This is a genomic window from Neorhizobium petrolearium, assembly GCF_017873175.1.
GTDB lineage: Bacteria > Pseudomonadota > Alphaproteobacteria > Rhizobiales > Rhizobiaceae > Neorhizobium > Neorhizobium petrolearium.
This window is the reverse complement of the sequence record NZ_JAGGJW010000005.1, coordinates 57,672-113,428: the sequence shown is the minus strand read 5'-3', so window position 1 is coordinate 113,428 and position 55,757 is coordinate 57,672. Positions and strand designations below refer to the sequence as shown.

General features: G+C 59.2%; 56 protein-coding genes and 1 pseudogene (1 of these 57 only partly in view). 34 read left to right on the top strand and 23 right to left on the bottom strand.

The window, feature by feature from the left end; translation table 11 throughout:
- The 9 genes from J2046_RS11045 to J2046_RS11005 form a co-directional block, all read left to right on the top strand.
- Positions 1-379 carry the end of an IclR family transcriptional regulator gene (locus J2046_RS11045; RefSeq protein WP_210051732.1) on the top strand. It extends 380 nt beyond the left edge of the window, so only the last 379 of its 759 coding nucleotides appear in the window; the start codon falls outside the window, past its left edge; it ends in the stop codon at positions 377-379.
- Positions 380-384: 5 nt separating this feature from the next.
- Positions 385-2,094: a hypothetical protein gene (locus tag J2046_RS11040; protein ID WP_233469691.1), complete on the top strand. Its 1,710-nt coding sequence runs from the start codon at positions 385-387 to the stop codon at positions 2,092-2,094.
- Positions 2,091-2,813 (top strand): hypothetical protein, encoded by a 723-nt coding sequence (locus J2046_RS11035; RefSeq protein WP_210051731.1) that lies wholly within the window; start codon positions 2,091-2,093, stop codon positions 2,811-2,813. The genes J2046_RS11040 and J2046_RS11035 overlap by 4 nt, the downstream gene beginning before the upstream one ends.
- A complete protein-coding gene (locus J2046_RS11030; RefSeq protein ID WP_210051730.1) occupies positions 2,810-3,781 on the top strand; it encodes a dipeptidase in 972 nt (323 codons plus the stop codon). The genes J2046_RS11035 and J2046_RS11030 overlap by 4 nt, the downstream gene beginning before the upstream one ends.
- A 17-nt stretch (positions 3,782-3,798) precedes the next feature.
- On the top strand, positions 3,799-4,839 hold the full coding sequence (locus J2046_RS11025; RefSeq protein ID WP_210051729.1) for an ABC transporter substrate-binding protein: 1,041 nt from the start codon (positions 3,799-3,801) through the stop codon (positions 4,837-4,839).
- 93 nt (positions 4,840-4,932) lie between these two features.
- Complete coding sequence (locus tag J2046_RS11020; protein WP_210051728.1) at positions 4,933-5,781, top strand: ABC transporter permease; 849 nt, start codon at positions 4,933-4,935, stop codon at positions 5,779-5,781.
- Positions 5,782-5,787: 6 nt separating this feature from the next.
- Positions 5,788-6,591 (top strand): ABC transporter permease, encoded by an 804-nt coding sequence (locus J2046_RS11015; protein ID WP_210051727.1) that lies wholly within the window; start codon positions 5,788-5,790, stop codon positions 6,589-6,591.
- Between the two features lie 15 nt (positions 6,592-6,606).
- Complete coding sequence (locus J2046_RS11010) at positions 6,607-7,671, top strand: ABC transporter ATP-binding protein (protein ID WP_210051726.1); 1,065 nt, start codon at positions 6,607-6,609, stop codon at positions 7,669-7,671.
- Positions 7,672-7,679: 8 nt separating this feature from the next.
- The gene (locus tag J2046_RS11005; protein ID WP_210051725.1) at positions 7,680-8,060 is read left to right on the top strand and encodes a RidA family protein; all 381 of its coding nucleotides are present in this window, start codon (positions 7,680-7,682) and stop codon (positions 8,058-8,060) included.
- On the opposite strand, the gene J2046_RS11000 is transcribed toward J2046_RS11005, so the two are convergent.
- The 3 genes from J2046_RS11000 to J2046_RS10990 form a co-directional block, all read right to left on the bottom strand.
- Complete coding sequence (locus tag J2046_RS11000) at positions 8,061-9,614, bottom strand: acetolactate synthase large subunit (protein WP_210051724.1); 1,554 nt, start codon at positions 9,612-9,614, stop codon at positions 8,061-8,063.
- Positions 9,615-9,664: 50 nt separating this feature from the next.
- Complete coding sequence (gene gabT, locus J2046_RS10995) at positions 9,665-10,972, bottom strand: 4-aminobutyrate--2-oxoglutarate transaminase (RefSeq protein ID WP_210051723.1); 1,308 nt, start codon at positions 10,970-10,972, stop codon at positions 9,665-9,667.
- Positions 10,973-11,046: 74 nt separating this feature from the next.
- Positions 11,047-11,634 (bottom strand): cupin domain-containing protein, encoded by a 588-nt coding sequence (locus tag J2046_RS10990; protein ID WP_210051722.1) that lies wholly within the window; start codon positions 11,632-11,634, stop codon positions 11,047-11,049.
- Between the two features lie 226 nt (positions 11,635-11,860).
- Between J2046_RS10990 and panC the strand changes: the two genes are divergently transcribed.
- The 5 genes from panC (at position 11,861) to J2046_RS10965 (ending at position 16,059) form a co-directional block, all read left to right on the top strand.
- On the top strand, positions 11,861-12,718 hold the full coding sequence (panC, locus tag J2046_RS10985; RefSeq protein ID WP_210051721.1) for a pantoate--beta-alanine ligase: 858 nt from the start codon (positions 11,861-11,863) through the stop codon (positions 12,716-12,718).
- Positions 12,719-12,731: 13 nt separating this feature from the next.
- Positions 12,732-13,553 carry a 3-methyl-2-oxobutanoate hydroxymethyltransferase gene (panB, locus tag J2046_RS10980; protein ID WP_210051720.1) on the top strand — a complete coding sequence of 274 codons (822 nt, stop codon included), beginning with the start codon at positions 12,732-12,734 and terminating at the stop codon, positions 13,551-13,553.
- Positions 13,554-13,638: 85 nt separating this feature from the next.
- Positions 13,639-14,619, top strand: a complete 981-nt coding sequence (locus J2046_RS10975; RefSeq protein WP_210051719.1) for a quinoprotein relay system zinc metallohydrolase 2 — start codon at positions 13,639-13,641, stop codon at positions 14,617-14,619.
- Between the two features lie 30 nt (positions 14,620-14,649).
- Entirely contained in the window at positions 14,650-15,465 is an 816-nt protein-coding gene (locus tag J2046_RS10970) for a quinoprotein dehydrogenase-associated SoxYZ-like carrier (RefSeq protein WP_210051718.1), read from the top strand.
- A 9-nt stretch (positions 15,466-15,474) separates the two neighbouring features.
- On the top strand, positions 15,475-16,059 hold the full coding sequence (locus tag J2046_RS10965; protein ID WP_210051717.1) for a rhodanese-like domain-containing protein: 585 nt from the start codon (positions 15,475-15,477) through the stop codon (positions 16,057-16,059).
- Here the strand turns inward: J2046_RS10965 and J2046_RS10960 are convergent.
- Positions 16,019-16,879 carry an SDR family oxidoreductase gene (locus J2046_RS10960; protein ID WP_210051716.1) on the bottom strand — a complete coding sequence of 287 codons (861 nt, stop codon included), beginning with the start codon at positions 16,877-16,879 and terminating at the stop codon, positions 16,019-16,021. The two genes, J2046_RS10965 and J2046_RS10960, sit on opposite strands and share 41 nt — an antisense overlap.
- Before the next feature lie 91 nt (positions 16,880-16,970).
- On the opposite strand from J2046_RS10960, the gene J2046_RS10955 reads away from it, so the two are divergent.
- On the top strand, positions 16,971-17,885 hold the full coding sequence (locus J2046_RS10955; protein WP_210052149.1) for an AraC family transcriptional regulator: 915 nt from the start codon (positions 16,971-16,973) through the stop codon (positions 17,883-17,885).
- A 555-nt stretch (positions 17,886-18,440) separates the two neighbouring features.
- Here J2046_RS10955 and J2046_RS10950 read toward each other — a convergent pair.
- The 5 genes from J2046_RS10950 to cyoA are packed head-to-tail and all read right to left on the bottom strand — an operon-like array spanning position 18,441 to position 23,495.
- Positions 18,441-19,166 (bottom strand): SURF1 family protein, encoded by a 726-nt coding sequence (locus J2046_RS10950; RefSeq protein ID WP_233469690.1) that lies wholly within the window; start codon positions 19,164-19,166, stop codon positions 18,441-18,443.
- 51 nt (positions 19,167-19,217) lie between these two features.
- Positions 19,218-19,625, bottom strand: coding sequence for a cytochrome o ubiquinol oxidase subunit IV (gene cyoD / locus J2046_RS10945; protein ID WP_210051714.1), 408 nt, complete (start codon positions 19,623-19,625; stop codon positions 19,218-19,220).
- Entirely contained in the window at positions 19,622-20,233 is a 612-nt protein-coding gene (cyoC, locus tag J2046_RS10940) for a cytochrome o ubiquinol oxidase subunit III (RefSeq protein ID WP_233469689.1), read from the bottom strand. The genes cyoD and cyoC overlap by 4 nt, the downstream gene beginning before the upstream one ends.
- A 13-nt stretch (positions 20,234-20,246) precedes the next feature.
- Positions 20,247-22,250, bottom strand: coding sequence for a cytochrome o ubiquinol oxidase subunit I (cyoB, locus tag J2046_RS10935; RefSeq protein WP_210051712.1), 2,004 nt, complete (start codon positions 22,248-22,250; stop codon positions 20,247-20,249).
- 21 nt (positions 22,251-22,271) lie between these two features.
- The gene (cyoA, locus tag J2046_RS10930) at positions 22,272-23,495 is read right to left on the bottom strand and encodes a ubiquinol oxidase subunit II (protein ID WP_210051711.1); all 1,224 of its coding nucleotides are present in this window, start codon (positions 23,493-23,495) and stop codon (positions 22,272-22,274) included.
- 314 nt (positions 23,496-23,809) lie between these two features.
- Here cyoA and J2046_RS10925 point away from each other — a divergent pair, with 314 nt between their 5' ends.
- A complete protein-coding gene (locus tag J2046_RS10925) occupies positions 23,810-25,153 on the top strand; it encodes an MFS transporter (RefSeq protein WP_210051710.1) in 1,344 nt (447 codons plus the stop codon).
- 64 nt (positions 25,154-25,217) lie between these two features.
- Here J2046_RS10925 and J2046_RS10920 read toward each other — a convergent pair whose 3' ends face one another.
- The 6 genes and pseudogenes from J2046_RS10920 to J2046_RS10900 form a co-directional block, all read right to left on the bottom strand.
- On the bottom strand, positions 25,218-26,129 hold the full coding sequence (locus J2046_RS10920) for a dihydrodipicolinate synthase family protein (protein WP_037145790.1): 912 nt from the start codon (positions 26,127-26,129) through the stop codon (positions 25,218-25,220).
- A gap of 57 nt (positions 26,130-26,186) precedes the next feature.
- Entirely contained in the window at positions 26,187-27,329 is a 1,143-nt protein-coding gene (locus J2046_RS10915) for a M24 family metallopeptidase (RefSeq protein WP_210051709.1), read from the bottom strand.
- Between the two features lie 105 nt (positions 27,330-27,434).
- On the bottom strand, positions 27,435-28,685 hold the full coding sequence (locus J2046_RS10910) for an NAD(P)/FAD-dependent oxidoreductase (protein WP_210051708.1): 1,251 nt from the start codon (positions 28,683-28,685) through the stop codon (positions 27,435-27,437).
- A 36-nt stretch (positions 28,686-28,721) separates the two neighbouring features.
- Positions 28,722-29,438 carry a GntR family transcriptional regulator gene (locus J2046_RS10905; RefSeq protein ID WP_210051707.1) on the bottom strand — a complete coding sequence of 239 codons (717 nt, stop codon included), beginning with the start codon at positions 29,436-29,438 and terminating at the stop codon, positions 28,722-28,724.
- Between the two features lie 166 nt (positions 29,439-29,604).
- Positions 29,605-29,688: pseudogene (locus J2046_RS34460) on the bottom strand (DUF6429 family protein); the annotation flags it as partial.
- A gap of 189 nt (positions 29,689-29,877) precedes the next feature.
- The gene (locus tag J2046_RS10900; RefSeq protein ID WP_210051706.1) at positions 29,878-30,570 is read right to left on the bottom strand and encodes an aspartate/glutamate racemase family protein; all 693 of its coding nucleotides are present in this window, start codon (positions 30,568-30,570) and stop codon (positions 29,878-29,880) included.
- A 190-nt stretch (positions 30,571-30,760) separates the two neighbouring features.
- On the opposite strand from J2046_RS10900, the gene J2046_RS10895 reads away from it, so the two are divergent.
- From J2046_RS10895 to J2046_RS10870, 6 genes are all read left to right on the top strand, one after another.
- Positions 30,761-31,348, top strand: a complete 588-nt coding sequence (locus tag J2046_RS10895) for a TetR/AcrR family transcriptional regulator (protein ID WP_210051705.1) — start codon at positions 30,761-30,763, stop codon at positions 31,346-31,348.
- Between the two features lie 78 nt (positions 31,349-31,426).
- Positions 31,427-32,056, top strand: coding sequence for a hypothetical protein (locus tag J2046_RS10890; RefSeq protein ID WP_210051704.1), 630 nt, complete (start codon positions 31,427-31,429; stop codon positions 32,054-32,056).
- A gap of 105 nt (positions 32,057-32,161) precedes the next feature.
- The gene (locus J2046_RS10885; protein ID WP_210051703.1) at positions 32,162-33,016 is read left to right on the top strand and encodes a cytochrome b/b6 domain-containing protein; all 855 of its coding nucleotides are present in this window, start codon (positions 32,162-32,164) and stop codon (positions 33,014-33,016) included.
- Positions 33,013-33,789 carry a molybdopterin-binding protein gene (locus J2046_RS10880; RefSeq protein WP_210051702.1) on the top strand — a complete coding sequence of 259 codons (777 nt, stop codon included), beginning with the start codon at positions 33,013-33,015 and terminating at the stop codon, positions 33,787-33,789. The genes J2046_RS10885 and J2046_RS10880 overlap by 4 nt, the downstream gene beginning before the upstream one ends.
- Positions 33,790-33,972: 183 nt before the next feature.
- Positions 33,973-34,335: a hypothetical protein gene (locus J2046_RS10875; protein ID WP_210051701.1), complete on the top strand. Its 363-nt coding sequence runs from the start codon at positions 33,973-33,975 to the stop codon at positions 34,333-34,335.
- Between the two features lie 60 nt (positions 34,336-34,395).
- Positions 34,396-34,971 carry a DUF308 domain-containing protein gene (locus tag J2046_RS10870; RefSeq protein WP_210051700.1) on the top strand — a complete coding sequence of 192 codons (576 nt, stop codon included), beginning with the start codon at positions 34,396-34,398 and terminating at the stop codon, positions 34,969-34,971.
- 165 nt (positions 34,972-35,136) lie between these two features.
- Here J2046_RS10870 and J2046_RS10865 read toward each other — a convergent pair whose 3' ends face one another.
- Entirely contained in the window at positions 35,137-36,111 is a 975-nt protein-coding gene (locus J2046_RS10865) for a LysR family transcriptional regulator (RefSeq protein ID WP_210051699.1), read from the bottom strand.
- Positions 36,112-36,332: 221 nt separating this feature from the next.
- Here J2046_RS10865 and J2046_RS10860 point away from each other — a divergent pair, with 221 nt between their 5' ends.
- From J2046_RS10860 to J2046_RS10830, 7 genes are all read left to right on the top strand, one after another.
- On the top strand, positions 36,333-36,578 hold the full coding sequence (locus tag J2046_RS10860; protein WP_210051698.1) for an Atu4866 domain-containing protein: 246 nt from the start codon (positions 36,333-36,335) through the stop codon (positions 36,576-36,578).
- Between the two features lie 247 nt (positions 36,579-36,825).
- Complete coding sequence (locus J2046_RS10855) at positions 36,826-37,536, top strand: pyridoxal phosphate-dependent decarboxylase family protein (protein ID WP_210051697.1); 711 nt, start codon at positions 36,826-36,828, stop codon at positions 37,534-37,536.
- A 667-nt stretch (positions 37,537-38,203) separates the two neighbouring features.
- The gene (locus tag J2046_RS10850) at positions 38,204-39,019 is read left to right on the top strand and encodes a cytochrome c oxidase subunit II (protein WP_210051696.1); all 816 of its coding nucleotides are present in this window, start codon (positions 38,204-38,206) and stop codon (positions 39,017-39,019) included.
- 43 nt (positions 39,020-39,062) lie between these two features.
- Positions 39,063-40,838 carry a cytochrome c oxidase subunit I gene (ctaD, locus tag J2046_RS10845; RefSeq protein WP_210051695.1) on the top strand — a complete coding sequence of 592 codons (1,776 nt, stop codon included), beginning with the start codon at positions 39,063-39,065 and terminating at the stop codon, positions 40,836-40,838.
- The gene (locus J2046_RS10840; RefSeq protein ID WP_210051694.1) at positions 40,835-41,557 is read left to right on the top strand and encodes a cytochrome c oxidase subunit 3; all 723 of its coding nucleotides are present in this window, start codon (positions 40,835-40,837) and stop codon (positions 41,555-41,557) included. Before ctaD ends, J2046_RS10840 begins: the two co-directional genes overlap by 4 nt.
- Positions 41,554-42,273, top strand: a complete 720-nt coding sequence (locus J2046_RS10835) for a heme-copper oxidase subunit III family protein (RefSeq protein ID WP_210051693.1) — start codon at positions 41,554-41,556, stop codon at positions 42,271-42,273. Before J2046_RS10840 ends, J2046_RS10835 begins: the two co-directional genes overlap by 4 nt.
- An 11-nt stretch (positions 42,274-42,284) precedes the next feature.
- On the top strand, positions 42,285-42,653 hold the full coding sequence (locus J2046_RS10830) for a cytochrome C oxidase subunit IV family protein (RefSeq protein WP_037145821.1): 369 nt from the start codon (positions 42,285-42,287) through the stop codon (positions 42,651-42,653).
- 162 nt (positions 42,654-42,815) lie between these two features.
- Here the strand turns inward: J2046_RS10830 and J2046_RS10825 are convergent, their stop codons facing one another.
- From J2046_RS10825 to J2046_RS10810, 4 genes are read right to left on the bottom strand one after another with little or no spacing between them, the layout of a single operon-like run.
- Complete coding sequence (locus J2046_RS10825; protein WP_210051692.1) at positions 42,816-44,084, bottom strand: ABC transporter substrate-binding protein; 1,269 nt, start codon at positions 44,082-44,084, stop codon at positions 42,816-42,818.
- 32 nt (positions 44,085-44,116) lie between these two features.
- On the bottom strand, positions 44,117-45,220 hold the full coding sequence (locus J2046_RS10820) for an ABC transporter ATP-binding protein (protein WP_210051691.1): 1,104 nt from the start codon (positions 45,218-45,220) through the stop codon (positions 44,117-44,119).
- 3 nt (positions 45,221-45,223) lie between these two features.
- Complete coding sequence (locus J2046_RS10815) at positions 45,224-46,138, bottom strand: carbohydrate ABC transporter permease (protein ID WP_210051690.1); 915 nt, start codon at positions 46,136-46,138, stop codon at positions 45,224-45,226.
- A complete protein-coding gene (locus tag J2046_RS10810; RefSeq protein WP_210051689.1) occupies positions 46,135-47,031 on the bottom strand; it encodes a carbohydrate ABC transporter permease in 897 nt (298 codons plus the stop codon). Before J2046_RS10810 ends, J2046_RS10815 begins: the two co-directional genes overlap by 4 nt.
- Before the next feature lie 161 nt (positions 47,032-47,192).
- On the opposite strand from J2046_RS10810, the gene J2046_RS10805 reads away from it, so the two are divergent.
- The 4 genes from J2046_RS10805 to J2046_RS10790 all read left to right on the top strand — a co-directional run bounded on the left by J2046_RS10805 (position 47,193) and on the right by J2046_RS10790 (position 50,087).
- On the top strand, positions 47,193-47,996 hold the full coding sequence (locus tag J2046_RS10805) for an aldo/keto reductase (RefSeq protein ID WP_210051688.1): 804 nt from the start codon (positions 47,193-47,195) through the stop codon (positions 47,994-47,996).
- A 47-nt stretch (positions 47,997-48,043) separates the two neighbouring features.
- Entirely contained in the window at positions 48,044-48,508 is a 465-nt protein-coding gene (locus J2046_RS10800; RefSeq protein ID WP_210051687.1) for a VOC family protein, read from the top strand.
- A 53-nt stretch (positions 48,509-48,561) separates the two neighbouring features.
- Positions 48,562-48,981, top strand: a complete 420-nt coding sequence (locus tag J2046_RS10795; RefSeq protein ID WP_210051686.1) for a VOC family protein — start codon at positions 48,562-48,564, stop codon at positions 48,979-48,981.
- Positions 48,982-49,061: 80 nt separating this feature from the next.
- A complete protein-coding gene (locus J2046_RS10790) occupies positions 49,062-50,087 on the top strand; it encodes a LacI family DNA-binding transcriptional regulator (protein WP_210051685.1) in 1,026 nt (341 codons plus the stop codon).
- A 28-nt stretch (positions 50,088-50,115) separates the two neighbouring features.
- Here the strand turns inward: J2046_RS10790 and J2046_RS10785 are convergent, their stop codons facing one another.
- The 3 genes from J2046_RS10785 to J2046_RS10775 all read right to left on the bottom strand — a co-directional run bounded on the left by J2046_RS10785 (position 50,116) and on the right by J2046_RS10775 (position 53,601).
- On the bottom strand, positions 50,116-50,889 hold the full coding sequence (locus J2046_RS10785) for a slipin family protein (protein ID WP_210051684.1): 774 nt from the start codon (positions 50,887-50,889) through the stop codon (positions 50,116-50,118).
- A 26-nt stretch (positions 50,890-50,915) separates the two neighbouring features.
- A complete protein-coding gene (locus J2046_RS10780; RefSeq protein WP_210051683.1) occupies positions 50,916-52,274 on the bottom strand; it encodes an NfeD family protein in 1,359 nt (452 codons plus the stop codon).
- Positions 52,275-52,566: 292 nt separating this feature from the next.
- Positions 52,567-53,601, bottom strand: a complete 1,035-nt coding sequence (locus tag J2046_RS10775) for a LacI family DNA-binding transcriptional regulator (RefSeq protein ID WP_210051682.1) — start codon at positions 53,599-53,601, stop codon at positions 52,567-52,569.
- A 170-nt stretch (positions 53,602-53,771) separates the two neighbouring features.
- On the opposite strand from J2046_RS10775, the gene J2046_RS10770 reads away from it, so the two are divergent.
- The gene (locus tag J2046_RS10770) at positions 53,772-55,697 is read left to right on the top strand and encodes an ABC transporter substrate-binding protein (RefSeq protein ID WP_210051681.1); all 1,926 of its coding nucleotides are present in this window, start codon (positions 53,772-53,774) and stop codon (positions 55,695-55,697) included.
- Positions 55,698-55,757: the final 60 nt, after the last annotated feature.

Below are 55,757 nucleotides of genomic sequence, written 5' to 3'. Positions count from 1 at the left end.
CTCGCGTGTCGAATCCGAAAGCGTGCTGCGGGCGGAGCAGAAGATCGGCACCACGATGTCGCTCGAAGGCTCGGCATCCGGACGCATCCTCACAGCCTTTGCGGATGAACCGACTCTCGGTCGGTTGCGCGAAAGCGGCGAGCCGCTTGCATCGAGGGAGATACTCAGCGAGGCGCGCGAGAACGGTTATGCCCTGTCGAGCGGCTACACCCAGAGCGGCGTGACGGCGATCGCGGCGCCGATCTTCGATTTCCAGGGCAGGTGTACGTCGACCATCTCGCTGGTCATGCCCGAAACCCGTTTCGATCTCGAAACCTTCCGGGAGCCGCTCCTCGAAGCGGCGCGCACCATCACGAAAATGCAGCAGGGAGAGCGTTGACGGCGATGACCGTAACTTCTGGACGGGTGGCCGTGCGGCTGCCAAGAGCCAGTCACGAGGTGATGAAAACCTCGCGGCTGGCAGCAATGCAGCCAAGCAGGTTGAGCGGCACGCGGGCCTTCATGAACAAGATGATCCGCGAACGCTGGGATATTTCCAAAATCCGTTTCGATATCGACGGCAATGCCGAAGGCACCGTCATCTATTCCATCAAGGCGCCGTCCCAGGAGTTTTCCTTTATCGGCTTTTCCCGTCCGCCGAGCCGCGTTGCCCGCACCGGCCGGATCATCGGCCAGGCCTGGGATATGATGGGAACACTGATCGAAGGGCCAGCCAGCGAAGCAGAAATTGAGACTGCGCGGCGCGAGATACCGAAGCTCTATACTGGCCGCGCCACCGCGAAAACCCTGATCTGGTGCCGGTCGAACCGTTCGATGCGCGTCTTCGACCAGACGCTCGAAGCACTTGCCGAAGGTCGCCAGCCTTCCGTCACCGACCTTTCCAGGGTCTGCTATCTGATGCGCAATACGGGCCTCGACGGCAACGGCACGTTCGGTACGCGCTCCTTCCCGTCTCTCGGATCCCGGCATGCGCTCGGAGGCGTTCTGGAGGCCCAGCTTCTCACGGCCTACCTGATGCGGGAATTCTCCTGCGATCTCGTCGAGCATCTGGCGGCGAAGAAATCGGAAAAGGCGGTGCGGCTTGATCCGCGGCTCCGCCGCTATATCGGTGTGGGCAATGGCTCGGCGCTGGGATTGATCTTTTTTGTGCACAAGCATCCGCGGTTGATCGATGCCTTCATCCGCGCACGCGAGGAGGCGATCGCCATGGCGCGCGGACTGAAGCTCGAGCCGTCCGATCCGCGCGTGGCGAAGCTCATCGAACTGCTCGGCCAGGCGATTGTCTTCCGTAAGCAGGACCAGATGGTCTACGAGACCTTCGCCTCGAGCGACGAGATCGCCGCCGATCTAGACAACATGGTGGAAGCACTCGAAGAATTCCGCAGCAGCGGTACGGTACTTGGCCGAAAGGCCGATGTTCCGCTCGATATTCTGGCTTGCGAATTTGAAGCCGAGTCTGTTCCGGAAGCTTATGAGACCTTCCTGTCCTTGCTGATCGAGCTTGTGCCGGAGGAGGCGGATCGTCTGTTGAAAGCGATTCATGCGCCAGATGAACTGAATGTCTCTCCGGCAGAAACCGCAGAAAGCCTCGCTGGTCTCATCCGTGAGGAATATCAGTGGGCTCTCGACATCGATATGTCCCGTCCGGAAGCCTACGGATATGTCTGGTACAAGTCGGAGACCGCCGAGGAGCCGCGCCGCGGGGCACGTGAGGAAGTCCCCGATGCGCTCGATCTTGGCCTCGATGTCTGCGGGGACATCCAGTCGCTTTATGCTGTTCTCGGCAAGGTCGACGGCCAACTCAGCATCGCCCGTTTCCTGATGCAGCATCCTGAACACCGTCACATGGTTGCCCGCATACAGAGCCTCAGCGGCCTCGGCTATCACACGCCGCATGCAAACATCAATGCTGAAGAATTCGTGCCGATCGATCTCGTTCGGCTGATGAATGTCGGCTTCCACGGCATCGACAAGACCCGAGACTTCCTGAGTCGCAATCTGCGCGGCGTGCTCTATCACGGGGCGCCCACTCCCGACGATCTGCGCTCCGGCTACACCGGCACCTGGTATTATCCGGCGGAACCTGTTCTATGACCTCCTCGCATTCCAATGTTTCTATGCGCGTGATGCCCCGTGAAATGCGGCTGATGTCCGAGCGCATATTCTCGCTCAGCAGCCTGCCCAAGGGCTTCTTCCTCACGGTCGGCGACTTCCCGATGTATTCCCAAAAGCTCGGGCTCGGCGGTTTCGCGCTGTTTGAGGAGCGTTTCGAAAGCTTCAAATCCGCCGATCCTGCCCGCATCTCGATCACCTCCGAGGACGGCAATCGCCTCAAGCTCGATGCGGCTGGTGAACACGCGTGGTTCGTCCTTCCGGCGGTGATCGACCTTCTCGGCGAGTTGACGGCTCGCTTCGGTTCGGCGGAGTTGACGGCTGTCAACGTGGCAGACGCCGAGGAACTGGCAACCGCAGCAAGTTTCGGGGGGCGCACCGGTCTTACGATCACCGTTTCCGGCAACGTGCTCAACGCGGCTCCCGCGACTGTCACCGGTGATGTCCGGAAGGATGATCCCCTGCTCTGGGCCCTGCTTGAGGATGGGGTGCTGGTCGAGGCGGATCTCTGGTGGCGCATCTACCACCTGGCCAAGCAGGCGCTGGCAACCGACAGCGTCGTTTCCCGACGTCACGCCGGACCGATGATCATCAACGAGGACGGAACGATCATCGGACGCAAGGACAATGACGACGAAACGGATGTCAGCTTCCTGGCATCCAGACTCTCCGAACGTGAAAAGGAAGGCGCTGGATCGTGATCATCGACGGTTTGCAATGCGGGCATTTCGATCGCGCCGCCTTTGAAACCCTGCTCGCGGGAACTGTCGGCGGCGTCGTCAACACCTGCGGCTTCTGGGAAGGCGCGATCGAATCCATGGATTCGATCGGCCGCTGGCGCGATCTGGTCCGCGAAAACTCGGATATTGCCGAAATCGCGCTGACGGCGGACGACATCAGCCGGATTTCCGGGGAAGGCAAGCTCGCCATCATCATGGGCTTCCAGAACGCCAACCTCTTCCAGGGCCGCATCCGTTTCGTGGAGATGTTTGCAGAACTCGGCGTGCGCGTCGTTCAGCTCACCTACAACAACCAGAACGAGCTCGGCGGCTCCTGCTACGAGGTGGAAGATTCCGGCCTCGCCCGCTTCGGCAGGGAGGTCATCCGCGAAATGAATGCGGCCGGCATTCTCGTCGACTGCAGCCATGTCGGCGACCGCACGACGCTGGATGCGATCAAGGTTTCCGAAAAGCCGATCGCCGTCACCCATGCCAATGCGCAGTCGTTGTTCTTTCACAAGCGCAACAAATCTGATGACGTCATCAGGGCGCTCAGGGACACCGGCGGAGTGATCGGCTGTGCCGCCTATCGCAACATCACTGGGGATGAATACTGCAAGTCGATCGAGGCCTGGTGCACGATGGTGGCCCGCACGGTCGACATTGCCGGCATCGAGTCCGTCGCGATCGGTACCGACAAGAGCCACAATTTCACCGCCCCCGACTACGCCTGGATGCGCAAGGGCCGCTGGACCCGCGGCGAGGACTATGGCGCCAGCGCGGCGGGCAGGCCGCTCAAGGCTGCGCCGCCGGAATGGTTCCAGAAGGTCGAGGACATCAAGGTGATCCCGGATGGTCTGCGTGCCGTCGGCTTCTCGGAAGAGGAGGTCGCTAAGATCACTCACAAGAATTGGCTTCGGCTCTACGAAGCCACCTTCAGAAAACCATAAAAAGAGGAGAACTGATCATGCCCGGAATGAAGACTTTTCTCATGCCAGATCGTCGCAGTTTCCTGAAAACTGCCGCCGCCGCCGTCACCGCCTCGCTTGCCGCGCCCTATATCGTTCGCGCCCAGGAGAAGATCCTCTACGTGAATACCTGGGGCGGCCCCTGGGAAGCGGCGGCCAAGGCAAATCTCATCGATCCGTTCACCGCCGAGACCGGTATTCAGGTAAAGACCGTTTCTCCGGTTTCCTTCGCCAAGCTCGCCCAGCAGGTGAAGACGGGCACCTATGAATTCGACGTCACCACGCTCGGTGGCGGCGAACTCGTTCGCGCCAATCAGGCCGGCATTATCGAGGAGCTTGAGGCGCCTTATGAAGGCGGTCTCTTCGAAAACGGCGTCGCTTCGCATGCCTTCGCGACCGTCATCGCCTGGCGTACCGACAAGTATAAGGAAGCGCCGAAGACCTGGGCCGATTTCTGGAATGTCGAGAAATTCCCTGGCGGCCGTTCGCTGCAACGCTATGCAGCTCGCGTCATTCCGATCGCGCTGCTGGCCGATGGTGTCGCAGTGGAGGATCTTTATCCGCTCGATATCGATCGGGCCTTTAAGTCGCTCGACAAGATCAAGGATCATGTCCGCGTCTGGTGGACGGCCGGCGCCCAGTCGACTCAGATTCTCCGTGACGGCGAGATCGACATGATAGGCATCTGGCATGGCCGTTATTTCGAAGCGGAAAAGGCCGGCGCTCCGGTCGCCATGACGTGGAACCAGGGCGAGATCGAACGCGCCTATTGGGTTGTCGCCAAGGATACGCCAAACCTCGATAACGCCAAGAAGTTCGTGGAATTCGCAACGAGCGCCAAGCCGCTCGCCGGTTTTGCGAAGGCTGCCGATTACGGCGCGCTGAACCCGGCGTCCAACGAGTTCGTCAGCGCCGAAGACGCAAAGCGTATGCCGACCTCGCCAGAAAACTACAAGCTCACCTTCGAGCAGGATATGGCGAATTTCGGTGCCGACCCGGCAGAACTCGCCGAACGTTTTGAAGAGTGGGTTGCGAGCTGATCGGCTCCCGGATCAATCTGACCTGCTTGAGCGGCATCGCACGATGACTGTGCGCTGCCGTATCGACCCCGCTTGCCATGAGAAGGAACGGCAATGGGCATGAGCCTTTCAAGACTGACGGAAAAGACGAATATCTGGCCCTGGTTGCTGCTTGCACCGCTCGGCATCTACATGCTCGTCTTCTTCGTCGTGCCGCTCGCCGACGTGGCGATCATGAGCTTTACCGAACCGCGTGTTTCGTTCGCCGATTACCAGAAGGTTCTGACGGGCACGCTTTATCAGCGCGTCTTCGTCAACACCTTCGCGACTGCCGCTTTCGTGACGCTTAGCTGCCTCGCGGTCGGTTATCCGTTGGCCTATCTGATGGCGCATTCCAAGCCGCGCACGGCGATGCTCATCCTGCTTCTTGTGACCATGAGCTTCTGGACGAGCTTCCTGGTGCGCACCTATTCGTGGATGGTGCTGCTTGGCAACAACGGCCCGCTGATCGCCTTCCTGCAGATGATCGGCATCGAGCAACCCCCACAGCTCCTATTCACCCGTTTTTCCTCGACGCTCGCCATGGTGCACATCCTGGCGCCCTACATGATCATGAACATCTATTCGGTCATGAAGAAGATCGATCCGGCGCTGATCCGCTCGGCAGAAAGCCTCGGTGCCAAAGGCTGGTCGCTCTTCCGGCATGTCTACCTGCCGCTGACGGCACCTGGGATTGCCAATGGATCGGTGCTGGTCTTCGTTATCTGCCTCGGCTTCTACGTCACGCCGGTGCTGCTCGGCAGCCCGCGCGAACAGATGATCGCCGGCCTGATCGGCCATCAGATCGAGGAATTCCTGGCTTTTGGCCTCGGTTCCGCCATGGCGATGGTGCTGCTCGTCGTGACGCTCATCATCCTGACTATCTATCACCGCCGTTTCGGCCTCGACAAACTCTGGGGGTGATCGGTCATGAATACGTTCATGCGTTGGGCAGGCTTCATCGTCGTACTCTTCATTGCAGCACCGTTGGTCATTGTGGTGCCGATGTCCTTATCCAATGCGAGTTCGCTGCAGTTCCCGCCGCCCGGCTACTGGCTCGGCTACTACCGCGCCTATTTCACCGACCCCAATTGGCTCGTGCCCACCTGGAACAGCATTCTCATCGCTACCGCGACGACGATCCTAACCATGGCGCTGGTCGTGCCGGCAACCTTCGCGCTCGTGCGTCATCGCTTTCGCGGCAAAGGTTTCGCCGACCTGATGATGTTGATGCCGATGGCGGTTCCCCATATCGTCATGGCGATCGGGTACTATTCCTATTTCGGGCAGTTGAAGCTGGTCCATACCCATCTCGGCGTCATCCTCGCGCATACCTGCTTGTCTGTGCCGATCGCCTTCCTGGTGCTCTCCGCCAATCTCAAGGGTTTCGACCGCAATCTGGAGCGGGCGGCCCAGAGCCTGGGCGCAAGCCCCACAAGAACCTTTCTCCACATCACGCTGCCGATCCTGCGGCCGGGCCTGATCATCAGCTCGCTCTTCGCCTTCATCCAGTCGTTCGACGAGACCGTGGTGGCGATCTTCATTTCCGGCCGCGACGCGGAGACGCTGCCGCGCAAGATGTTCGACAGCATCCGCCAGGAGGCGGACCCGGTGATTGCAGTCATCTCGACGTTGCTCTTCTTCGCCGTGCTGATCGGTATCGCCGCTCCCTATTTCGTCGGCGCGCTCCGCAGTCGCGTGCCCAAGCCGAGCCGATCCGCCGGCGCACACTGATCCCAAGGATTTCTCATGACGAGCTACCTGCAACTCTCCAACATCACCAAGAGCTACGGGCATTTCACGGCGCTCGACAATGTAAGCCTCTCGGTCGACAAGGGAGAATTCGTGACCTTCCTAGGCCCGAGCGGCTCCGGCAAGACGACGACCTTGATGATCATCGCCGGCTTCGAGAAGGCGAGCGGCGGCGCGGTCGAGATCGGCGGGCAGTCGATCTCGCAACTCGCGCCGCATCAACGCAATATCGGCATAGTCTTCCAGAACTACGCGCTTTTCCCACACAAGACGGCCGTTGAGAACGTGTATTTTCCACTTCAGATGCGTGGCGTCAACCGTTCTCAAGGCTTGCGGCGGGCGGAAGACATGCTCTCGCTTGTCGGTCTCAAGGGTTTCGGCCATCGCCACCCGAAGGAACTTTCCGGCGGTCAGCAGCAACGCGTAGCGCTTGCCCGCGCGCTGGTCTTCGAGCCATCGCTGCTCCTGCTCGACGAACCGCTCGGCGCACTCGACAAGAACCTGCGTGAGCAGATGCAGATCGAGATCAAGCGCATCCAACGCAGCCTGGGCGTGACCACCATTTTCGTCACTCACGATCAGTCGGAAGCCATGTCCATGTCCGACCGCATCGTGGTTTTCGAGAAGGGGCGGATCGAGCAGGCGGCGGCACCCCTCGATATCTATCATCGCCCGCGCACCGCATTCGTCGCCACCTTCATCGGCGAGAGCAACCTCATTCCGGCAACCATCACCAATGCGATGACGAAGACGGCGGACAATCCGACGCTCGGGCCCTTTGACTATGCGGGCGGCGAAGCTCTCTCCGACGGTCAGAACGTGACGCTGCTCATTCGGCCGGAGCATATCAAGCTTTCACGCAATCCGATCGAGGGGCGCAAGAATGTGCGCATGAAGGTCGAAACCATCGTCAACTACGGTGACAATGCGCTCGTCATCGGCCGGGCAGGAGAACTCTCCATGCGGGTGCGCGTGCTTGGCGCGGACGTGGTGATCATCAAGGAAGGCGAGGAATGCTGCATCAGCTGGACGCCTGAAGCTGTCTTCGTCATCACCAAATAGGTAGCCCCATGAACTCTGACTTTTCGTCGATCATCCGGCGTTTCGGCGTCGGCCAGCGCGGCAGCCTCGCCGTCGCCCATCAAGGTACGGGTTATTTTGCCTGCACGCCTCAGGCACCCTATGACGGTTCGCTGAGCATTGCAGAGCAGACGCGGCAGCTTCTCGCCAAGGCAGAAGGCCGGCTGGCGGAAATCGGCAGCGCCAAGGAGGGCCTCATCTTCTGCGCGATCATGCTGGCGGACATGGATGATTATGCCGCTATGAACGAGGTCTGGGACGATTGGGTCTCCGGCATCGCGCCGCCGGCGCGCGCCTGTTTCGAAGCACGATTGGCGAGCCCGGACCTGAAGGTCGAGATGATCATGGTTTCCGCGGCGAACGCGGCCTGATCAGACGATTGCGGCTTCGATGAGGAACGGTCCCCTGCGGGAGAGGGCGGCGGTATAGAGCTTTATGAATTCCTCGACAGTCGTGGCGCGGTCGGCTTCAACGCCGAGGCCCTTGGCAAGCGAGCACCAGTCGAGTTTCGGCTGGTCGAGGTCGAGCATCTTGCGCGCATTGGCGCCATAGGAATTCACGCCGACATTGGTCATCTCGCCCTGCAGGATGCGATAGGCGTTGTTCGCAAAGACGATCGTCACGATGTCGAGTTGCTCGCGTGCCTGGGTCCACAGGCCCTGAACCGTGTACATGCCGCTGCCGTCAGCCTGCATCGCCACAACCTTGCGATCCGGCGCGCCGATCGCAGCACCTGCCGCAAGCGGGATGCCGATGCCGATCGAACCGCCGGTGATGGGCAGGTGGTCGTGCGGGTGAAGGCCGGGCGCGAGTGCGGTATGCTGGCCGATCGAGGTCAGTGCCTCGTCAATGATGATGGCATTTTCCGGCAGGTGGCGGGCGATCGCCAGGCTGACGGAATCCGGTGTTAGAGCACCGTTTGGCACCTGTATCTCGTTCTGACGGAAAGCGTTGCGGGCGAAGTCCGCATTCGGCCTGATGCCGAGCCCATCCGCCAGTTGCTCCAGCGCATCGGCGAGATCGTGCTCATGCTCGGCGAGCTGGATCACCCGGCAGTCCGGTGGCAACGTCGTGCTCGGCTTGCCGGGATAGGCGAAGAAGGTAACGGGGCGAGGCCCGCCGATGCAGATCGCCACCTCGAATTCCTTCAACGCCTCGATCGCCAGCTCGATATTATAAGGAACGGGCTGTACCAAAACGCGCCCCGCACCGCGTGCGCTTCTGGCCGACGATGTCGAGAAAAGAGCCGCACCGGTTGCCGCCGCAATACGACCGGCGGTCTCGACCGGCTTTTCGCGCAGGGCGTGGCCGGAGAGGATGATCACGGCGCGTTTGCCGCTGCGAAGCGCCGCGACGGAAGCCTTCAACGCTTCCGGTTCGATTGCCGGAGGCTCGGGGATGGTAACGGGAGAAAGCGTTTCCGGCGAAACCTCGCCCCAGGCGGCATCGGCCGGCAGGATCATCGTCGAGACGCCGCGGCGGGTGATCGACGCGGCAAAGCCCTCTTCGGTGCAACGGCGTATATCGTGAGGTCCGCCGGCACGTCCGACCCAATGGGACATCGGACGTGCCAGACTTTCGATATCACTCGTCAGCGGTGCATCATATTGCAGGTGATAGGATGCATGATCGCCGACGACGTTGAGAATGGGCGTGCGTGCGCGACGAGCGTTGTGAAGGTTGGCAAGACCGTTGGCGAGGCCGGGTCCCAGATGCAGGAGTGTCGCAGCAGGCTTGTCCGCCATGCGAGCGTAGCCATCGGCAGCTCCCGTCACAACGCCTTCCGAAAGACCGAGGACGCAGCGCATGGCGGGCTTGCGGTCGAGCGCCGCGACGAAATGCATCTCCGATGTACCAGGATTGGCGAAACAGACGTCGATGCCGTTTACCAGCAGGACATCACAAAGCATATCGGCGCCGTTCATGCAGTTCCCTCTTTTTCGTCTATACCGGCATCCATTCGCACGGACGCAGCTCAGGCTGCCACTGGAGCGGTCGCATCCGAAAATGCGGCTTCGATCGAAGCTTCGAGAATGTTAAGCCCTTCTTCAAGAACATCCCATTCGATCGTCAGCGGCGGGAGCAACCGGATCACGTTAAGACGCGTTCCGCAAGAGAGTAGAATGAGGCCGCGGGCTTCCGCTTCCGCAACAATACGGTTGGTGATCGCCGGGCTGGCCGCCTTGGACTCGCGGTCCTCAACCAGTTCGAATGCCACCATGGCGCCGAGTCCGCGGACTTCACCGATGCGTTCCATGCCCTGGCGCGATGCGATCGACGTCAACCGCTCCGTGATCCTGCGCCCGACTTCCGCCGCGCGCTCGCAGAGCCTTTCATTTTCGATGACGTCGAGCACTGCATTGGCGGCCGCGACGCTCAGCGGATTGCCGGCATAGGTGCCGCCAAGACCGCCGGGATGCGCCGCATTCATGATCTCGGCCTTTCCGGTGACGGCGGAAAGCGGGAAACCGCCGGCTAGTCCCTTCGCCATGGTGACGAGGTCCGGCTTGACGCCGGCATGCTCGAATCCGAACATTTTTCCCGTGCGGGCCATTCCAGCCTGCACCTCGTCGGCGATCAGCACGATCCCGTATCTATCGGCGATCTCGCGGAGCCGGATGAGGAATTCCTTCGGCGCGATGTTGAAGCCGCCTTCGCCCTGCACGGGCTCGACGATGAACGCCGCGATTCGTTCCGGATCGACGTCTGCGGCGAACAGGCGTTCCAGACCGGCGATCGCATCTTCGATCGAGAAGCCGAGATAGGGGTTGGGGAAGGGGGCGTGATAGATATCGGCCGGGAAGGGACCGAAATTCTTCTTGTAGGGCATGACTTTGCCGGTAAGAGCCATGCCGAGCATGGTGCGGCCGTGGAAGGCGCCTGAGAACGCGATGATACCGGCACGGCCGGTATGGGCACGCGCGATCTTGACCGCATTTTCTACAGCCTCGGCGCCGGTCGTTACCAGCATGGTGCGGTTCTCTGCACCGGTCGGCGCTATCGCGTTCAGCCGTTCGGCGAGCCTTACATAGCCCTCATAAGGCGCCACGTGGAAGCAGGTATGGGTGAAGCGTTCGGCCTGTTCGGCGACGGCGCGCATAATGGTCGGGTGACGATGACCCGTATTGTTGACGGCGATGCCGGCCGCGAAATCGATGAAGCGCCTGCCGTCCACATCCCAAAGTTCGGCGTTCAGTGCCTTCTCCGCGAAGATGGCGCGGGTGCCAACGCCACCTGCCACGGCAGCTTTCTGGCGCGAATGCAGATCTGATGAAACGGTCATCGCAGTGTCCCCTGATGTCGATGATCAAGGTATATCTTTGCTCAATATTTTGAGCAATAGGGCAGCCCTAGGAATTACAGATAAGGTGGAGAGCAGGCGGAGATGACGATCGTGCGGCGATCGGAAAGGTTCCGGAAGCGATGCGGCACGCGGCTGTCGAAGAGATAGGCCTCGCCAGTCTTGAGCACGCGCACCTCATCGCCGACGGTGACCTCCAATTCGCCCTCGACCACATACCCTCCTTCGGACGAAGCATGCTGCAGCAGCGTGTCGCCGGTATCCGCGTTCGGTTCGTAGACTTCATGGAGAATCTGGAGGTTATGTGTCCGCGCATCGCCGATCTGGCGAAAAACGAGTGTTCCGTCATCGCCGCCGGAAATCGGCGAGGCGGCGATTTTCGAGGTCAGATCAACCAGTTCATGCGCCGAGAAGAACGGGCCTTTCGGGGGGCTGCGCTCCGGCTCGAAAAAATCACCCATGCCGACGCCGAGGCCGTTCAGGATTTTGCGCAATGTCGCGACTGAAGGGCTGACCTTGTTGGTCTCCACGTTCGATATCTGAGCATGCGGCACACCAGCTCGCTCTGCGAGCTGACGCTGGGATAGGCCGGCTGCCAGTCGCATGGCGTTGAGCCGTGCCCCGATATCGAATATTTGGTCCATCGGCATGATCCAGATTTTGTAGAGGCGGTTATGCCAAGGATGGCTCGAAGGATCAACTGGATCATATTTTGAGCGATCACGCACCGCAAAAGATCGCATCCGGCTTCGGTCCGCCTCGTAACAGGCCTGAACATCTAATCGTTATTAATAGTTGGGGCACGTTGACTCCCGGCGGGGCCGGTCTCTATTCAGATCGCCACAAGCTTGGCGCACCGAGGGAGAGATGATGCGGGTTATCCAGGCGATCGATGAGCTGCGCGATAGTTTGCGTCTGCTGGCAAAGCCCGGAAAGCGGGTCGGATTTGTTCCCACCATGGGCTATCTGCACGCCGGCCATATGGAACTCGTCTCGCGAGCCCGCGCGGAAAACGACATTGTCGTAACCTCGATCTTCGTAAATCCATTGCAGTTCGGCGCCAATGAGGATCTGAGCCGGTATCCACGCGATCTGCCGCGCGACAGCAGCATGCTGGAGGCTGCCGGTGTCGATATCCTGTTCGCCCCGGGCGGTGAGGACATGTACCCCCGTCCCATGCTCACCGTCGTCGACGTGCCTGATCTCGGGTGCGAACTGGAAGGCGCGGTGCGACCGGGTCATTTTGCCGGTGTCGCCACGGTGGTCTGCAAACTCTTCAATATCGTCCAGCCGCAGACGGCCTATTTCGGTGAAAAGGACTATCAGCAGGTTGTCATCATCAAGCGAATGGTCGAAGACTTGGCGCTTCCGGTTCGGGTGATTGCCGTTCCAACTGTACGGGATACAGACGGGCTGGCTCTTTCCTCGCGCAATGTCTATCTTTCCGAGGTGGAGCGGCGCGCCGCAACGATCGTGCCGCGTACCCTCGACGAAGCGGAACGACTTGTGCGTTCGGGCCAGACCGATCCGGTCAGGCTTGAGGAAATGCTGCGCGAATTCATCGGCCGGGAACCCTTGGCAAATGCGGAGGTCGTTGCAGTGAGAGATGCTTCGACCTTGCAGCCCGTCGCATTGATTGACGAGCCGGTCGTCGTCGCGCTGTTCGTCCGCATCGGCTCCACCCGGCTTCTTGACAACAGGGTCATTGGCCGCCGAGGCGTGCAATGAAAGAGAGATTTCGATGAGTGTCCCGGCAAGACAAGGGCGCATTACGCCGAAGCGTATCCGTTCAATGAAAGGCGGGCAGCCGATCGTCTGCCTGACCGCGTATACGACACCGATGGCACGTCTGCTGGATGCGCATTGCGATCTGTTGCTTGTCGGAGATTCGCTCGGCATGGTCCTCTACGGCATGGAGACGACCGTTTCGGTGACGCTCGATATGATGATTGCTCACGGAAAGGCAGTCATGCGAGGTGTCAGAAATGCGTGCGTCGTCGTCGACATGCCTTTCGGCTCCTATCAGGAGTCCAGGGAGGTCGCTTTCCGGAATGCCGTCCGCCTTCTCCAGGAAACAGGATGCGATGCGGTGAAGCTCGAAGGCGGAGAGGAGATGGCTGAGACTATTGCCTTTTTGTCGACGCGGGGCGTTCCCGTGCTCGGTCATATCGGCCTGATGCCCCAGCAGGTTCACACGGCCGGTGGTTATCGTTCGGTCGGCCATTCGGATGAGGAGTCTGCAAAGCTTCGGCGTGACGCAAGCGCCATCGGCAGCTCTGGAGCATTTGCAGTTGTCATTGAAGGAATCGTTGAAACTCTTGCCCGGGAGCTGACGGCGCTGGTTGATGTTCCCACCATTGGCATCGGTGCATCCTCGGCATGCGACGGCCAGATTCTGGTCTCCGATGACATGCTGGGCCTCTTCAACGACTTCACGCCCCGCTTCGTGAAACGGTATGACGAACTGGGTCAGCGGGTTGACAAGGCAGCCGAGGATTATGCGCGTGAAGTTCGTGCACGCCAGTTCCCGGCGCCTGAACATACGTTCAAGCGCCGATCGTGAGTTCGGGTTTTGTCCGGTATGACAAACACCCATTGAACGCTCTGTTGTGGCTATCAGGTCAAGGCGAAACGTGCTATTTTAGAGAATGTCGATAGATAGGCTCAACTGGGTCGATGATGCCGGACAGTCCGCCGGAAGCGCTCGCTTCACGCGACGTGCAGCGTTGGCAATGGGTCTCTGTCTGTGCTGCGTGCCGATGCGTGGCTTTGCGGCCGCATCTCTTTCGCTGAAAGATGTAGGGAACGGCCTCTTCATTCGTGAGGCACCGCATGAGGAAGCGACACGAGCCAATAACGGAGGCATTGCCAATATAGGTTTCATCATTGGACGCGATAGCGTGCTCGTGATCGATCCAGGAGGCAGTCTGGCAGACGGGCAATGGCTCCTTTCAGAAATCAGGAACCGGACCAGCAAACCGATCCGGCATGTCGTAATGACCCACGTCCATCCCGATCATTGCCTTGGTGCTTCGGCCTTTGCTGAAGAGCGGCCGGATTTTATCGGTCATCACGCTTTGAGGTCCGCGCTCGACGCGCGGGGAAGCTATTATCGCCAGCGTCTTGTCGAGATCATCGGACCGGAGAGCGTAGGCGGCATCGTATATCCCACCCGGGAGATAGAAGATGTCGCCGAGGTCGATCTCGGCGACCGTATTATCCGGTTTACCGCGCATGGTACTGCGCACACCGATTGCGACCTGTCGATGTTCGACACCTCGACGGGGACGCTGTTTCCCGCGGATCTGCTTTTTGTCGATCGCGTTCCATCGCTGGATGGAAGCCTGCCCGGATGGCTGGCCGAAGCCGAGCGGCTTAAGGGCGTTGGTGCGGCCCGCGCAGTGCCGGGGCATGGGCCGGCGATGGTGGACTTCGGGTCGGCCATGGCAAAACAGGTGCGCTATCTCACGGCTCTCCGCGATGAAACACGCAAGGCGATAGCGCAGGGAATTGCGATAGACGAGGCCAGCCGAACGGTGGCTGCGGAAGAGGGCGAAGGCTGGGTGTTGTTCGACGACTATAATGATCGCAACGTCATTCAAGCTTACAAGGAGCTTGAATGGGAGTAGGCTTCGGATCGAAGCAGGGAGGAGAATATGATGCATATATTGCGACCGGCCTTTGCGGCCGCTTTGATGACGGCGATCTGCGCCGGGCCGGCTCCTGCCGCAGATTCCTCTCAGGCTGATGCCAAGCGAGAGGAGCGCTGGCAGCTGATTGCCGACTATCTCTTCGATGATCGGGAAGTTCTTCCGAACGATTCCTTGATCAAGATCGATGCGCCAAAGCGTGCGCAGGATGCTGCGCTCGTTCCGATCACTCTGACGATGCCCGAAAAGGACAAGATCAAATCGGTCTATCTTGTGATCGATGACAACCCTGCGCCGCTTGCCGCTCACGTCACCTTCGGGCCGGCTGCGGATCCTGGTTCGCTGCAGCTGCGTGTCCGGGTCGACACCTACACCAACGTTCACGCCGTTGCCGAGACGAAAGAGGGAAAGCTGTTTTCAGCTGTCGCCTTCGTGAAAGCCTCCGGCGGCTGTTCGGCGCCCTCCGGACCCAGTGACGCGGAAGCGATGAAGGGCATGGGTGAAATGAGAATGAAGTTCGCGGAGAGCGTGCAGGACGGACAACCTGCCGAGGCAACGCTAATGATCCGCCATCCGAATTTCACGGGAATGCAGATGAACCAACTCACCCGGCTTTACACGCCGTCGCGTTACATCGACAAGGTGACCGTCTCCTATGGCGACCAGACTGTCCTGGAAGTGTCTGGCGATATCTCCCTGTCCTCAAATCCCGCAATCGGCTTCAATTTCGTGCCGCGTGGCAACGAGCCGATGAAGGTGGTCGCGTCCGACACCAAAGGAGAGCGCTGGGAGCAGAGTTTCAAAGTGCCTCCGGTCACGAATTGAGGTGTGGGCATGTCCGATCTGATTGGAGCCTTTGTGAGGGTTGCCGCTTCACTTGCGATTGCGTTGTTGATGACCGCGGCGGGCACGCAACTGTCCCGGGCCGAAGTGCCGGAGCCGGAAGGCTTGTGGACCGGACCGATGCGAGGGGAGACACCAAAGACGCTCACGGGTGCCGTCGTCATCGATCTGGCAGGCCTTGAGTCGCTCATGCCGAAGAACCCGGTGCTTCTCGATGTCGGCCCCGCCGAAAAGAAGCCGGAGGATTTTCCCCGGGACCGGCTTTGGCTGCCGACCCATCGCTCCATCCCGGGCGCCGCGTGGTTTCCGGGCGCCGGAGCCGCATCTTTTGAGGCGGCGCAGGAAGAAACTTTCTTTCGTCGCGTGGAAGAGCTGACTCAAGGCGACAGTTCAAAGCCCATCGTCACCTTTTGCCTTCCCGGCTGCTGGGGGAGCTGGAACGCCGGCAAGCGGCTGGTGATGAAGGGCTATACCGGCGTTCATTGGTTCCCAGGCGGCATCAACAGTTGGCAGGAGGCCCACGAAACGGTTGAAGTCAAGCCAGATAGGGCTTGGGAGTCGGGACCGGCAAAATAGTCGTCGGGATGAACAGCTCTCTGATCTTCGCCAGGTAGTGGTCTTCGCAGGTCGACCACCGCAGCTTTGTGAGAAGCTTGGTATCGGCGCCGGCGGGATAACGAATACGTTCCCCGTCCTCCGTTGCAGCCGACCAGGTGGCCTCGGCGACTTCAGCCTCCGTGCAGTACGGTGTCGGATAGTTCGCCATTTTCTCGAAGAAGGCCTGGACGAACCCTTCATAGTCCTTAGGAAACACCCCTTGCATCCTCGTTCCGGTATTCACGCCAAAGCTCGTGGTCGGCGCCAAACCAGGCTCGACGAGCCGGGCCCTGATGTCGAACAGGCTGAGCTCGTAGGAGAGCGACTCAGTAAAGCCTTCAATGGCGCATTTGCTGGCGGCATAGACCGCCGACAGCGGCATGACGCCGATGGTGACGCTGGAGGTGACGTTGACGATGGTACCGCGGCCCTGTTTGCGCATCTGCGGAATGATCGCGCGGCAACAGGCCATCACGCCGAACGTGTTGGTCTCGAACAGCTCTCGGATCGTTGCCTCGGGCGTCGCCTCTACCGCGGAGGCCAAACCGATCCCGGCGTTGTTCACCCAGACGTCGATGCCGCCGAAGGCAGCCACGCCATCGGCGATCGCACCGGCGATGCTGTCTGGGTCGGTCACGTCGAGCGGAAGCACTTTCAGCTGATTTGACTGCACCTTAAAGACGCTCGGATCCGGGCGCCGCATGGTCGCGAGGACGTTCCAACCGCGATCGAGGAAAAGCTCGGCGATGGCTTTGCCGTAGCCAGATGATGTTCCGGTGATGAGGATTGTTTTGGTCATGGGTTTCTCCGCTTCTGCCAGGGCGGAGAATAGACATTTGCATAGGACGATCTATAATCATCTGTGTTTATTTAATTATGAATCGTCCAGAATGGATCCTTTCAGCGACATCATCGCCTTGCTGCGCCCTCATGCAGTGTTCTCGAAGCCGATAACCGGCCGCGGAAAGTGGGGCGTGAGCTATTCGGCCTATGGGGCGCCGGGGTTCGCCATCGTCCTCAAGGGGCGATGCTGGCTGTCCATCGAAGGCGCAGACCCGGTGCCGCAGGAGCGGGGTGACTTCGTGCTCTTGCCCGCCTCGCCGGCATTTTCGCTTCTCAGCGAGCCGGGTGCGGCATGCGTGCCGGGCATTCCATCGTTCAGCAGCATCCGGCATGGAGATCCGGAGGGAGAGCCCGACTTCGAGATGCTCGGCGGCTCATTCCAACTCGAGCCTGTCAATGTCTCGCTGCTGCTGGCCCTGTTGCCCGGTATGATTCACATAAGGGCGGAAGACGGAGATACCTCACGCCTGACGCGCATCATTGATCTCATCATGGACGAGTGCGCCAACGACAGGCCGGGGCGCGAAATGATGCTTCAACGGCTCCTGGAGGTCATGCTGGTCGAATGCCTGCGCTGGCCCAGCCTCATTCGGGGAGCACTGCCTGCCGGCCTGCTGGCGGGGATGCAGGATCCGGCCCTTGCATCGGTCCTGCGTGCAATGCATGCCAATGTGCGCGCCGGATGGACGGTGGCGGAGCTTGCGAAACTCGCGGGCATGTCGCGATCGGCATTCTCGGCTCGTTTTTCCGAAACCCTTGGCTGTGCCCCTATGGAATACCTTTCCCGTTGGCGCATGACGCTGGCTCAGGATGCCCTAAGCCGCGGCGGCAAGCCTCTCGAGCGCCTTGCGGAAGAGATCGGCTACGAGTCCGCCAGCGCGTTCAGCACAGCGTTTCGTCGGCGTCTGGGGTGCTCGCCCGGCATGTTCGCCCGCTCGCGGCGCACTGCGAAGGGTCACTAACGTTGCGGCGGAGGGTTGAAGCTATCGCTTCGAATAGGTTCGTTAGGATTGATGTTGATCGCGGGCAGGCCTCATCCGGCAACGTGCTGAAGATCGCCGAGCCTGGGCACAATCTCACAGCAACTGCAGTGAATGACCAATCCCATCGAAATGGGGCAGGAGGTCCGACGCGCCTCATGTGATCCGTGCCGGACTTCCCGGCCGCAGGGAGGGGTATTGGGGGCTTTCCCGCAGCAACAGCACTATCTTTTCCCGCCCTGGATGGTTCCAGTTCCGTTAGTAGACGTGGCTAACATTCTGTAAATATCCACAAATCCCGTGCCGAAGCGAAGCAGAACCTCTCAAAATCAGGGCCGCGGCGGCTTGGATACGCGCTTTCCGTCATCCTCACTCCTGTGCGCGACGCCAGCAGTGATTCGAATACCGTGAATATTGGGATTGAAGGGCAGAGAATTCAGGTGTCAGCATATCGGCCGAAAGCGGGAGCCGGTTTCGGGATTACGAAAGATCAAGGGGTTAGATCACCTTGAGCGAATCCGCGGGATGCGGCGCGTTTTAGGCAATCCGCCTGCGGAAAATCGCGAAAGTCGCGCCGGCGCTCATGGCGGCCATCAGATACCAGGTAATCGCGTAAACGAGGTGGGTGTTGCGGAACTTGACGACCGTCAGTCCGCCGACGGGCAGGCCACCGGGATTGGGTGTCGCATCCGCATCGATGAAATAGGGTGCAACGTTCGTCAGGTCTTTTGCCGCGGCGATCGCCGCGACGTCACGCGAGTACCAGCGGTCGCTTGCCGGGTCGTTGTTCCGCAAGAACGCACCGCCGGGTTCCGTCATGCGGAGAAGGCCGGTGATGTTGACGGAGCCTTTGATCTCGTCCTCGGCACGCGATGCAGGCTCGCGTCTGTCGGCCGGGACGAAGCCGCGGTTGATCAGGATTGTTGTCCCCTCCGCCTGCCTGAGCGGCATTATCACCCAGAAGCCGGCGCCGAGTTCGGTGACTGCCTGGACGAGGGTTTCCTTGCTATGATCGAACGTGCCTGAAGCGGTCACGCGCCGGTATTCGTCCTTTTCAGCATTAACTCCCGGCCACGCGGATGGTGACGGTGCCGTGACCGGCGCGGCGTGAATGCGAGCGTCTACGCGGGCAATCAGATCGAGTTTCCAGAAAAGCCGCTGCACCTGCCAGGTGCCGAGCCAGAGGAATGCTGCGGCCAGCAACAGCATGGCCGCCGCAAAAAAACGGCGGGGCCGAGCCGAAGGAGCCGGTTTGTCCGGCATCATGTTTCCAATCTTTGGGCGATCCGGGGCCGCGCTCATCGGTTTTGCCAGTCAGGGCATGTTCTTCATCATTTCCGGTGACATTGGCATCATATTGACGTTGAGGTGATGCATGACCCAAAGGGAGCCGGCGAGCGTGATGCCGACCAGCACCAAGGTGAAGATCAACGCCATCATCGTCCAGCCACCTTCCGAACGTGGGTTCATGTGCAGGAAGTAGATCATATGGACGACAATCTGGATGACACCGAGTCCCATGACGAGGAAGGCCGTGAACAGCTTGCTGTCGAAGACGCCGCCCATGACGAGCCAGAAGGGAATGGCCGTCAGGATGACGGAAAGCGAGAAGCCAATGAGGTAGCTCCTGAGGGTGCCGTGGCCGGCCTCGTGGCCGTTGCTGTGCCCGTGATGTACATTGTGGGCATCTTCATGGGCGGGTGCGTGGGGGTGCGAGCTCATCCGAGGACTCCCATCAGGTAAACGAAGGAGAAGACGCCGATCCAGACGACGTCGAGGAAGTGCCAGAACATCGACAGGCACATCAGCCGGCGCTTGTTTTCCGGGATCAGGCCGTGTTTGGCGACTTGCACCATCAGCGTGATCAGCCAGATGATGCCGAAGGTCACGTGCAGGCCGTGGGTGCCAACCAGCGTGAAGAAGGAGGAGAGAAAAGCACTGCGCGTCGGACCGGCGCCCTCGTGGATCAGGTGATTGAACTCGTAGAGCTCGAGAGCAAGGAAAATCGCTCCGAAGACACCGGTCACCGCAAGCCAGAAGAGCGTTTCGGCCTTGGCGTTCCGCTCCATCTGCAGCATCGCGAAGCCGTAAGTGATCGACGAGAGGAGCAGCATCGACGTGTTGATCGCGACGATCGGCAGATCGAAGAGGTCGGCGGGGGAGGGGCCTGCCGCGTAAGAGCGGCCGAGCACACCGTGGGTAGCGAAGAGCACTGCGAAGATCAGGCAGTCGCTCATCAGATAGAGCCAGAAGCCCAGCATGGTGCTGCCTTCCGGGTGATGCTCTTCCGTGAGGTAGAACTTCGGCTTTTCGGCTTCTTCAAGTTGCATTTGACTTGCCATGTCAGGTCCGTTCCGCGAGCAGTTTCGAACGCGCGTTCTCCGTCGCGGCCACTGTTTCCCACGGGATGTAGAAATCCCGGTTGTAGTTGAAGGTATGGCCGATCGCGACGGCGAGCAGGGCGACGAAGGAGGCAATCGCCAGCCACCACATGTACCAGATCATGCCGAAGGCGAGGGCGACGCTGATCGCGGCCAGGATGACGCCGGTGCCGGTGTTCCTCGGCATATGGATCGGCTTGAAGCCGGCAAGCGGACGCTCGTAGCCGCGGCTTTTCATGTCGTACCAGCTGTCGTGATCATGCACGACGGGGGTGAAGGCGAAATTGTAATCCGGCGGCGGCGAGGAGGTCGACCATTCCAGCGTGCGACCATCCCAGGGATCGCCGGTCGTATCGCGCAACTGGTCACGCTTGAGAAATGAAACGACGAGCTGGATGAGGAAGGAGGCGATGCCGAGCGCGATCAGGAAAGCGCCAAAGGCAGCGATGACGAACCAGATCTGCAGCGAAGGATCCTCGAACTGGGACACACGGCGGGTGACGCCCATCAGGCCGAGCACATAGAGCGGCATGAAGGCAAAGAAGAAGCCGATCTGCCAGAACCAGAAGCTCATCCTGCCCCAGAAGGGATCGAGCTTGTAGCCGAAGGCCTTGGGGAACCAGTAAGTCACGCCCGCCAGCACGCCGAACACCACACCGCCGATGATGACGTTGTGGAAGTGAGCGATCAGGAAGAGCGAGTTGTGCAGCACGAAATCCGCGGGCGGGATGGCGAGCATCACGCCCGTCATGCCGCCGATGACGAAGGTCACCATGAAGCCGACCGTCCACAGCATCGGAACCTCATAGCGGATGCGGCCGCGATACATGGTGAAGAGCCAGTTGAACATCTTCGCACCGGTCGGGATCGAGATGATCATCGTGGTGATGCCGAAGAAGGCGTTCACAGACGCGCCCGAACCCATGGTGAAGAAGTGGTGCAGCCAGACGATGTAGGAGAGGATCATGATCACGCAGGTTGCGTAGACCATCGAAGCATAACCGAAGAGGCGCTTGCCGCAGAAAGTGGCCACCACTTCGGAGAAGATGCCGAAGGCGGGCAGCACGAGAATGTAGACCTCCGGATGGCCCCAGATCCAGATGAGGTTCACATACATCATCGGATTGCCGCCGAGGTCGTTGGTGAAGAAGTTCGTACCCGCATAGCGATCGAGCGTCAAAAGGGCGAGCGTGGCGGTCAGGATCGGGAAGGTCGCGACGATCAGCACGTTGGTGCAGAGCGAGGTCCAGGTGAAGACGGGCATCTTCATGAAGGTCATGCCGGGTGCCCGCATCTTGACGATCGTGGCGATCAGGTTGATGCCCGACAGCGTCGTGCCGACGCCCGCCACCTGCAGACCCCAGATATAATAGTCGACCCCAACGCCCGGACTGTAGTCGGCGCCGGAAAGCGGCGGGTAGGCGAGCCAGCCGGTTCTGGCAAATTCGCCGACGAAAAGCGACATCATGATGATGATCGCGCCGGCAGTGGTCATCCAGAACGAGAAGTTGTTGAGGAACGGGAAGGAGACGTCACGCGCGCCGATCTGCAGCGGCACGACGAAGTTCATGAGCCCCGTCACGAAGGGCATGGCCATGAAGAAGATCATGATCACGCCATGCGCGGTGAAGATCTGGTCGTAATGGTGCGGGTTGAGGTAGCCTTCATTGCCGCCGAAGGCGATTGCCTGTTGCAGGCGCATCATGATCGCGTCGGCGAAGCCGCGTAGCAGCATGATCAGCGCCAGCACCACGTACATGATGCCGATCTTCTTGTGGTCCACGCTGGTGAACCACTCTTTCCAGAGATAGCCCCAAAGCTCGTATTTGGTGATCAGTGCCAGGATGGCGATGCCGAGGATCGCGACGACGATGAACGTCACGACGAGAATGGGTTCGTGATACGGGATGGCTTCCAATGTAAGCCGCCCGAAGAGGAATTGCGTAAGCGTGGTGTTGCCGAACATGGGTTTCTACCAGATCTCTTTTCAGGGCTTTGCCGGAGCGACGTTATTGAGCTGTGCCGGCGCGGCACTGCCCTGCGAGGTTCCGGGGGTGCTTCCGGGCGTATCACTCTGCATGTTGTGCATGTCGTGGTTCATCGGCTGCCCCTGAGACCCGTTGTGCGACTGGGGTTGCTGAGGATTATTCACGCCTTCCGTCGGTTCGGGACTGCGGGCCGGGTTGCCCGTGGCAGGGAAGGTGGCGGCAGGAGCCAGCGTGCCGTGGGCGGTTTCGTCCGCATGGCGGTTGTCATGCTCCAGCCGGGCTCGGTTCTCGTGGCTTTCGGTTCCGCCGCCGCCCATCATGTCGATATGCATCATCTCCTCCATGCACATCTTACCGGGCGTGGCGCACATGTTGAGCACGGCTCTGTAGAGTCCGTCCTCGACGCTGGCGTAGTAGCGGACCGGTTCCTTGGCGCTCGGCTTCTCAAGCTTCAGGTAGACATCGCGGTTAAGCGCGGTGCCGTTCTGCTTCACCCGGGCGACCCATTGGTCGAAGGCCGCCTGGTCCACCCCGTGGAACTTGAAGCGCATGTGGGAGAAGCCGTCGCCGCTGTAGTTCGCCGAAAGACCATCATACTCGCCCTCCTTGTTGATGACGGCGTGCAGCTTCGTCTCCATGCCCGGCATGGCGTAGATCATGCCGGCCAGCGCGGGCACGTAGAAGGAGTTCATGACAGACGATGCGGTGATCTTGAAGTTGATCGGCACGTCGACGGGAGCGGCCATCTCGTTGACGGTCGCGATGCCGTAGTCGGGATAGAAGAACAGCCACTTCCAGTCGAGCGCCACGACTTCCACCCTCAGCGGCCTGACTTCAGGGGGGATGGCCCTTTCGGCGTCGATGCGATCCAGTGGCCGATAGGGATCGAGCTTGTGGGTGCTGATCCAGGTCACGGCGCCGAGTGCAATGATGATGGCAAGCGGTGCAGACCAGATGATGACCTCCAGCCGTGTCGAATGATGCCAATCGGGGTCGTACTTCGCGGTGGTGTTTGAACTGCGATAGCGCCAGGCGAAAAACAGCGTCAAGCAGACGACGGGCACGATGATCAGAAGCATCAGCACCGTCGAGACGACGATCAGATCCGCTTGCTGCGCGGCGATATCGCCCGACGGAGACATGACGACCAGATTGCATCCGGTCAGCGCCAAGGCAGGCAGGAGAGCGAACAACCGTCCGGTGAACTTCAACAGAGTGGGCATCTCGGGCTCGAAATTTGCGTTTTGTCTAGTTGGGACTAATCGCGGCGATGCCCCTGCTGGAATGAGGTCGTTCGTCGCAGTGCAGCAATCTGTCGCGGCGCAGCAAGATTTTTTGTCGATCGTTTTGGTCAAAGCTTGTCGCCGTTGGAGTAGCATATGCCAATCGCTGTTCGCGGAAATCTAGGACAGAACCCCTGGCCCGCCAGAGTCTGGTGCCACTACAATCGGCGTTTTTTGAAGAGGTTCCTTGAACTCGGCCGGCATTTGATCAACATTTCAAGGCTGAGGCGGATTCTCGCCAGGAGGAAGACTTTATGAGCACGGTCGTCAATCCCACATCGTCAGGTATGGAGCGGGATGCTCGCCGCATTCATGACGACAAGCCGATTTCGCCCGGCAGCATCGCCATCGGTGTGATCATCGGTCGCATGTCCGAGTTCTTCGATTTCTTCGTCTACGGCCTTGGCTCCGTGCTCGTTTTCCCCAAGCTGATCTTCCCGTTCGCCCCTAATCCGGTGGCGGCCACCCTCATGTCCTTCGCGATCTTCCCGCTCGCCTTCATGGCGAGGCCGGTGGGCTCGTTCGTCTTCATGTGGATCGACCGCAATTACGGGCGTGGCACCAAATTGACGGTCGCCCTGGTTATCCTGGGCGGATCGACGGCCTCGATCGCTTTCCTGCCCGGTTACGACACCATCGGCCTGTGGTCGGTGGCGCTCTTGGCGCTTTTCCGCCTGGGGCAGGGGTTTGCGCTCGGCGGAGCCTGGGACGGGCTGGCCTCGCTGCTCAATCTCAACGCACCGCCCAACCGCCGGGGCTGGTATGCGATGATCCCGCAGCTCGGTGCGCCTTTCGGTTTTGCGCTGGCGAGCATCCTGTTCGGCTATTTCGTCGCCAATCTTTCCGAAGAGGATTTTCTCTCCTGGGGCTGGCGCTATCCCTTCTTCGTCGCATTCGCGATCAATGTCGTGGCGCTCTTCGCCCGTCTGCGCATCGTCGCCAGCAAGGAGTTCGGAGCGGCTATGGAGGCGCGTGAACTGGAGCCCCGGCCAGTCTTCGAAATGCTGAGCAAGCATGCCCATGATGTTGTGCTCGGCGCCTTCGCGCCGCTTGCGAGCTTTGCCATGTTCCATCTGGTGACGATCTTCCCGTTGAGCTGGGTAACGCTCACAGGCGGGCAGTCGGCGGCGGAATTCCTTTGGGTTCAGGTTGCGGGTGCGGCTGTCGGCGTTATCGGGATTGTATTGTCCGGCGTCATCGCCGACCGCATCGGCCGTCGCAACCAATTGATGATCGGCGCAGTTATCATCGCCATCTTCAGCTTTTCCGCGCCGTTCCTGCTGGATGCCGGTGGGACGGGGCAGGATGCGTTCATCATCATCGGTTTCGGTATTCTAGGCCTCTCGTTCGGCCAGGCCTCTGGGGCTGTCTCCTCCCGTTTCGGGCAATATTACCGCTATACCGGCGCTGCTTTGACATCCGATCTTGCCTGGTTAGTCGGCGCAGGCTTCGCACCGCTGGTGGCGCTGGGGCTCGCCAGCAGTTTCGGTATCATCTTCATTGGGGGATATCTGATTTCCGGCGCGATCTGCACGATCATCGCGCTCAGCCTCACCCGGGTGCTGGACCAGAGTAATGAGCCGGGTGGGCAGCGGTAACCTGACATGAAAATGCCGGACACAAGGCCCGGCATTGAAAGTTAACCTTGAAAAGGAGGCTGCCCTACGCAGCCTTTCTGCTCAGCGTCGGACGTGTCGCAGCCGCCTTCTCGACCATGGCGGTGACTTCTGCCCGGCGCGCGCCGGAAAGCGGCATGCGTGGCATGCGAACGCGCTCGGAGCCGCGGCCCATGATCTGCTCGGCGAGCTTGATCGACTGGACGAGGTCGTGTTCCGCGTCGAGATGCAGAAGCGGCATAAACCAGCGATAGATGCTACGGGCCTCTTCCCAATCGCCCCGCTCAGCAGCGGCAACCAACGCGACGGATTCCCGCGGGAAGGCGCTGGTGAGGCCGGAGACCCAGCCCTTGGCGCCGAGCAGCAGCCCTTCGAGCGCCACGTCGTCAAGGCCGGCGAAAATATCGAACCGGTCGCCGAAGACGTTTATCAGATCGGTGAAGCGGCGCGGATCCGGTGCGCTTTCCTTGACCGCCTTGATGTTCGGCACGTCTTCGAGCTGGCGCAGCACGTCGACGCCGATATTGACGCGGTAGGCCGGCGGGTTATTGTAGAGCATGATCGGCAGCGAGGTCGCTTCGGCAACCGCCTTGAAATGGGCGACGAGCTCTTCGGGCTTCGGCACGTAGACCATCGCCGGCAGCACCATCAGGCCGTCGGCGCCGAGCTTTTCGGCATCTTTCGCATAAGCTACCGCGCGGCGGGTGTCGAACTCGGAAACGCCGGTGACGACCGGCACGCGCCCGTTCACCACTTCGACGGCAGCTTTCAGGATCGTGCGCTTCTCTTCCGGGTCGAGCGAATTGTTCTCGCCGCAGGTCCCCATGACGATGAGGCCGTTGACGCCATCATTGACGAGCGCGTCCTGCACGCCCTGCGTAGCCTTGAGGTCAACGGAGAAATCCTCATTGAATTGTGTCGTCACTGCGGGAAAGACGCCGGTCCAGCCTGTGGTCATTGGAAGAACTCCTGTGGTTGATGGATCATACCATGCGCGTGTCCCTGTCGGGGTTTGTCACGCGAAGGGTTCCGTCGGGCTTTTTGCGGGTTGGGTGAACCATTCAGGCCCGGTTTCGGTCATATGGATATGGTCTTCGAGACGGATGCCGAACCGGCCGGGGAAAACGATCATCGGCTCGTTCGAGAAGCACATGCCGGGTTCCAGAACAGTTGCATTGCCCCTGACGAGATAAGGTTCCTCGTGGATTTCGAGGCCCAATCCGTGTCCTGCGCGATGTGGGAGGCCCGGCAGCATATAATCCGGACCTAGTCCGTGTCGTGCGAGCACCCGGCGGGCTGCGTCGTCGAGGCTGCCGCAGGTTGCCCCGAGGCGGGCGGCATCGAATACGGCCTGTTCCGCCTCGCGTTCTACCGCCCAGGCATCCGCGAATTCCTTGGTCGGCTCTTCCAGCACATAGGTGCGGGTGAGGTCGGAGTGGTAGCCGTCGAGCCGGCTGCCGGTATCGACCAGCACGACATCACCCGGTGCATAGACCTGGTCGCCATCGGCGCCGTGCGGCAACGAGGTCGCCAGCCCGAACGAGACGATGCAGAAGGACGAGCCGCCTTCGGCGCCAAGCGCGCGGTGCTGCTCGTCAATATAGCGAACGACTTCGGAAGCCTTGACGCCCTGCTTGATGAAGGCATGTGCGCGGCGGTGGACCTCCAGTGTCAGGCCCATCGCATATTCGATCAGAGCAATCTCAGCCTTCGATTTGCGGAGCCTCAGGTCGCGAATGAGCCGGCCGCCATCGACAAGACGGTCAGGGCCGAAGATCGCGGCAAGCTGATGGTAGACGAAGAGCGGCAGGGCATCATCGAGCGCGAGCTTTCCTCCCGTCGGCATCAGCGAGGCAACCAGCGCAGCACTCGACTCATCCTCCTGCCAGGTGACGATTTCGCCCGGAAGCCGGGGCAGGGTCTCGACGCGGCTCTGCTCGAAGCCGGGCGCGATGTAATAAACGTCTTTCGGTGTCACCAGCGCGCCGAGCAGGCGCTCACTCGGATGCCATTCGAGGCCGGTGAAATAGCGCAGGCTTTCCGTGGAACCAAGCAGCAGTCCTTCGAGACCTTTTTCCTCAAGCGTGGTCTGCAGCCGCTGAAGGCGCAGGCGTCGCTCGTCATTGGTGATCTTCGGGACGGGATGAGACCAGGTCATGGCCGGTTCCTTTTCGCTGCTGAGAGGTTCTATACAGGTTTGTATTTAGTTTGTCGACAAGACATTTGAGCGTAGTTTTCAGGCGTCCGCGAGTGCTCTTAAGGATTAACGAAAACGGCCGATCCGGAATGGCTCAATGGGAAGGGCGGGCTGGCGGTGTGCGGCAAGATCGGCGACCAGACGTCCGGTTGCCGCCGATTGGGTCAGGCCGAGATGCCCGTGGCCGAAGGCGTAGATCACTGCTGGCGTCGCACTCGAAGGGCTAATGACAGGCAGGCAGTCCGGCATGGAGGGGCGAAAACCCATCCATTGGCTGCCACCCTCGGTCTGTAGTGTGGGCAGGAAAGCTTTCGCTTTCTTCAGCATGGCTTCCGACCTCTTGTAGTTCGGCGGCAGTTTGAGCCCTCCGAGCTCGACCGCGCCGCCGACGCGGATGCCGGAGGAAAGCGGCGTCACCACGAACCCGTGGTCGTTGAAATAGAGCTGGCGCTGCAGCGGAAAGGCACCGGGCGGCAATGTGGTGTTATAACCGCGCTCGGTTTCGAGTGGCGCATAATCGCCGAGACTTGCGGCGACGGACTTCGACCACGCACCGCCGGCAAGCACGACGGTCTTTGCTTCGAAGGCCGCGCCATCCGAAAGCGCTACGCGGGCACCCGATGCCGTCGGTTCGATGCGCGTGACCTCGCCGATCCTGAGCGAGGCGCCGCAAGAGATGGCGTGGTCGACAAGTGCTTTCGTGAACTCGTAAGGATCGCAAACCTGCAGGCCGTCCGGGGTGAAGATGCCATGCCGGAACTGCGGCGCCAGTCCCGGCTGCAGGGTATCGATCTCGCTGCGGCCTATCCGGTTGAACTCGAAGCCGGCATTGCGTTTCGCCTCCCAATCGGTCGAGGCTGCAAAGAGGCTTTCTTCGCTGTCGTAAAGATCGAGTGTCCCGGTCCGGCTCACCATCTTCTCGAGGCCGGTGCGCCCGATGACCCGAAGCATCTCGCTGCGTGCCAGCGGCATCATTTTCGCGTTCACTGCAACCGTTCGATTGAAAGCAGCGCGAGCGCCGGCACGCCAGAAGCGCCACAGCCACGGCATCATGGCGAGCGCATAGGAAGGCGGAAGGCTGAGTGGACCGAGCGGATCGAGCAACCATTTCGGCGCCTTCCATATCGTGCCGGGTGCGGCGATCGGGATGATTTCCGGAAAGGCAAGAATGCCGGCATTGCCACTGCTTGCGCCTCTCGATACCTCTCCGCGTTCGATCATCATCACCGAACGGCCATCCTGCTGCAGGTAATGCGCCGCCATCGCGCCAATGATGCCCGAGCCGATCACGACGACGTCGACCGAAGGGTTGTTCATGGTATCTATCCTGTGTGACGAATTCGGAAGGTATGGTCAGCTGGCCGAGAGATCGATCGGATGGCCGAGATCGCGGGCGACATAGTCCTGGATCTGTTTGACGATCTGGGCGGCATGCCTGATGGCGAGCTGGTCGGCGCGCTCTGGATCGCGGGCCTCGATCGCAACGATCATCTCTTCGTGTTCATCGACATATTGGCGGGGCAGGCGGTCATCGAAGGTGCGGTAGTAGAGCCTCAGGATGCGTCGTCCTTCATCGAGAAGCCGCGTAAAAAAGGCGGTGTAATAGGGATTGCCGGCAAGTTCGGCGATTGCCACATGGAATTCGCGGTTAGCTTCGATCATCGCGAAGGCATCGCGGGCGACCACGGCCGCGGCGAATTCCTCCTGACGCCTGCGGATATCGCCCATTGCCCCCGATGTCGCGTGCAATGCTGCGCCGCGAGTGGTTACGCGGTACATCAGCGTCAGCGCGTCGAAATAGGTGGGTAGCGCCGCGAAATCGATAGGCGCGACAATCGTATTGCGATTGGGCAGCGTCGTGACGAGGCCTTCGCCGGAAAGTCTCAGCAGCGCCTCACGGATCGGTGTGCGCGACATGCCGAAACGGTCCGACAGCCGGACCTCGTCAAGCGGGCTACCCGGCGTCAGCGTCATGGCGAGAATCTCACGGCGGAGTACGGTATAGACGCTCTGGGTGCCGGAGCCGCGGACGCGGGTAACACCGTTTTTTGCCGTTTCTTTCGCCACCATCAATCACCGTCCCATGCAACGCCAGCGATGCTGGGGCGACAATTGCACACATTGTGTCGACAGAAAATCCCTATATGCCAAGAAGACTCGATTTCTGGATCTTAGGCACGGTCTTTGGTTTCACAATATATGCTGCCGTGGGAGTGGAAAGCCCAAAAAGGGGCCGCTATTGCGACGACGGCGTCAACAGCTTCCGGAACAAGGCCTCCGAACGCTCCAGGCCTTCATCGGCCAGGATCAATGACTTCGATGGCCGGCCTGCTTCGGGGGCTGTGCTCGGCTCGCGCTGACCGGCGGCAATTGAGGTCTATTTCGACGTGCTGGCAACGGTGATGGTGACAGCAGGTGGGAATCCACTTTGCAAAACGCCTAAAACTGGTCAAACGAACCGAGCCACCTCTAAGTTCAACGTTTACGGCAGGTTTTTCTCCCACTCCATCTACGCGCCAAGCGCCATGGTCAGCGCGGCGTCACAATGCACTACGGTTGTATCGAACACCGGCACTGTCACATTGCTCTGATTGAGCAACATCCCGACTTCCGTGCATCCGAGAATCAAACAATCCGCCCCGCGGTCGGCAAGGCGCTGGGCGATGGTGATATAAGCCGCCTCGCTCTTCTCGGTGACAACGTCGCAGCAAAGCTCCTCGTAGATAATGCGATGCGTCTCGGCCCGATCGGCTGTTTCCGGTATGATGGGCGCGAGGCCGGCCTCCACTAGCCGATCGATGTAGAAAGGCTGCTCCATCGTGAAGGCGGTTGCCATCAGGCCCGGCGAGCGCAAGCCCTGCTGCTGGATGCGGGCGGCGGTGGCATCGGCAATGTGCAACATTGGGATGGAAACGCCCAGCATCATCTGGTCGGCAAGCTTGTGCATAGTATTCGTGGCAAGGATGATAAAATCTGCTCCTCCACGCTCAAGTGCCTTTGCCTCCCGGTTCAGGATCTCGCCCGCCTGCTCCCATTCTCCGGCCATCTGCAAGGCTTCGATGGCCGCAAAATCAAGAGACCGAATGAGCAACTCGGGAGAATGAAGCCCTCCTAATCGCTCTCGGGTCCGGTTGCAAAGCTCGCGATAGTAAATCTGTGTGGAAGCGGCCGACATTCCGCCAAGAATTCCAATTGTCTTCATAGGTTCACCTTCCCGCGGCTTTCTGCTGAATCTTCCTGCTCGCACGATATCCGCCTGCGGCAAATTATATGACATTGCACGTCGATGATCTTTGGAGCCCATAGTTGAAGCCGGACGCGGCACTCCTGCGAACTTTAAGGCCTTTTCACAATTCGCTTGACGCCCTTCCTACTGGAAGGTAGGTAAGGGCATGAGTAATCTTTCAACAACCTCCGACGAAATCCTGGCTTCCGCCCGCACCCTCATCATGAACGGCGGGTACAACGGCTTCAGCTACGCGGACATCGCAGACGTCGTCAAGATTCGCAAGGCCAGCATTCATCACCATTTCCCGACCAAGACCGATCTCGTCCGCACGCTCGTATCGCGCTACCGTGAAGACGCCGAAGCCGCGGTCGCAGCTTTGGGGCAGAATGTGCAGGACCCGTTCGAGATACTTAAAGTATACGCGGATCATTGGGCAAGTTGCATTGAGGATGCGAGCCGGCCGTTTTGCGTTTGCGCGATGCTTGCAAGTGAAATGCCGGCCTTGCCGCCGGAAGTCGCGGTGGAGGTGAAGGCCTTTTTCCGCTTCCTGGCGACCTGGCTTACCTCAGTGATGGAGCGCGGCTGCAAGGAAGGATCATTGCGCCTCTCCAGCGAACCCAAAGTCGAGGCTGAGGCATTCATGGCATCGGTTCATGGAGCGATGCTCTCGGCACGGGCGTACGGTATGCCCGACGTGTTCGGCGTCATCCTGACGCCCACCCTGCAACGGCTGTCTCCAACCGGGGCTTAATCAGCCTTTGGGCCAGACCTACGGCCCAAGGGCACGAACTTCACTTTGAATGTCTACCAACTAGTAGGATGATAAAATATGATAAAGAACATTCTCTCCGCACTGCTCATCGGGGTGTCCGGCATTTCGGCGGCGGTGGTGATTGCTGCGCCGATACAGGCCGAAGAGTCGAAGGCCGATCACATTAATGTCCGGGGCAGCATCCTCAGCTACAGCGGATCTACCCTCGAGGTGAAGACCCGTGAAGGCGAGACCCTCTCTGTTACCCTTGCTGACGGATGGCAGGTCTCCAGCGTCGCAAAGGCAGACGTGACGGATATCAAGCCGGGTGTCTTCGTCGGCATCGCATCTCTGCCGAAAGAGGGCGGCGGCGATGGAGCGCTTGAAGTGCTTATCTTCCCGCCGGCCCTGAAGGGCATGGGCGAGGGCAGCTACGGTTGGGACCTCAAGCCGAACAGCAGCATGACAAATGCGACGGTCGCAGACGCCGTCAAGGACGTCGACGGTCGGACAGTCACGGTCTCCTATCACGGAAAGGAAAAGAAGATTTCCATTCCGGATGGCACGCCCATCGTGACCTTTGGTCCGGCGACCAAAGACGATCTGGTTGCTGATGCGGTCGTCTTCATCCCCGCCGAGAAAACTGCGGACGGCGCGATCGCTCATCAGCTTGTCGTCGGGAAAGATGGCGTGGTTCCGCCTATGTGACCACGTCTTGCCGGTCGGTCCTTCCGCCCTACGAGGCCGACCGGCACCTCATTGGAAGGCCGCCCGACATGCAGTTGAACGGATGTCAGGACGAAGGATGCCGAGATGAATGAGAATGCAATCAACGACAACGTTCGATCTCCCCGGACGATATTCATCCGCCGGCACTCGCTGGTCACGCGGCTCACGCATTGGCTGAACGCGCTTTGCTTGAGCTTCCTTCTGCTGAGCGGGCTGCAGATCTTTAACGCTCACCCCGAATTGTACTGGGGCCATTTCGGCGCAGACGGCGACCCTGCCATCGTCACGATTGGCTCCGACGTGCGGGGAGACGACGCGCGCGGCTTTGTGCGTATCGCCGGCGTGGAGTTTTCCACGACCGGCATTCTGGGCGTCTCGGAGGTCGACGGCGAATTGACCCCGCGGGCTTTCCCGGCCTGGGCCACGATCCCGTCGTTCCAGGATCTCGCGGCGGGGCGCCGCTGGCATTTCTTCTTTGCCTGGCTGTTCCTCGTCAATGGCGTCCTCTATCTCGGCTTCAGCATCCTAAGCGGGCATTTCCGGCGAGACCTTGCACCGTCATCGCATCAGCTGTCGCCGCGACATCTGTGGCATGAGATTCTCGACCACGCTCGCCTTCGCTTCCCGGAAGGGGAGGAAGCCAGGCACTATAATGCTCTTCAGAAATTGACCTATCTGGCGGTGATCTTCGTGCTGCTGCCTCTGATGGTTCTATCCGGTCTGACGATGTCCCCCGGCATGAATGCGGCTCTTCCTGCGCTAGTCGATATTTTCGGCGGGCGCCAATCCGCTCGCACCATCCATTTCATCACGGCATCGCTCCTGGTGCTCTTCGTCATCGTTCACGTTGCGATGGTCGTGCTGTCGGGCACCTGGAACAACATCCGCTCGATGATCACGGGTCGCTATGCGATCCACGAGAAAGGTCCGAAGTCATGAGCCACGTTTTCACTCGTCGCCGGTTCCTCGTTGGCAGCACATTGGGCGCAGGTGCGCTGGCCTTGTCTGGCTGCGATGTGCTGGATCAAAACGGTGACATCGACGCCGTCCTGCGCTCGGCCGAGCAACTGACGATGAAGGCGCAAAGGCTGCTCCAGGGTCGCAATGCCCTGGCCCGCGAATTCACCGAGGCCGACATTTCACCGTCCTTCCGTGTGAACGGTACGAGTGTACCCGACAGCGACGAATACGCGGTGCTGGCAGAAGGTGAGTTCAAGGGCTGGAAATTGAAGGTAGGCGGCTTGGTGGAACGGCCGCAGGAGATTTCGCTCGCCGATCTTAGGAAGCTTCCCGCTCGTACCCAGATCACCCGTCACGACTGTGTCGAAGGTTGGAGTGCCATCGGCAAATGGACCGGTGTCCCGCTGATGAGCATCTTGAACCGCACCGGCGTCAAGCCAACCGCGCGCTACGCGGTCTTTCATTGCGCCGACGAACTCGAGAGGACGTTGGACGGAAGCGGCCGATATTATGAAAGCATCGATCTTGTCGATGCGTTTCATCCGCAGACTATCCTTGCTTACGAGATGAACGGGCAGGCGCTCAGCATCGGTCACGGCGCTCCGCTGCGCCTGAGGGTCGAGCGGCAGCTAGGCTACAAGCAGGCGAAATACATCATGCGCATCGAACTGGTCGACAGTTTCTCTAGCCTGTGGGGAGGCAATGGCGGTTTCTGGGAGGACCGCGGATACGAATGGTACGCCGGCATCTAGGCTCCGTGTCGGGTCCGAACTTGTCAGCGGCGGTTTCGGTCTACGCCAGACCGCCTATTGCGGCCGATCGAACGAAACTGTGTCCTGATTGAGGGTACACCGCCGTCCAGCAGATTGATGTCGGATTTCAGTGAGTAGAGCCAAAGCCGAAAGGCTTCGCTCAAGCCAAACATGGAGAAGCAGATGAGCAGTCGGAGACGAGTGGAGAAGGTTGAGCCCGTATCGGCGACATCATCATCGGCCGCCGTGGAAACCTGCTTCACCACATCGATTACGTCGGATTCTGACAACGCCTGGGTCGCGAACAGACAGTCGGCTATCAACGCTGCATTGGAGCGGCGGAAAAGAACTCAAGATGGCCAGAACGAGAATCCGGCTGTCAACACTGATATCAACGGCGACAGCATCCCGATGAATGGGGAGGCTGAAAATGGTGCTCTTGACGAAGATCACTCACCGCCGCGGCTCTCTGGAGAGAGCGAGCGCATAGGCGAATGGGACTGGGAAGAAAGCACACCCTTTGGAGAACGTGTCGGCTACCTTTGAACGTACCAGAGTATTTTCCCTAGAAATACAATCACGTGAAAATCAAACCAGGACGGTATCATGACAAACGACCAGGCAGGCTTCGGTAACCGCGGCAAGCAACAATGGCTGAAGCGGTATTATTTCGTTCGGGCAGCATTTTCAATAATTTGGGTTGTATTGGCGCTGACTGCCGGACGCCAATTGTTCCCGGTGGCGGCCATCTTGTTGATCATATATCCGGCATGGGATGCGATCGCGAACTATGTCGATGCAGCGCAAAGCGGTGGCTTGGCGAGCAATCGGAGCCAGGCGATCAATGTTGTGGTCAGTTCGTTGATGACATTTGCCGTGATCGTCGCCCTCACCATGAGCATGAATTGGGTTCTCGGTGTTTTTGGCCTCTGGGCGATCTTTTCTGGCCTCCTTCAACTCGCGGCGGCCGTCCGGCGCTGGAAGACAAGCGGGGGCCAGTGGGCCATGATCCTCAGCGGTGGGCAATCCGCTGTTGCCGGCGCCTTCTTCATCGCCCAGGCGCAGTTGCCGGAAGCACCTTCGATCGCCAGTATAGCAGGATATGCCGGCTTGGGTGCCTTCTACTTTCTCGTCTCGGCCATATGGCTCACCGTAAGTGAAATATGGTTGGAAAGGGCGTAGCAAACGTTGAGGAGGCCGTCGCGAAGCACGCGGCGGCTTCGGTATCGTTATGCATGTCGATCACACAGAAATCCAGGCGCGGACATCCGTCCAAAGAAGCACGGCAGCCCCGGCAAAACCAGTAAAGCCGGCGACTCCAATCTGGAAGACGACTCTCAGTCGAAGCTAAAGCGCCTCGATGTCGCATGCCGCAATATGGCAGGGGCCAGTGGCGTCTCGGGATCTTCGCTGAGGTGGCGGATCATGTCTCGACCGTGTGATGTTCGCTCGTACCTGCTCTCGGAAATTTCTGGTGACAACGGAATGGTCATCAGGATGCGTCGCCAATGCAAGACGAGCACGCGGCGCGGGCCCGACGATCGGGAGGAAGACCACGCCTGGTACGTTGACGCTGGACAAAGGGGCAGGAACAATGGAAGCGCCTAGCTCAACGGCAACCAGGTTTGCAATCGATGTGATCTGGGGCGAGACCTGCCCGATGATCGGCTCGAAACCAGCCCGTCGACAAGCGTCGATAACTTCGTCGTAGAGATAGGGCCCGAGAGCACGGGAATGCAGGACCAGCGGCTCATCCTTCAGCGCAGTGAGGGGAATAGCATATTCGCTCGCCAGCCTGTGACCGGAGGGGAGGACGACCATCATTGCGTCCTCGGGAAGGGATGTGACGGCCAAGCCTTCCGGCGCCTTCGGTCCGGGACGAATGAAGACGGCATCAATCGAACGATGCCTCAGTTGTTCCAGCAGTTGCACGGTATTCAGTTCCACAAGCGTGATCTCGACCTTTGGATAGGCACGCCGAAACGATCGGATGATTTTAGGGACGGCTTCGTTGAATGCCGCCGATCCCGTAAAGCCTACCCTCAATCGCCCGAACTCGCCGGCGGCACCACGCAGGGCCATCTTCTTCGCATATTCGAGCTGCCCAAAGATTACGTGGACCTCCGCCAGGAAGGCCTCGCCCGCCTCCGTCAAAGCGGCACCTCGTGGTAGCCGGCGGAAAAGCTGAACGCCGATCTCATCCTCGAGGTCTTTGATCTGGCTGCTGAGCGGAGGTTGGGCAATCCCCACCCTTTCGGCCGCCCGCCGGAAGTTACCTTCCTCCGCAACGGCGATAAAGTAGCGCAGGTGCCTCAGCTCCATTTGATCCTTCCCCACGACCGATACGTGGAACGTATCGTAATAAACATACGATATATTGGATGTCTTTTAAATCGAGGCACATATTGCGGTCAACAGAAGGGACTGCAACATGCAAACAGCAGGCAAGCTTACGTTCTCTATCCCGCGCATGAGCTTCGTTTTCAGCAACCCTTGCACAGGCGGCATCACCCAAAGGGCACGCAGGGTGCAAGGAGGTGGAGATGACCGATAGTAACGCACATCCGTTTGTCGGAATGTGGGTGACGGAGGATGGGTATATCCGCCAGGAACTGCTGCCAAACGGGCGCTACGACGAGGCGCGAGGCAACAAGAAGAGCGCCTATCAGGGACGCTACGAAATTACCGGAAATCATATCGAATACTGGGACGACACCGGCTTCACCGCCGACGGCGAATTTATCGACGACGTCCTGCATCACGTTGGAATGCGGTTTCACCGCGAGTGATCGTCATACCGCCAATCCATCGAACTGTTTTCGGCTCGCATTAAACCCGAGGCAGAAACACGACTGAACGTTGGCCAATGCTTCGGGTCAACTCCAGAAAGAGAGAGTGCAATGATCAAGGTATACAAGGGCCTCTTTGGGGCGCCTGAAATTCGGGTTGTGGTCAGCGATGAAGTCCATGTGACCGTATTGAAGGCACTTTCCTTACTTGGTCTTGGCCGTGATCGCGTCAGCCGCGTTCCCACAGATGAGCGTGGCAGAATGCGGGCAGGCAGGCAACGTCAACACTGGCGATTTCGACCCGGCAGCGGTCATCTGCCGGAGGGCTAGGGCCGCCGGTGCATGGGTCCATGTCGATGGCGCCTTTGGCCTTTGGGCTCTTGCACATCCGGAGTTCGCGCTCCGTGCCGAGGGTGTGCCCAACGCGGATTCTTGGGCTACCGATGGGCACAAGTGGCTCAACGTTCCCTATGACAATGGGATCGTTCTTGTTCGAGAAGCGAATGACCTGCGTTCCGCCATGGCATTGAACGCCGCTTGCCTGACCACCACTGACGCACAGGCCGATCGCGAACCCTCTCACTACGCCCCGGAATCGTCGCGGCGTGCAAGGGGTGTCGACATTTGGGCAGCACTTCTCAGCCTTGGGCGGGATGGTGTCGCGGATATGGTAGCAGGAAGCTGCCACCAAGCTCAGGCGTTCGCACGAGGTCTTGCAAGCCACGGGTTCAAAATTTTGAATCAGGTCGTGTTGAATCAAGTTTTGGTTTCTTTTGGCTCGGCGGAAGAAACAAGGTCTGTTGTGGACAAAATCCAGAGGGGCGGGATTCTCTGGTGCAGCGCGACTGTATGGCAAGGCCGGACCGCAATGCGGATAAGCGTGTCCAACTGGGCAACCACAGCCGACGATGTCCAAGCAGGCATAGATGAGATTGTACGCGCGGCGTTCAAGGAATAAGTATGTTCCATAATGCATATTATGCGATTTTTGTGTGTAGCCGCAATGTTGAAGTGTCCTGTTTCTGCAAAGTTGGAATGTCACTCTCCCCGCGTTTTGATGGCGCAGGATCTAGGCCCCTGCCCTCCGTTATCAGTGAGGCTCTCAGCGGGGAGTTCTATCGAGCAGCATGCGATCTCATGTCTTGCGAACTTTAAATCAGGTGACTGCCCGTGGAGCCAGATATGTTGCTTGAGACCTCCGAATGGTGGAACCGATTGACTTGCCACTGCGAAGGACTACTTTTTAGAGATCGCAAATTCATCCGCGCAAGGATAGCAGTGGATGCTGAAGCGATTGGGCAACCTTGAGGAGGATGAGGTTTGCCATGGAATATCGTTTTCTTCTGTTAATCGGCGTGTGGGAGACGAAACGACGTTATGCAGTCATCGTTGCAACCCAAAATTGAATTCGGAAGCTGCGAAGACGGCATTTGGCGACCTGAGGCACGAGCAGAGATCACCTGTGTGAAGCGGCGCTACAAATTGACCGATTGCGGAGCAGACCGGTTAGAATATACCTAACTTGCGGTAATTGCATGCATTTTCTGTTTATGAGATACTAAGATCCGAATATTTGCGGAATGCGGTTCATATCCACGGTCGGATCGGCTCAGGGAGGGGCGATAATGGCTGTCGTGCTGATTCTCGTTTTGCTGGTGGTGGGCTCCGTGTTGTTCCACATGCTGAGCCCCTGGTGGTGGACGCCGATCGCGTCCAACTGGTCCTATATAGACAGCACGCTGGTCATTACCTTCTGGATCACCGGCATCGTCTTCGTGGCTGTGGTATCCTTCATGGCCTATTGCGTCTTCCGCTTCCGACACAGACCAGGCAACCGAGCGGCCTATGAGCCTGAGAACCGCAAGCTGGAATGGACGCTGGCATCGGTAACGGCGGTCGGTGTCGCAGCCATGCTCGCGCCCGGCCTTGTGGTGTGGAACCAGTTCGTCACGGTGCCGGACGAAGCCGTCCCTGTGGAGGTTGTGGCACAGCAATGGTTGTGGAGCTTTCGGCTGCCGGGAGCCGACGGGAAACTCGGCCGGTCGGATACGCGCGACGTTACTCCTGAAAACCCACTCGGCCTCAACACGAACGATTCCGCAGGGTTGGACGACGTGATCATCGAGGGTGGAGAGCTGCACTTGCCGGTCGGTAAGCCGGTTCGGGTATTGCTGCGCTCCGTCGATGTCCTTCATGATTTCTACGTGCCGGAATTCCGCGCCAAGATGGACATGATCCCTGGCATGGTGACCTATTTCTGGCTTACGCCGACGCGAACTGGAACCTTCGAGATACTCTGCGCCGAACTCTGCGGCGTCGGCCACTCGCAGATGCGCGGAACTGTCGTCGTCGATGACGAAGCGAACTACCAGACATGGCTGGAGCAGCAACAGACGTTCACCCAGCTTCTGGCACTGGGAGAGCCGCAACCGGCAAATTGAATCGGGCAGGAAGGCAGCATCGGAAGGAAAGGGAGGAGATATCATGGTCGAGATTCCATCCGGCGACGCAGGCACCGTCCCGTCCGCCGAAGTCGAGGATGTCGAACTCTATCATCCGAAAAGCTGGTGGACGAAATATGTCTTCAGCCAGGATGCCAAGATTATTGCCGTACAATATTCGGTCACGGCCATTTCGATCGGTCTTCTGGCGCTCGTGCTCTCCTGGCTGATGCGCCTGCAGCTTGCCTTTCCCGGCTATTTCGCTTTCATCGATGCCGACCGCTATTACCAGTTCATCACCATGCACGGCATGATCATGGTGATCTATCTCCTGACGGCACTGTTCCTTGGCGGTTTCGGCAACTATCTCATTCCGCTGATGGTCGGCGCACGCGATATGGTGTTCCCGTATGCGAACATGCTGAGCTACTGGATCTACCTGCTCGCCGTACTGATCCTGGTCGCCAGCTTTTTTGCGCCGGGCGGGCCAACGGGAGCCGGCTGGACCCTCTATCCGCCACAGGCCGTTCTGTCCGGCACGCCCGGCGGCAGGGACTGGGGCATCCTCCTGATGCTCTCCTCGCTGATCGTCTTCATTATCGGCTTTACCATGGGCGGCCTGAATTATGTGGTGACGGTGCTGCAGGGACGTACGCGCGGGATGACGCTGATGCGCATGCCCCTGACCGTCTGGGGCATCTTTACCGCGACAGTGATGGCACTACTGGCCTTCCCTGCCCTCTTCGTCGCCTGCGTCATGATGTTGTTCGACCGTTTGCTCGGCACGAGCTTCTTCATGCCTGCCATCGTCGAAATGGGCGAGCAGTTGCAGCATGGCGGGGGCAGCCCGATCCTGTTCCAGCACCTGTTCTGGTTTTTCGGACATCCTGAGGTCTATATCGTCGCGCTCCCCGCCTTCGGCATCGTCTCGGACTTGATCAGCACCCATGCGCGCAAGAACATCTTCGGCTACCGCATGATGGTATGGGCGATCATCATCATCGGCGGCTTGAGCTTCATCGTCTGGGCGCATCATATGTATGTCAGTGGCATGAACCCGGCTTTCGGTTTCTTCTTCGCCACGACCACGCTCATCATCGCCATCCCCACGGCAATCAAGGTCTACAACTGGGTGCTGACCTTGTGGCGCGGCGACATTCATCTGACGCTGCCGATGCTTTTCGCGCTGGCTTTCATCGTCACTTTCGTCAATGGCGGCCTGACCGGCCTCTTCCTCGGCAACGTCGTCGTCGACGTTCCCCTGTCCGATACCATGTTCGTCGTCGCGCATTTCCACATGGTCATGGGCGTCGCGCCGATCCTTGTCATCTTCGGAGCGATCTATCACTGGTATCCGAAGGTGACCGGGCGCATGCTGAACGAGGCACTCGGCCAGATCCATTTCTGGATCACCTTCCTCGGCACCTACGCGATCTTCTTTCCCATGCATTATCTCGGCCTGCTCGGTGTGCCGCGCCGTTACTACGAGCTGGGAGAGACAGCCTTTGTTCCGCCTTCGGCCCATACGCTGAATGTCTTCATCACTGTCACGGCCCTCGTCGTGGGCGCGGCTCAGATCGTCTTCCTGTTCAATCTGGTCTGGAGCCTCTTCAGGGGCCGGGAGGCAGGCGGCAATCCATGGCGGGCGACAACGCTCGAATGGCAGACGCCGCAGACCCCGCCTGCACATGGCAATTGGGGCAAGAATCTGCCGGTGGTCTACCGCTGGGCCTATGACTACAGCGTGCCGGGAGCGGCCGAAGATTTCATCCCACAGACGGAACCGGCAAGCGGGGTTACAAGGGAGGTCGTCGCATGAACGTCGCACTGGTCTTTCTCGCCGCGATCGGTGCCATCATTTTCTGGTGGCTGGCCGGGCAGCGGTTGACCTCGAAGCCCTGGCTTGAAGCAAGTCCGGTGCAGGCGGTGGCAGGCGAGCAAGATCCGCCTGTTCTGGCAGTAAAAATCGGCCTCTATGTCTTCCTCGGCGTCGTAGGCGCCCTCTTCAGCCTCTCTGTCAGCGCCTATTTCATGCGGATGGAGGCCTCGGACTGGGGAGGAATGCCGGTCCCCCGATTGCTCTGGGTGAATACCGCCGTGCTTGTCCTGAGTAGCGTTGCGCTGCAATGGGCAAGAAGAGAAGCGCGGCTTGGCCATATGGAGATCCTGCAGCCAATGCTTGCCGCCGCTTTCCTGCTCGCTGCCCTCTTCCTCGTCGGACAGATCCAGGCGTGGCGCGAACTGATGTCGACCGGCTACGTGCTTGCCGACAATCCCGCCAACAGTTTCTTCTACATGCTGACGGGCTTGCACGGCCTGCACGTTCTCGGTGGCCTTGTCGTGCTTGGCCGAACGACCGCCAGATCATTCGTGGCGGATGCTCGACAGGACAGGTTGCGCCTCAGCGTGGATCTTTCCGCCATCTACTCCCATTTCCTGCTCGCCGTCTGGCTCTTGCTCTTTGGGCTCTTTGCCGGCTGGGCAAACGACTTCGTCGATCTCTGCCGTCAATTGCTGAACCAGGGGATTCCCGGATGACACAGTCTCTCCAGACACACAGCAATCCTGATCTCCGCCCCGCCGGACTGCGCGGCGTCGCTTCCGATTTCGCCTCGGATCAGCGCGCCTTCAAAACCGCCTCCTGGGGCAAGGCGATGATGTGGATCTTTCTCTTGAGCGACACCTTCGTCTTTGGATGTTTTCTGCTGGCCTATATGACCGCGCGCATGTCGACGCCCGTCGCCTGGCCCAATCCAAGCGAGGTCTTCGCGCTCCATATCGGCGGGCAGGATGTTCCGCTGATCCTGATCGCGATCATGACCTTCGTGCTGATCTCAAGCAGCGGCACCATGGCGATGGCGGTCAACTTCGGCTATCGCCGGGAGCGCGGCCGGACGGCTGCCCTGATGCTGGCGACGGCGCTTCTCGGTGCGACCTTTGTCGGCATGCAGGCCTTCGAATGGACGAAGCTGATATCGGAAGGGGTGCGCCCCTGGGAAAATCCCTGGGGGGCGGCCCAGTTCGGCTCATCCTTTTTCATGATCACAGGCTTTCACGGCACTCACGTCACGATTGGCGTCATCTTTCTCTTCATCGTTGCCCGCAAGGTCTGGCGGGGTGATTTCGATGAGGCGCGGCGCGGCTTCTTCACCAGCAGGAAAGGTCACTACGAAGCCGTCGAGATCATGGGCCTCTACTGGCATTTCGTCGATCTGGTCTGGGTGTTCATCTTCGCATTTTTCTATCTGTGGTGAGGAGGATCGTCATGAGCGAGACAACCGCGCATGCTCAAACGCACACGCAGGCACGCACACAGACGCACACCGGGCAGCAACATCCGATCCGGCTTTACCTTCTCGTCTGGGGCCTGCTCTTTGTGCTCAGCGCCTTTTCCTACATGGTCGATTATCTCGGAATCCAGGGCTTTGCCCGCTGGTCGCTGATTCTCGTGTTCATGATGCTCAAGGCGGGGCTGATCGTCGCCATCTTCATGCACATGGCCTGGGAACGGCTGGCGCTCGTCTATGCCATCCTGCTGCCGCCGGCGCTGGTGCTGGTCTTCACGGCCCTCATGGTCTCGGAGGCAAACTATACCATCCTCACCCGGCTCGCCTTCTTTGGAACTGCTCCCTGACTGGCGCGACGCCGAAGCCTCCTTTCAAGCTTGCTGATCGCCTGCGCATCTTTGCCCGGGGTTTCGCAATCACTCCGGCTTCGACCTGTGAGGACAATTCCGGGAACAAAAATGCCGGACGCATTCGCGCGCCCGGCTTGCAGTCAGTCCACTGGGAGGGCTTCAGTTGAAAATCGACTCGTATTCGCCTTTCAGCATGGCGATCACATCGTCTGTCGTCATGTTCCGATCACCCTGAAAGGTGAACATCGTGTTCCAGATCGAGTTGATCCAGTCCGAATCCGAAATATAGAACGGATTGAGCACGCTGGAATTGTCCTTGGCAAGATTGCTCAGAACCAGCTTGTTGCAGGCGTCGAGCTTGTCCTCCGGCGCATCGACCCGAACCGGGGTCGATCCTTTATAGGCTGCGAATTGTCCATTATTGACCGGATCGACGGCAATCGACGCCATGTCGAATTCTGCGGCGAGTTGATCCTTGCTGACAGGAGCTCCACCGAGGATACCCATGGCGTCGACCGTGACAGCCACAGCCTTGGTGCCCGGCCAGTTGATGCAGTTGAAATCCTCGCCCAGCACCTTGTTGTTGGCTTTCCACTGCCCCTTCATCCAGTCCCCGTGGAACTGCATCAGTGTCTTGCCCGAAATCACCGTATTCGTAGTTTCGTTCCACTGGCGGTTCGTCCAGCCTTCGTCAGCCTGGGCAGTGATCTTCCGGAACATCTCGATCGCGTCGCGAAGCCCCTTTTCCTCGAACACCGACGGATCCGGCTTGCCGCCGTCAGATACGTTGTAGAACTTCTTGTAGACTTCAGGACCAGCTACCGCCGCCATGAGAGCGTGGAACAGATAGCCTGCCTGAAAGGTATTGCCGCCGACGCCGATGAAATTGTAGCCGGCCGCCTTCACCTTATCCATGTCGGCAAACATATCGTCCGCCGACTTCCATTGCGTCGGATCGACGCCCGCAGCCTTTGCGACTTTCATATTGTAGTAGACCATGCCATCGATATGAATTCCGAGCGGGATCTTGCGCACCTCGCCGTCGACCTTGATCGCTTCCTGTACGGCGGCCGGGAAATTCGGCGTCGCGCCGATCTTGTCGAAATATTCCCCCACGGTCTGGCCAAGCCCGCGATCACGAATATCCCGATAGACGTCGGCATTGCCGGTGAGAAAGATGTTCGGCGGCGTTCCGGCAATCACCAGGCTCACAATCGGGCCTCCTGCTCCCGACTGCTCGTGCGGAACCGCCAGTTCCTTGATGGTGTTGCCCTTGGCTTTCAGCGCATCCACGAACACGTTGAGAGCTTTGATTTCGCTTTCATTCGACCAAGAATGGAAGATCGTCAGATCGGCTGCGCTGGTCTTGGTGATGGGGGCGATAGCGAGCGCGAGCGCCAGCCCGATGCCTGCGAGTTTGGATCTCATGCCATTTCCTCCCTGTCATCAGGCCCTCCGGCCTAGATTCGCACTTCCGTCTTCGGGTCGAACAGATCGAACTTGTCAGCCGGATAGCTGACCCGAAGACGTTCGCCCGCTGCCGGTACGTGGTAATGCTTGGAATCGAAACGGACAGCGATCAGCCCGCCGCCGCTTTCAAGAAAGGCAGTTACGTCGCTTCCGGTTTTTTCCGTGTAGCGGACGGGCAATTCGAAATATGCGCCACATGCCTCCTCAGGCATCTCCCCAACGGAAAAATGTTCCGGCCTCATGCCGGCAATGACGTTCTGCCCCGTTTTGGGCTGGTGCTCGAATTGATAGCGCGAGAGATGAAGGGGAACGCCTGACGGCTCGTGCCGAGCCACACACGTGCCTCCATTGGCGACGACCGTCGCGGGGACCATGTTCATCGCCGGTGACCCTATAAACGAGGCGACGAAGAGGTTTTTCGGCCGTTCATAGATTTCGTCGGGCGTTCCGATCTGCTGGATGACACCGCTATTCATGACGGCGATCCGCGTCGCCATCGTCATTGCCTCGATCTGGTCATGCGTGACGAACACGATCGTCTTCTTCAGTTCATTGTGCAGACGTTTTATCTCGAGACGCATTTCAGTCCTGAGCTTCGCGTCGAGGTTCGAGAGCGGCTCGTCGAACAGGAAGACATCGACATTCTTCACCAGCGCCCGGCCGATGGCGACACGTTGGCGCTGCCCCCCGGAGAGCTGCGCCGGCTTGCGGTCCAGCAGAGCATCTATCTGCAGAAGCTTTGACGCCCATTCGACACGTCGCTGCATTTCGGCCTTGTCGAGCTTTTGAGCAGAAAGACCGAACAGCAGGTTTCCCTTCACGGTCTTGGTCGGATAGAGGGCGTAGGACTGGAACACCATTGCCAGACCGCGATCCTTCGGATCGAGATCGGTCACATCCCGGTTACCGATCGCAATCGTGCCGTCCGAAGTTTCCTGCAAGCCGGCAAGCATATTCAACAGCGTGGTCTTGCCGCATCCCGACGGTCCGAGAAGCACCAGAAACTCGCCATCGGCAATCTTGAGATTCAGCTTCTCAAGCACGGTCAGACTGCCGAAGCGCTTGACAATATTGCGAAACTCGACGTCAGGCATGGACTATCCCTTGATTGCTCCGGCAGTGATGCCCTCAACGAAGAACTTGCCAAGCCCGAAATAGACGACGAGCGGAGGGATGGCGGTCAGAAGTGCTGCGGCCATGTTCACGTTGTACCGGACTTCGCCGAACGAGGTGATCACGGTATTAGCGAGGATGACGGTCATCGGTTGCGTGCCGACGCCCCCGAAGGTGAGGCCGATCAGATAATCGTTCCACACGCTGGTGATCATCAGGATGAGCACCACGATCATGATGTTGGCCGACATCGGCAGTATGATTTCCAGGAATATCTTCCAGAAGGAGCCGCAATCCATGATCGCCGCCTTGATGATCTCGTCTGGAATGTCCTTGTAGAAATTCCGGAAAATCAGCGTCAGCAACGGCATCGACAGGATGGCGTGGACGAGCGCAACCGCCCAGACTGTGCCGAAGATGCCCAGCGAGGAGACGAGCACCACAAGCGGGATCATGATGATCTGGAAAGGCACGAAGGCGCAGAGGAACAGGATGAAAAGGAAGGTTCCCGCCCAGTTGATCTTCCAGAGCGCCAGCGCATAACCCGTCACCGATGAAACGCCGATCGACAGCAACAGGCTCGGAAACAATATCTTGAGCGACGTCCAGAAGCCGGCGCTCACCCCCTTGCAAGTCATGCCCGCACAGGTCTGCGACCACGCATAGCGCCAGGGTTCTAGCGTCCATTCCGTCGGAAGCGAGAAGATCTGTCCTTGCGCGATCTGGTCCATCGTCTTGAACGAGGTCACGATCACGACATAGAGCGGAACCGAGACAAAAGCGGCGCACATGGTCAGGAAGACGAGGATGGCGATGCTCGATCCCCGGATCCGTCTCCGGCGCCGTTTGACCTTGACCCGGTCGGCGGCAAATGCCGTTGCTTCGATGGTAACGGTCATAATGTGCGCCCCTCCCGCCGTCGGGCTTGCCAGGCTGTCACGAGCATGAGAGGCAGGAAAAGTGCGGCCGTCATGAGAAGCATGATGACGGCCGCAGCGGAGGCATAGCCGATATTGCCGCGTGCGCCGAACGAGTTGACCACGAAATAGGCCGGTGTCCAGGTCGATGTGCCGGGCCCGCCATTGGTCATTGCAAGGACGATGTCATAAGTCTTGACGACACCAAGAGACAACAGGATCGCGCAGGTCAGAAAGGTGAACTTCATCATGGGAATGATGATCTCTGTGTAAAGTTTCCAGAGGCTCACACCATCGAGCCTTGCCGCGCTCCATATCTCGGAATTGATCGATTTCAGCCCCGCCAGCATCAGTGCCATGTAGAAGCCGAGACCGTGCCAGATGGAGGCGAGAATAATTCCGTACATGGCTGTCCGCGTGTCGGCGAGCCAGTTGAAATTCGCGCTTTCCCAGCCAAGCCCCCGCAGGAAATTCTGGACGCCGAGATCCGGATTGAAAATCCATCGCCAGGCAATGCCTGTCACGATGAGAGAAAGCGCCAGCGGATAGAGAAATATCGTCCGGAAGAACCCCTCCCCTCGCTTCTCCCGCTCGATCATCGCGGCAAGTATGAAACCGAAGAGAATTGCCAGCGCATTTCCGATTGCCAGCACAAGGATATTTCCGAGCGCCGTGGTCCAGGAACTGTCATTGAACAGCCGTTCATACTGTCTGCTCCAGGAACTGAGATCGATCGTATATTCGGGAAACCGCCGCGAGCGCGTGAACGAAATCCAGATCGTCCAGAGAATTGCGCCGAGAAACGCAACGGCGGTCGTCGTCAGTGCGGGAATAAGCGCAATCCTGGGCGATGCCCAGCTCCACCGAATTGCCATCTGTTCCTCCCCGACCCGCCGTGGTCGCTTGCGAAGGGCATCCGCAAATGATCGCAAACAGATCTTGTATTAGCGCTAATATAAAGGTAAGCATTGCCAAACGTCAATGGCCTTGTTGATGCCGGGAAGCCATCACGGAAAAGAGGCCGGGGAGGAAGGCGATGCTTGGGGACCAGATACCGGCGGTGGGGCTTGGTACATACGGGCTGACCGGAAACGACGGCCTTTCCTCAATGAAATCGGCAATTTTGTTCGGATATCGGCATCTTGATACCGCGCAAACCTACGGCACGGAGGAAAATGCCGGACAGGCTGTCCGTGAATCGGAACTGCCGAGGGGTTCATTTTTCATTACGACGAAAATCACCGCCAAGAACCTCGGACGCATTCGGCAGAGCATTCGGGAAAGCCTCACCCTTATGGGGCTTGATCACGCCGATCTTGTGCTCATCCACTGGCCCGCACCTTACGACGAGGTGAGCGTGCGCTCTTATATCGGAGACCTGGCGAGAGCGCAGGACGAAGGTCTGTGCAAGTTGATTGGCATTTCGAATTTCACGCGCAGACATATCGATGAGGCCATCGCGGAAATAGGTGAGAATCGCCTGGCGACCAACCAGTTCGAACAGCACGTCTATCTGCAGAACCGCGTTCTGGAAGATCACTGCATGTCGGCGAACATACGGGTCACCGCTTACATGCCGTTGGCAGGCGGCAACGTTTCAGGCGACGCCGTTCTGAATGCCATTGCGCAAAAACATGGCGTTGCCGCAAGCCAGGTCGCGCTCGCCTTTCTGCTCAACAGGGGCTCGATCATCATACCGAAAGCGAGCTCACGCGCCCGCCAGCAATCGAACCTCGCTGCCAAATCCGTGAAGCTCGACGCACAGGACCTTGAGGCGATCGCAGGTCTCGATTGCGGCAGGCGTCACATTAACCCGGAATGGGGTCCGGCGTGGGACTGATTTAAAGAGGAGGCCGGGCAAGACACCGGCCATATCTGGAGGAGAAGATGGGTATCTTCACGACGCTTGGCCACATTGCCTTCAAGGTCAACGATCTCGATAGATCGGTGGCATTCTACAACAGGATTGGATTTCCCGAAATGCTCCGCCTGCTCGATGCGGAGGGCAAGCCCTGGATCGTCTATCACCGCATCAACGATAATCTTTATCTTGAACTATTCCCTGGAGGAGATGGCACCCCCGCTCCGGCCAACGAGAAAACCGGCTTGAACCACTTCTGCCTCACGGTCGCCGATGCCGATCAGGCCGAAAGGGATCTTTCGGAAGCCGGCATCAAGCTTCGCCGTCCCCGCAAGGAAACACGCGGTGTCGACGGCAATTGGGGCATGTGGATCGAAGACCCGGACGGGAATCGCATCGAAATCCAGGAAATGGCGCCGAACTGTATCCAGTACGAAGCTGAAAGAGCACTGGTCGCCGGCGGTGAGCCCCACGTCCTGACTGTCTATTAGCAACCGTCGAAAACCGCAAAACGAGGCCGACAATATTGGCCGGGAGGATTTTCATGATCAAGGTAAAACAGATCGCTCATGTCTGCATCTTTGCACACGACCTGGATAAGACCCGCGCGTTTTACGAGGATGTTCTGGGGCTCGACACGCAGTTCAACTTCCTGCGTAACGGCAGGATTTTCGGCTTCTATCTCAATTGCGGCGGCAGAAGCCATGTCGAGGTTTTCCAGAAGGATGGAACCTCATATAGCGACACGAACCAGATCACCCATTTCTGCCTCGAGGTCGAAAATCTCGACGAGGCAATCGCGCATATCAAATCCAGAGGTATCGATATCACCAACAAGAAGTACGCGTGCGACGACACCTATCAGGCGTGGATAAGGGATCCCAACGGAGTGAGGATCGAACTGTTTGAATATACAGATAAGAGCGCTCAGTTTACCGGCCGCGACCGCGTTGCGGACTGGTGATTGGCGCTTGAATTCGGCAACCGGTCTGTTGCATCTGGAAGACGGAATGCCGGCACAGGCAGGCTAGAAAAGTCGGTCCCATGGAAAAGGGCGTCGTGAAACCAAAACCCAAAACCAAGCTGAAGGATGTGGCCAAAGCTACGGGTTTTTCAGAAAATACGGTATCGCTGGCCCTGCGGGGCAGTCCCCGCCTGCCGGAGTCGACCCGGGACCTAATCCTTAGGGTGGCGGAGGAACTCAACTATTTTCCCAACCATATCGCCCGCTCGCTGGCCAACAATGCGACGCGGACTATCGGGTTGGTATTGACGGACATCATGAACCCTACGCTGACCTTGGCTGCCCGCACGATCGAGCGGGAACTGACCAAAGCCGGCTACGGGATGATGTTCGCGGCAAGCGACACCAGCGTCGAAAGTGAGAAACGGGCGCTGCTGCGTTTCCAGTCCTATCAGGTGGACGGAATTCTGGTATATCCCGCCCATCATCGAAAATTCGATCATATCGTCGCCGTCGCTGAGGCCGGGACACCTGTTTTGCTGCTGGCCGAACTGCGCGGATCGGGCCTCGATACGGTGGCAATCGACGATATGGCGGGTGCCTACAAGGTCGCTTGCCATCTTCTCGGGCTCGGTCACCGCCGGATCGCCATGCTGGACGGCGGCTTCATGTCCGGGAATGACGACAAACGCCGCGGAATTCGCCAGGCAATCCGTCAGGCGGGGCTTCCGACCGATACGCTCATTGTTCACAATGCCAAGGGAACTTCAGCTACCCAAGGCTACCGGGTGATGCCTGCCGTGATGGCCGATCCCAACAAGCCGACTGCCCTTGTCGCCTCAACCGACGCATTGGCCACCGGAGCGTTGCGGTGGTGCGGCGAAAACGGGATTTCGGTTCCCGGCCAAATGGCGATCGCCGGATACGACAATACGGAAGTCTCGGAATTCAGCGTTTTGCCGCTGACGACCGTGAACTATGCAGCCGATGAAATCAGTCGAATCGGCGTTGCACGCATCCTTCATCGTCTGGAAAACAAGGAGGCGCGGCTTCCCGCGGAAACTCAGTTGATCGAGCCTGAATTGATTGTCCGCGCGACGACCTGATCGGAGAGGTTGTCACGTTATCCTTGAATTACTCCGGCGATTTCCGCGTCTTGAGCGGGAGTAGATTGCCGAGATCGATCGGGAACGGAAAGATGATCGTCGAATTCTGTTCGCCTGCAATGACGTTCAACGTGTTGAGATAGCGAAGTTGCATCGCCTCGGGCTGTCTTGCGAGAATTTCGGCCGCTTCAAGCAGCTTCGCCGCGGCCTGTTGTTCACCCTCGGCATTGATCACCTTGGCTCGCCGTTCACGTTCGGCTTCCGCCTGGCGGGCGATTGCACGGATCATGGATTCATTGATGTCGACATGTTTGATCTCGACATTCGCGACCTTGATGCCCCACGCATCGGTTTGAATGTCGAGGATCTCCTGGATGTCGTTGTTGAGCTTGTCGCGTTCGGCCAGCATTTCATCGAGATCGTGCTTGCCAAGCACCGAGCGTAAGGTCGTCTGGGCCAGTTGGCTCGTCGCCATCATGAAGTCCTCGACCTGGATGGTCGCCTTCTCGGGATCGATGACCCTGAAATAGATCACGGCATTGACCCGGACGGAAACGTTGTCGCGAGAGATGACGTCCTGGCTGGGAACATCGAGCACCAGCGTGCGCAAGTCGACCCGCACCATCTGCTGCACGTAGGGAATGAGAAGGATCAATCCCGGTCCCTTGACGCCGGTGAAACGGCCGAGCGTGAAGACGACGCCGCGCTGGTATTCCCGAAGGATCTTGATCGCGGAACCGATGAGGAGCAGCAGAAGAAGGACGATGACGAGATAAAAGGCGATATCCGTAAACATGCTCATGATTTCCTCCTGTTTTCCAGAAGCCCCTAGCGTTCCTGCGCAATTCTGGTGACTTCGAGCGTCAGCCCGGTTCTACCTGTTATCTTGACGCCATCGCCGGCGACGAGCGGCTCGGTGGATATTGCCTTCCAGCGCTCGCCATGCGCGATCACATAACCCGAAGTCTCGCTCCAGCTCTCAACCTTGCCGGCGATACCGACCATTTGCTCCGTGCCGGTGACGACGTCGCGCCGGCGCGAGGTGAATGCGAGGCGAGCAACGATAACGCTGAAAACGATGCTGGCAATGGCTATGCCCCCCAGCACCGACCAGGAAATCTCCAGGCCGGGTACATCCGTATCGAACAGGATGGTCGCGCCCAGCACCAGCGCTACAGTGCCGCCGATGCCGAGGGCACCGAAGGATGGCGAATGTGCCTCGGCTACCGTCAACCCGGCACCGAGGACAATCAGCGCGACACCGGCATAACTCACCGGCAGCAATGCAAGCGCATAAAGGCCGAGAAGCAGGCTGATACCTCCGATCGTGCCAGGAACAAATGTTCCAGGAGTGAGAAATTCGAAGATAAGACCATAGATGCCCACCATCATCAGGATGAGGGCAATGTTCGGGTCGGTAATCACTGAAAGTAGCCGGGTTCGCCAATCCGGCTCGAAATAATGGATGGCAAGGACTGCGGTTTCGAGCCGAACGTCTGTCTGGCCAACGCGTACAACGCGGCCCTGAGCCTGCGCCAGGAGGTCCTCCACGGTCGCTGCTGTGAAATCGATGACATGTTCGCGCTGGGCGGCGACCGATGAAAGGCTGGCAGCTTCACGTACGGCACGTTCTGCCCAATCGGCATTGCGGCCGCGCAGTTCCGCAAGACCGCGAATATAGGCAACCGCATCATTGACGGCCTTTGCTTCACTTGCGTTGTCCGGGGATTGTCGCTGTTTGCCGTTGGGATCGGCCGGACGATCGTTGCCCGGTTCCGGACCCCGACCGAACCCTCCGCCGAGGGAAATCGGTGTTGCTGCCCCCAGGTTGGTGCCCGGCGCCATCGCCGCGATGTGGCTTGCATAAAGAATATACGTGCCGGCGCTGGCAGCCCGCGCCCCGCTTGGGGCCACGAAACCTGCCACTGGCACGGGCGAGGCAAGGATCGCACGAATGATGTCGCGCATCGATGCGTCAAGACCGCCGGGCGTGTCCATCTGCAGGACAACCAAACCCGCTCCACCTTCATCGGCACGCTGAAGTCCGCGCCTGACATAGTCTGCCGTCGCCGGACCGATAGCACCGTTCAGCTTCAGCACCATCGCCATATGTGCGGGTTCCGTTGACGGTGCCGCGAACAGACCAAAAACCGGCAGGGCAAGCAGCAGGACGATGGTTCGGGCCATTAACCGCCAGAACCTCAAACACCGCATGGTTTTCCGTCGAATGTTCATGATCTGGAATATATGGCGGAAATGCAAAACGGTAAGATAAGGACCTTTCGATCACAGCTCCCGGCTATGCAGCATGTATCGTCGGAATATGACTGATCATGCGAATTCCTGCCTAAAAGCACGCGTCTCCGGAAAGATCACTCGACGTGCTTTTGGGGCGGAGCGAAGCGTGCGCGTCTCGTCAGAGACAGAAGTCTGGCCCAGGCAATATGTGAGACCATGCGCGCCGATAAGCCGAGTGCAATTACGCGTGTTCCTCCGCCGCAAAGTCGTCGTCATGCTTCGTCAATTGCTTGCACGGGCCGGTGGACCGGCGCTCGATAATCCTCGATGCGATATTGACGCGGCGTGCGGGCGTGCCCGGCTGGCGCGGGTGTTCGATGCGCTCGACCAGAAGTCGCAGGCCGACGGCACCGCATTCCTGGCCTTCCATCCGCACTGTCGTCAGTTGTGGTGATATCTGTGTTGCAGGCGAAAAATCGCCGAAGCCGACGACAGAAACATCATCGGGAATACGATAGCCCTGCCCCAAAAGTTCGGACATGACAGTCAGAGCGAGACCGTCATGGGCGCAGAAGAACGCCGTTGGTTGAATACCCTTCTCCTTGAGCGCGCGATAGGCGCCGGCAAAGCCGCCCTGCTCGTCGAACTCCATGGCATGCAATACGACATCGGGGTAACGTTCGGCAATCTCGCGCGCTCCATAGAAACGCTCGCGGCGACCGCGATAGCCGGGTGTACCGTAGACATAGGCGATCGATCGGTGCCCGAGGCCAAACAGGTACTGCATCACTGCCTGGCCCGCCTCATGGTCGGTGCCGGAAACGTGGTCGGCGTCTTCAAGGGGATCGATCCAGCCGAAACGGACGATCGGAATGCCGGTCGCCGTCGCGGCTGCAATCGCTTCAGGGGCATGCGGTCCAACGAGCAGCAGACCGGCACAGGTGTGTGCCAGATCCTCAAGCTGGCTCGCGTGGTGCGTCCAGCGCATCCGCAAACCCATGCCCAACCGATGGGCCTCGGATTGAACCCCGTTCTGGATCTGCATGTAGAGTTCGCTGTTGACGGGATCGTGATCATGGAAAACGATGGCGACCTCGCTCGCCGCAACCTTATTCAGCGGCTTGATATATCCCAGCCGCTGCGCCGTTTCGCGGATGCGCTCGCGGGTCTCATCGCTGACACCGCTCTTGCCGGACAATGATCGCGATACCGCGTATTTAGAGAGGCCGACTTCCCGTGCAATCGTCTGTAAGGTGACGCGTCCGCGCTTTCCCATTCCCGTATCCTTCTGCAGCCGCAGCCTCGCTACACGGCCGCGCAGTAAAACACAAATTTTCCAAACGCGGAACATAACACTTTACCTAACGATATTGTAATGCAAACCTCACGTTATCCAAGCCCGGGAGAAGGAAAAGCAGGGGCAAGGATTTTGTGGAGGAGATACCGATGATCAAGCTGAAACGTCGTACGTTTCTGGCCGGAAGTTCGGCCGCTCTGATTTTGCCGGCTTTGCCGGTCGCCGCCGCCACCTACAAGGAAGCGGACATTCTGAAGGACAAGGTTTCAAGCGGCGCCCTGCCGTCCGTTGGGGATCGGCTTCCTGAGACCCCCCTTGTTGTCAAACCGTTCGAGAGCATCGGGAAATATGGCGGTGACTGGAGAATGGCCCTGGTGGGAGGCGGTTCGCTCTCTATGCTGTTCCGCTATCAGGCTTATGAACCTCTGCTGCGCTATACACCCGACTGGTCGGGGGTGACCTTGAATGTCGCGGAAGCCTTCGAGGCAAATGCGGACGCCACGGTCTACACGATCCGGCTGCGCAAGGGCATGAGATGGTCCGATGGACACCCTTACACGACGGCGGACGTCAAGTTCTGGTACGATACCGTGCTCACCGACAAGCGTGTCGCGGTCACCAGTCAGGGCCATTGGAAGACTGCCGGCAAGCCGGCGAAGCTGGAAGTGGTCGATGAACAGACCTTCAAGGTGATCTTCGAGGCACCTAACGGTATGTTCCCGCTGCAGGTCGCCTGGGCCAACAACGATCACACGACACGCTGCCCCAAGCATTATCTCGAACAGTTCCATATCGACTACAATCCGAAGGCCGACGAACTCGCCAAACAGCACGGCTTCGAAAGCTGGATTGCCGCCTTTCAATCGGTTTCCGGGTTCCAGAACGACAATGCCTTTTTCCTGAACTCCTCGAAGAAGCCGTGCCTCAACGCCTGGATGTTCACGATCGCACCCGGCGAGAACACCGAAAGGGCGGTTGCCGAGCGCAATCCCTATTACTGGAAAGTGGATACCGAGGGTAACCAGCTGCCCTATATGGATCGCATCGTCTACCAGATGGTCGCCGATCCGCAGGTGCTGCTCTTGAAGGCCATGCAGGGCGAAATTGACTACATGGACCAGTATATCGCAACACCGAACAACAAGTCGGTGCTCTACGATGCGCGCCAGCAGGGCGACTATGATTTCTGCACGCTGACCTCGACGGAGGCCAACGTCATGAACTTCATCTTCAACCTCAATCATAACGACGAGACAAAGCGGACGCTTTTCCGGAACAGGAATTTCCGGGCAGCTCTCTCGATGGCTCTCGATCGTCAGGCGCTGATCGACGCCGTGCTGGTTGGCCAGGGAGCTCCTGCTCAACCCTCCATCAAGGAGAACGACCCGCTGTATAGCGAGCAGCTTGCCAAGCAGTTCACGGAGTATGATGTCGAGAAGGCGAACGCCATGCTGGACGAGATCATTCCGAAGCGCGACGACCAGAACTTCCGCCTCGACGAGAAAGGCCGGCGCCTGACGATCATCTTTGAGATTGACCAGGCGCGCGCGATCTTCCTCGATCTCTTCCAACTGGTGATCCCGATGTTCCAGGCGGTCGGCATCGATGCGCAGATGCGGACCATGGATCGTTCACTTTGGGAGACGCGCGTCCGTCAGGGTCGCGATTTCGACGCGACCGCACATCAGTTCGGCGCCAATGGTGGCATCGCAGCCATGCTCGACCCACGCTACTATGTGCCAACGGACTCCAACGCCATGTATGCCCCCGCCTGGCAGCTCTGGTATCTCGACCGCAACAATGCCAGTGCGGAGGAACCGCCGCCGGAGACGAAGAGGCAGCTGGAGCTTTACGACAAGCTGAAGGCGACATCCGATCCTGCAGGTCAGCAGGCGATCATGAAACAGATTCTGCAGGGTGCTGCGGACAACTTTTATGTCTTCGGCATTTCGCAGCCGCCGGACGGCTACGGCATCGTCAAGAACAACATGAAAAACATTACCCGAACCATGCCGAGTTCTTTCGGTTGGCCGACGCCCGCTCCCACCATGCCGGAGCAATTCTACAAGGTCTGATGGCCTTCGACGGAATGACGCGTTTCGGGCGCCGGCCGAGCTGGTCGGCGCCGCGATACC

Coding starts and splice junctions, on each gene's coding strand:
- J2046_RS11040 (WP_233469691.1), top strand. CDS start 385: ATGACCGTAACTTCTGGACGGGTGGCCGTGCGGCTGCCAAGAGCCAGT.
- J2046_RS11035 (WP_210051731.1), top strand. CDS start 2,091: ATGACCTCCTCGCATTCCAATGTTTCTATGCGCGTGATGCCCCGTGAA.
- J2046_RS11025 (WP_210051729.1), top strand. CDS start 3,799: ATGCCCGGAATGAAGACTTTTCTCATGCCAGATCGTCGCAGTTTCCTG.
- J2046_RS11020 (WP_210051728.1), top strand. CDS start 4,933: ATGGGCATGAGCCTTTCAAGACTGACGGAAAAGACGAATATCTGGCCC.
- J2046_RS11015 (WP_210051727.1), top strand. CDS start 5,788: ATGAATACGTTCATGCGTTGGGCAGGCTTCATCGTCGTACTCTTCATT.
- J2046_RS11010 (WP_210051726.1), top strand. CDS start 6,607: ATGACGAGCTACCTGCAACTCTCCAACATCACCAAGAGCTACGGGCAT.
- J2046_RS11005 (WP_210051725.1), top strand. CDS start 7,680: ATGAACTCTGACTTTTCGTCGATCATCCGGCGTTTCGGCGTCGGCCAG.
- J2046_RS11000 (WP_210051724.1), bottom strand. CDS start 9,614: ATGAACGGCGCCGATATGCTTTGTGATGTCCTGCTGGTAAACGGCATC.
- gabT (WP_210051723.1), bottom strand. CDS start 10,972: ATGACCGTTTCATCAGATCTGCATTCGCGCCAGAAAGCTGCCGTGGCA.
- J2046_RS10990 (WP_210051722.1), bottom strand. CDS start 11,634: ATGGACCAAATATTCGATATCGGGGCACGGCTCAACGCCATGCGACTG.
- panC (WP_210051721.1), top strand. CDS start 11,861: ATGCGGGTTATCCAGGCGATCGATGAGCTGCGCGATAGTTTGCGTCTG.
- panB (WP_210051720.1), top strand. CDS start 12,732: ATGAGTGTCCCGGCAAGACAAGGGCGCATTACGCCGAAGCGTATCCGT.
- J2046_RS10975 (WP_210051719.1), top strand. CDS start 13,639: ATGTCGATAGATAGGCTCAACTGGGTCGATGATGCCGGACAGTCCGCC.
- J2046_RS10970 (WP_210051718.1), top strand. CDS start 14,650: ATGCATATATTGCGACCGGCCTTTGCGGCCGCTTTGATGACGGCGATC.
- J2046_RS10965 (WP_210051717.1), top strand. CDS start 15,475: ATGTCCGATCTGATTGGAGCCTTTGTGAGGGTTGCCGCTTCACTTGCG.
- J2046_RS10960 (WP_210051716.1), bottom strand. CDS start 16,879: ATGACCAAAACAATCCTCATCACCGGAACATCATCTGGCTACGGCAAA.
- J2046_RS10955 (WP_210052149.1), top strand. CDS start 16,971: ATGGATCCTTTCAGCGACATCATCGCCTTGCTGCGCCCTCATGCAGTG.
- J2046_RS10950 (WP_233469690.1), bottom strand. CDS start 19,166: ATGCCGGACAAACCGGCTCCTTCGGCTCGGCCCCGCCGTTTTTTTGCG.
- cyoD (WP_210051714.1), bottom strand. CDS start 19,625: ATGAGCTCGCACCCCCACGCACCCGCCCATGAAGATGCCCACAATGTA.
- cyoC (WP_233469689.1), bottom strand. CDS start 20,233: ATGCAACTTGAAGAAGCCGAAAAGCCGAAGTTCTACCTCACGGAAGAG.
- cyoB (WP_210051712.1), bottom strand. CDS start 22,250: ATGTTCGGCAACACCACGCTTACGCAATTCCTCTTCGGGCGGCTTACA.
- cyoA (WP_210051711.1), bottom strand. CDS start 23,495: ATGCCCACTCTGTTGAAGTTCACCGGACGGTTGTTCGCTCTCCTGCCT.
- J2046_RS10925 (WP_210051710.1), top strand. CDS start 23,810: ATGAGCACGGTCGTCAATCCCACATCGTCAGGTATGGAGCGGGATGCT.
- J2046_RS10920 (WP_037145790.1), bottom strand. CDS start 26,129: ATGACCACAGGCTGGACCGGCGTCTTTCCCGCAGTGACGACACAATTC.
- J2046_RS10915 (WP_210051709.1), bottom strand. CDS start 27,329: ATGACCTGGTCTCATCCCGTCCCGAAGATCACCAATGACGAGCGACGC.
- J2046_RS10910 (WP_210051708.1), bottom strand. CDS start 28,685: ATGAACAACCCTTCGGTCGACGTCGTCGTGATCGGCTCGGGCATCATT.
- J2046_RS10905 (WP_210051707.1), bottom strand. CDS start 29,438: ATGGTGGCGAAAGAAACGGCAAAAAACGGTGTTACCCGCGTCCGCGGC.
- J2046_RS10900 (WP_210051706.1), bottom strand. CDS start 30,570: ATGAAGACAATTGGAATTCTTGGCGGAATGTCGGCCGCTTCCACACAG.
- J2046_RS10895 (WP_210051705.1), top strand. CDS start 30,761: ATGAGTAATCTTTCAACAACCTCCGACGAAATCCTGGCTTCCGCCCGC.
- J2046_RS10890 (WP_210051704.1), top strand. CDS start 31,427: ATGATAAAGAACATTCTCTCCGCACTGCTCATCGGGGTGTCCGGCATT.
- J2046_RS10885 (WP_210051703.1), top strand. CDS start 32,162: ATGAATGAGAATGCAATCAACGACAACGTTCGATCTCCCCGGACGATA.
- J2046_RS10880 (WP_210051702.1), top strand. CDS start 33,013: ATGAGCCACGTTTTCACTCGTCGCCGGTTCCTCGTTGGCAGCACATTG.
- J2046_RS10875 (WP_210051701.1), top strand. CDS start 33,973: ATGAGCAGTCGGAGACGAGTGGAGAAGGTTGAGCCCGTATCGGCGACA.
- J2046_RS10870 (WP_210051700.1), top strand. CDS start 34,396: ATGACAAACGACCAGGCAGGCTTCGGTAACCGCGGCAAGCAACAATGG.
- J2046_RS10865 (WP_210051699.1), bottom strand. CDS start 36,111: ATGGAGCTGAGGCACCTGCGCTACTTTATCGCCGTTGCGGAGGAAGGT.
- J2046_RS10860 (WP_210051698.1), top strand. CDS start 36,333: ATGACCGATAGTAACGCACATCCGTTTGTCGGAATGTGGGTGACGGAG.
- J2046_RS10855 (WP_210051697.1), top strand. CDS start 36,826: ATGAGCGTGGCAGAATGCGGGCAGGCAGGCAACGTCAACACTGGCGAT.
- J2046_RS10850 (WP_210051696.1), top strand. CDS start 38,204: ATGGCTGTCGTGCTGATTCTCGTTTTGCTGGTGGTGGGCTCCGTGTTG.
- ctaD (WP_210051695.1), top strand. CDS start 39,063: ATGGTCGAGATTCCATCCGGCGACGCAGGCACCGTCCCGTCCGCCGAA.
- J2046_RS10840 (WP_210051694.1), top strand. CDS start 40,835: ATGAACGTCGCACTGGTCTTTCTCGCCGCGATCGGTGCCATCATTTTC.
- J2046_RS10835 (WP_210051693.1), top strand. CDS start 41,554: ATGACACAGTCTCTCCAGACACACAGCAATCCTGATCTCCGCCCCGCC.
- J2046_RS10830 (WP_037145821.1), top strand. CDS start 42,285: ATGAGCGAGACAACCGCGCATGCTCAAACGCACACGCAGGCACGCACA.
- J2046_RS10825 (WP_210051692.1), bottom strand. CDS start 44,084: ATGAGATCCAAACTCGCAGGCATCGGGCTGGCGCTCGCGCTCGCTATC.
- J2046_RS10820 (WP_210051691.1), bottom strand. CDS start 45,220: ATGCCTGACGTCGAGTTTCGCAATATTGTCAAGCGCTTCGGCAGTCTG.
- J2046_RS10815 (WP_210051690.1), bottom strand. CDS start 46,138: ATGACCGTTACCATCGAAGCAACGGCATTTGCCGCCGACCGGGTCAAG.
- J2046_RS10810 (WP_210051689.1), bottom strand. CDS start 47,031: ATGGCAATTCGGTGGAGCTGGGCATCGCCCAGGATTGCGCTTATTCCC.
- J2046_RS10805 (WP_210051688.1), top strand. CDS start 47,193: ATGCTTGGGGACCAGATACCGGCGGTGGGGCTTGGTACATACGGGCTG.
- J2046_RS10800 (WP_210051687.1), top strand. CDS start 48,044: ATGGGTATCTTCACGACGCTTGGCCACATTGCCTTCAAGGTCAACGAT.
- J2046_RS10795 (WP_210051686.1), top strand. CDS start 48,562: ATGATCAAGGTAAAACAGATCGCTCATGTCTGCATCTTTGCACACGAC.
- J2046_RS10790 (WP_210051685.1), top strand. CDS start 49,062: ATGGAAAAGGGCGTCGTGAAACCAAAACCCAAAACCAAGCTGAAGGAT.
- J2046_RS10785 (WP_210051684.1), bottom strand. CDS start 50,889: ATGAGCATGTTTACGGATATCGCCTTTTATCTCGTCATCGTCCTTCTT.
- J2046_RS10780 (WP_210051683.1), bottom strand. CDS start 52,274: ATGGCCCGAACCATCGTCCTGCTGCTTGCCCTGCCGGTTTTTGGTCTG.
- J2046_RS10775 (WP_210051682.1), bottom strand. CDS start 53,601: ATGGGAAAGCGCGGACGCGTCACCTTACAGACGATTGCACGGGAAGTC.
- J2046_RS10770 (WP_210051681.1), top strand. CDS start 53,772: ATGATCAAGCTGAAACGTCGTACGTTTCTGGCCGGAAGTTCGGCCGCT.